A 57,671-nucleotide genomic window follows, 5' to 3' on the forward strand; every position below is an offset into this window, starting at 1 on the left:
CAAGGGCGTGGACGGCACGTTCGGCTACCCCTGGTACCTCAACACCGACGTCGACTACTGGAACGCGACGATGTTCACGAAGTGCGGCCTCGACGCGGAGAACCCGCCGAAGACCACCGACGAGCTGTTCACGCAGGCGAAGACCATGCACGAGAACTGCCCGACCGACTACCTGATGAGCCGGAAGCCCGGCCTCGGCGACTTCACCCTGGCCGGCGTGAAGGTCCTCAACGCGGACGGCACGAAGTTCACCTTCGCCGACTCGTCGAAGGCCGCCGACCTGATCGAGCGCTACAGGGACGCGTACCAGGACGGCTACATGCCCTCGAACGTGCTGAACAGCGACTACCTCGGCAACTCCACCCTGTTCACGCAGCAGAAGGTCGCCTGGACCACCGGCGGCGCCACGTCGCTCGCCGACTTCGAGAAGAACAACCCGTCGCTCAAGGGCAAGGTCACCGTCAGCCCCGCACTCGACACCCCGCCGCTGTACGTGCAGGGTCTGTCGGTGTCGGCCAAGTCGAAGCACCTCGCCACGGCCGAGGCGTTCGCGAAGTTCATGACGAACGCGGAGAACCAGGAAGCGTTCGCGCACAAGGTCAACATCTTCCCGTCGACCACGTCGTCGCAGTCCGACCCGTACTTCTCGAAGGACGACGGCACCGTCAACGGCGAGGCCCGTGTCCTGGCGAACGAGGCCCTGAAGACCGCGAAGGTCCTCAACCCGGTCGAGGCGAACTCCGCGATGACGGACTTCCTCGACCAGCAGATCGCCCTCGCCATGAAGGGCCAGGTCGCGCCGGAGAAGGCGCTGCAGACCGCCCAGACCAAGATGAACAGCCTGCTGGCCAACGGCTGATGCGCGCCAACCGCTGGTTCACGCCCTGGCTGCTCGTCCTGCCGGCCCTCGTCTGGCTCGTCGCGTTCAGCCTCTGGCCGTCGATCAACACCGTCCGGCTGTCGTTCACGAACGCCAGCCCGCTGGGGGCGTGAGCCAGTGGGTGGGCCTTGCGAACTTCGAGACCCTGCTCGCCGATCCGCAGGTGTGGGAGGCGCTGCTCAACAGCGTCATCTACATGGCGATCTGCCTGCCCCTGCTGACCGTGCTGCCGCTGCTCATCGCGGTGCTCGTCCAGCAGAAGTTGCCGGGGATCGCGTTCTTCCGCACGGCGTTCTACACGCCGGTCATCGCGTCGGCCGTGGTCGTCGGGCTCATCTGGACCTGGATCCTCGATGACCGCGGCGTCATCAACGAGATGGCGCAGGCGCTCGGCGTCGTGCAGGGCAGCGTCCCGTTCCTGACCGACCGGTGGCTGTTGCTCCTCAGCGCGATCAGCCTGACGGTCTGGAAGGGCCTCGGGTACTACATGATCATCTTCCTCGCGGCGCTCGGGAACGTCGGCAAGGACCTGCACGAAGCGGCCGCCCTCGACGGCGCCGGATCGGTGCGACGGTTCTGGTCGGTCACCATGCCGGGGGTCCGCGGCACCATGACGCTCGTCGGGATCCTGGTGTGCGTCTCCGCGCTCCGGGTGTTCAGCGAGCTCTACATCCTCACCAACGGTACCGGTGGGCCCGGCGGGCAGGACAACTCGCTCGTCATGCTCATCCAGCAGTACGCCCGCGGCTTCACCGGCAACCTCGGCTACGCGTCCGCCCTGAGCCTCCTGCTCTTCGTCGTGACGCTGATCCCGATGCTCGCCCTCGCGCGGATGAACAGCAAGGCGGACAAGTGACGAACACGACGACCACCGAACCCGCCCTGGGCGGGGCGCGCGGTGCAGCCAGCCCGACGCCGGACGTGACCGGCCAGGCGGACGGGGACGGGCCTCCCGGCCTCCCCGTAAGCGCCGTCGCGCGGTCTGGGGCGTGATGTCGACCCGCGAGAAGGTCGTGCGCTACGTCCTGCTCATCGTGGTGCTCTTCATCACGATCGGCCCGTTCCTGTGGCAGCTGTCCACCTCGCTCAAGGGTGCCGGCGAGGACATCTACACCGCGAACCCGTCGTTCATCCCGACCGAGCCGACCATCGAGAACTACCTGAAGGTGGCCGCCGCGATCCCGGTGTGGCGCTACATCGGCAACTCGCTGCTCGTCGCCGCGATCGACGTGTTCGGCAACATCGTCTTCGCGACCCTCGCCGGCTTCGCCCTGGCTCGGCTGCAGTGGCGGCACCGCAAGCTCGTGCTCGGGCTGTTCCTCGCGACCCTCGTCCTGCCCGGCGAGGCGACGATCATCTCGCAGTTCGTCACCGTCAAGGACCTCGGCCTCGCCGACAACCTGGTCGGCGTCGCCCTGCCCGGCATGATCGCCGCACTCAACGTCCTGCTCATGTTCAACGCGTTCCGGCAGATCCCCGAGGAGATCGACCAGGCCGCGGTGATGGACGGTGCGAACGCGATGCAGCGGCTGCGGTACATCTCGCTGCCCGCCGTGCAGGGGACGATCGCCGTCATCGCGATCTTCTCGTTCATCGGGGCGTGGGACGACTTCCTGTGGCCGCTCATCGTGCTGCAGTCGCCGGAGAACCTCACCCTGACCGTCGGGTTGCAGTACCTGCAGGGCACGTTCGCGACCGACCAGCGCATGATCGCCGCCGGCACCATGATCGCGTTCATCCCGATCGCCGTGATCTTCGCCGTCCTGCAACGCTTCTTCTTCAAGGGCGTCGAAGAGGGCGGTGTGAAGGGCTGATGCGCTTCGGGGTCAACTACACGCCCTCGGTCGGCTGGTTCCACTCGTGGCTCGACTTCTCACCGTCCGACACCGCCAGGGACCTCGAGGCGATCGCCTCGCTCGGCGCCGACCACGTGCGGATCTTCCCGCTCTGGCCGGTGGTGCAGCCCAACCGCACCCTCATCCGGGCGTCGGCACTGCAGGACGTCGCGACGGTCGTGGACATCGCCGGCTCGTTCGGGCTCGACGTCAACGTCGACGCCCTGCAGGGGCACCTGTCGAGCTTCGACTTCGTGCCGTCCTGGCTGGACAGCTGGCACCGTCGGAACATGTTCACCGACCCGGACGTCGTCGCGTCGACCGCGGCGTACGTCCGGGCGCTCGCCGCGGCGGTCGCGGACAAGCCCAACCTGCTCGGCATCACCATCGGCAACGAGGTGAACCAGTTCGCACACGCGCCGCACCCCGCTCCGCACGACATCACGGCGGAGCAGGGGCACGCGTGGGCGGCGGCGATGGTCGCCGCGGCACGTTCCGGGCTCGCGTCCGGTTCGTCCGGTTCGGCCGGTTCGTCCGGCCGGGAGGCCCGGGTCGACTCCTCCGCGTCGGCCCCGTCCGGCAGCCGGCCGCGTCCACGGCCGCTGGTCACCGTCGCGCAGTACGACGCGGCCTGGTACGACGACGCGCAGCCGTTCGGACCGGAGCACGCGGCGGACCACGGTGACGCCACCGTCACGCACTCGTGGGTGTTCAACGGCTCGGCGGCGCTGCACGGCGCACTCGGGCCCGGCTCGGTGCGGCACGGGGAGTACCTGCTCCAGCTCGCCGCAGCCTGGAACCGCGACCCCGCACGGCCGAACTGGCTGCAAGAAGTGGGAGCGCCCACCAACGTCGTCGCTCCGGAGGACGCCGCATCGTTCACCGAGCAGACCATCCGGCACGTCCTCGGGGCGCAGCAGGTGCTCGGCGTCACCTGGTGGTGCTCGCACGACGTCGCCAGGTCGCTCGCCGACTTCCCGGAGCTCGAGTACGACCTCGGGCTCTTCACCAACGACGGCCGGGTCAAGCCCGCGGGCGAGGCCTTCGCCGCCGTCGCACGGTCCGGTGCCACCGGCACCGCCGCTGCACCGCCGGCCACGGCGCTCGTGCTCGACGACGTGCTGCCCGACGGCGCGGACCGGCACGGGATGCGTGCCGACTGTGCCCCCGGCGGGCGCTTCGCCGCCGCCTGGCTCGCGGTCGCGTCGGCGGAACCCGACGGTCGCGGTCCACAGGTGGTCCTGCGTTCCCGGCTCGACGACACCGAGATGCTCGCCGCCCGTGGCATCGACCGATGCGTCGACGTGCCCGCCGAGCTCGGCTCCACCTCCATCCGCGTCGCACACCCCGCGACCACGCACTGACCGGCGACCACGCCCCGACCCTGGAAGGCTCCATGCACGACGACATCCCCCTCACGACCGGACGGGCCCGCCGGGTCCTCGACGAGCGCATCACGCCGGCGGTGCACGCCACCGCCGTGCCGCTGGAGACCGCGTGGCACGAGCTGCCGGGGAGCCGATCCCGCCGGCGCAGGGACTCGCGCTCGAGTTCACGCCGTACGAGGTCGGCACACCCTGGGGCGCCGCGTGGGGGACGACGTGGTTCCGGCTGACCGGGACGGTCCCGAGCGCATGGGCCGGACGTCGGGTCGAGGCCGTGGTCGACCTCGGGTTCGACAAGAACATGCCGGGGTTCCAGTGCGAGGGCCTCGTGTACCTGGCCGACGGCACGCCGGTGAAGTCGATCAACCCGCGCAACCAGTGGGTGCTGCTGACGGAACGGGCCGAGGGCGGCGAGACCATCGAGCTCTTCGTCGAGGCGGCGTCGAACCCCGTCCTGCTCGACTACCACCCCTTCCTCGTCACGCACGAGGGCGACATCCAGACCTCGTCGTCGAAGCGGCTGTACACCTCGCGCCGGATGGACCTCGCCGTGTTCGAGTCCGAGGTGCACGAGCTCGCGCTCGACATCGACGTCCTGCTCGAACTGCAGGCCGAGCTGCCCGAGGGACCGCGACGGATGCGGATCCTGCAGGCCCTCGACGACGCGCTGGACCGGCTCGACCTGCAGCACATCGCAGCGACAGCGGGTGACGCCCGAGCGGCGCTCGCCGACGTGCTCGCCGCCCCTGCCGAATCGTCCGCGCACACGATCTCGGCGATCGGCCACGCCCACATCGACTCCGCGTGGCTCTGGCCAGTCCGCGAGACGATCCGCAAGGTCGCACGTACCACCTCGACGATGACCGAGCTCATCGACCAGACCGACGACTTCCTGTACGGCATGTCGAGCGCCCAGCAGTACGCTTGGATCAAGGAGCACCGACCCGAGGTGTACGCCCGGGTCACGGCCGCCGTCCAGGCCGGCCGGTTCCTGCCGATCGGCGGCATGTGGGTCGAGTCCGACACCGTGATGCCCACCGGCGAGAGCATCGTCCGCCAGTTCTCGCAGGGGCAGCGGTTCTTCGAGCGCGAGTTCGGCATCCGGCCCAGGGGCGTCTGGCTGCCGGACAGCTTCGGGTACTCGCCGGCGCTGCCGCAGCTCATGCGCCGTGCGGGCTTCGAGTGGTTCTTCACGCAGAAGATCTCGTGGAACCAGGTCAACAAGTTCCCGCACCACACGTTCCTGTGGGAGGGCATCGACGGCTCACGGGTGTTCTCGCACTTCCCCTCGATGGACACCTACAACTCGCGCCTGTCCGGCAGCGAGGTCGCGAAGGCCTCCCGCCAGTTCCGTGAGAACCGGCTCGCGACCGGATCGATCGCCCCGGTCGGCTGGGGCGACGGCGGCGGTGGCACCACCCGCGAGATGACCGGCACGGCTGCGCGGCTCGCCGACCTCGAGGGCAGCGCCAAGGTCCGCTGGGAGCACCCGGACACCTTCTTCGACCGTGCCAAGGCCGAGCTGCCCGACCCGCCGGTGTGGGTGGGGAGCTCTACCTCGAACTGCACCGTGCCACCCTGACCAGTCAGCACGGCACCAAGCAGGGCAACCGCCGGTGCGAACAGCTCCTCATCGAGGCCGAGCTCTGGGCCGCGACCGCCGCCGCACGCAGCGACTTCGCCTACCCCTACGACGAGCTCGACGCCCTGTGGCAGCAGGTCCTGCTGCAGCAGTTCCACGACATCCTGCCGGGGACCTCGATCGCCTGGGTACACCGCGAGGCCGAGGCGAGGTACGCCGAGACGGCCGCAGCCCTGACCGCGATCATCGACCAGGCGCTCTCGGCGCTCGCCGGTGCCGGAGACGCGGCCGTCGTCGTGAACCCGGCCCCGTTCCTCCAGGCCGGCGCACCCGCACAGGGCGCCGTCCTGGCGACCGACGTGGCGGAACCGACCGCTGTCACGCTGACGGAGCACGACGGCGGGTACGTGCTGGCGAACGAGCTGGTGCGCGTGACCGTCACCGACCAGGGTCTCGTCACGAGCGCCGTCGACCTGGTCAGCGGGCGCGAGGCGATCGCCGCCGGGCAAGCCGCGAACCTGCTGCAGCTACACCAGGACTTCCCGAACATGTGGGACGCGTGGGACGTCGACCGGTACTACCGGAACCGGGTCGAGGACCTGGTGGACGTCTCGTCGCTCGAGGCCTCGGTCGACGACGCAGGTGTCGCACGGGTCGTCGTGTCGCGGTCCTTCGGCGACTCGACCGTGCGGCAGGAGATCGTCCTCGCACCGGACTCCCGCACGCTCGAGTTCGACCAGACGACCGACTGGCACGAGACCGAGAAGTTCCTCAAGGTCGCGTTCCCACTCGACGTCCGCGCCGAGCACACCGTCGCCGAGACGCAATTCGGAGCGCAGAAGCGGGTGACGCACACGAACACCTCGTGGGAGGCCGCGAAGTTCGAGACCTCGATGCACCGCTACGTGCTCGTGTCCGAGCCGGGGTTCGGCGTCGCGCTGGTGAACGACTCGATCCACGGCTTCGACACCACCCGCGACGCCGTCGACGGGCACGTCACCACCACCGTGCGGCTGTCCCTGCTGCGGGCACCGCGGTTCCCCGACCCCGAGACCGACCAGGGCGTGCAGACGCACCGGTACGGCATCGTCATCGGGACGGACCAGCTCGGGGCCACCGCGGCGGGCGTCCGGATGAACGCCGGCGCGCGGACCGTCACCGGGGCGCACGGGTTCGCGCCGCTCGTGCGGGTGTCCGGCGGGGTCGTGCTGTCGAGCGTCAAGCTCGCCGACGACCGCTCCGGCGACCTGGTCGTCCGGGTGTACGAGCCGGTGGGTCGGCGGGGGACCGGTCGGATCTCGGTCGAGGGGCCGTTCGGTCCTGCTGCCGAAGTCACCTTGCTCGAGGAGCCGTTGTCCGACACGGATGCCTCCGCCTCCGCCTTCGCCGTCGACGCGTACGAGGTGCGGACCTTCCGCTTCCCACGGAACTGACCAACCTGTTCACGACCAACCCATTCAAGGAGGAATGACATGAAGAAGTCCACGAAGTTCGGGATCGTGGCGGCCATCGCCGCGATGGTGGCGGCGCCACTGGTGCCGTCAGCCGCGACCGCAGCCCCGACCACTGCTGCAGCCGCCGGCACTGCCGCCGCCACCAAGTCCGGGCCGACGAGCATCGCCTACGTCGAGGTCAACAACGACCAGCTCGCCAACGTCGGCCGCTACACGTTGTCCGGCGGTGCGAACGCCTTCGACGTCGCGATCATCTTCGCGGCGAACATCAACTGGAACGGCTCCAAGGCGGTCCTGGTCAACAACGACAAGGTGCAGGCGACCCTCGACAACGCCGCGACGCAGATCAAGCCGCTGCAGGCGAAGGGCATCAAGGTGTCGCTGTCGGTCCTCGGCAACCACCAGGGTGCGGGCATCGCCAACTTCCCGACCCAGGCGGCCGCGTCGGACTTCGCGTCCCAGATCGCCGCCACCGTGTCGAAGTACGGACTCGACGGCGTCGACCTCGACGACGAGTACTCCGACTACGGCGCGAACGGCACCCCACAGCCGAACCAGCAGTCGATCGGTTGGCTCATCACCGCGCTGCGTGCCCAGATGCCCGGCAAGCTCATCTCGTTCTACGACATCGGCCCGGCCTCGTCCTCACTGTCGTCGTCGAGCAGCACCATCGGCTCGAAGCTCGACTACGCCTGGAACCCCTACTACGGCACGTACTCGGCGCCGTCGATCCCGGGGCTCGGCAAGGACCGGCTGTCCGCGGCCGCGGTCGACATCCAGAACACGGCGCAGTCGACGGCGGTGTCGCTCGCTTCGCGCACGAAAGCGGACGGGTTCGGCGTCTTCATGACGTACAACCTGCCGGGAGGCGACAAGTCCGCCTACGTCTCCGCCCTGACGCAGAAGCTCTACGGGCAGACTGCGACGTACCGCTGACGCTTCCGCCCTGACTACGGCGGCTGGGGGCTCGGCCTGGTGCGAGGTTCCGCACTCGGTGCGAGCCCCCGGCCGTCGCACCGAGTGTGGAACCTCGCACGGTGTTCGGCCGACCTCGCACCGTGCGAGGGGTGCGGCCGTACGATCGCCGCATGGAGCTCGAGTTCCGCGGCGAGGTCATCGAGTGGCGCGGCCCTTCGCCGTTCTTCTTCGCCGTCGTGCCGCCGGACGCCGCCGAGGTCATCGCGGACCTCGCGCCGATGCTCACCTACGGGTGGGGTGTGATCCCCGCCCGGGTGACGATCGGTGCCGTGACGTGGACGACCTCGTTGTTCCCGAAGGACGGCGGGTACCTCGTGCCGCTCCGGACGGCCGAGCGCAAGCGTGCGCACGTGGACCTCGGGGACGCCCCGCAGATCACGCTCGAGCTCGGCGGCCCCTGAAGAAGAGCCGATCGGAGCGTCCTGACGACGGTGCGATGGGGTGCTCGCTCCTCGCCGGCGAGCCTCAGAGCCAGACGGCGACACCACCGTGTGATGAGCACGTGCCACGCCGGGACTGGCTGAAGCTGTACGTGCCGTCACCGCACTTCGCCGTGGCACCAGCTGGCGCGCTCGACGCGACCTCTGGACGGCACACGGTGGCACCCGCGGTGTTGACGTAGGTGCCGTTCGTGCACGACGGAGCAGCGGGCGCAACGGGGGCGACGTACGTCCCGACGGTGGTGACCTGCGTCACCGGCGACGTCGTCACACGCTCGCTCTGCAGGACCCGCCGGGTCTCGACGCCGTTCGTGTAGGTGACCGAGTACGTCTTCGTGGTGACGCCGTCCGTGCCCGGAGTGGTCACGGACGAGGTGCCCTGCGCGACGGTGGCGTCCTGCACCGTCGTCACACCGAACGGGATTCGAGCGGTCTCGACGACTTCCTCGGTGGTGATCACCGGAGTCGGGGTCGGCGTCGGAGTCGCGGTGCGCGTCGGGCGCGGGGTGCGAGTCGGAGTCGGAGTCGGTTTCGCGCTCGATGTCGTCACCGCAGCGGCCACGACGGGGACGGGTCGCTCGGGCAACGGGTGTGTTGCTCCATAGGCGGAGGTCGAGCCGATCAGCGCCGCCAATGCGATTCCGGCGCCGATCGCAGCAGTGCCACGCTTCCGCGGGATGCGGAGCCAGGTCGACCGGCGGAACGCGACGCCGTAGAGCATCGTGGGCAGGAGGATGAGCGTGATCATCAGCAGCATTCCCCAGAACCCGGACGATGCGACGCCGGCGAGTGCGAGGACGGCGGTGCCCACGATGCCGACCCAGGTGATGATCGGTACTCGACGACGGGCACGTGGGGTGCGCGGGCTTGCGGACTTGCGGGGGTTCGGCACGGAGCTCCTTGGTATGGCGAGGACCGCTCAAGTGTCCTGGAATCAACTCCGCCACCCCATCCCCAGTTCTGGGCGGTGTCGAGCGCACCGTGCGCGCCTGTTCGCTCCGTGCGCGGTTGATGGCTCCGTGCGCCGCAACAACCTCGCACCGAGCGTGCAATGAGGCCCCAGTCGACGATGCCGACACCGTGCGAGCCGGGCAGAAGGACGAAGCAAGAAGCAAGAGAGGGGATGACGGGAATCGAACCCGCGTGGCCAGTTTGGAAGACTGGGGCTCTACCATTGAGCTACATCCCCGCGCTGCGCACGTGTCGCAGCCCGACCATCGTAGCGGACGAACGAGTACCGACATGCCACCCCGTGTGATGCTCCCGCCGACCGACGCCGATGCACGGCGGATCAAGCGGTCGCGGGTGGTCTCGTACGCGCTGGTGGTCCTCGCCGCGATCGTGTTCTCGATGCGCCCGGAGCTGTTCGGGGATCCGCAGTCGCAGCCCGCGCACGCCCTGCTGCACGTGTGGCGGATCGTCGTCGGGATCGTGCTCGGGGTGGTGGCGCTCGGGGTCCAGGTGGCGGTCGGGGTGCAGTGGCGGAAGGGCCTGCGACGCGCTGCGGAACACGACGACGTCCCTCCCGGGAACCGCCCGGCCCCGGACCGCTAGACTCATCGGCGTCGCGTGCGCCCTTCGGCGTGCGCGAACACCCTGGCCCAGTCAAACGGGGCGTAGCTCAGCTTGGTAGAGCGCCCGCTTTGGGAGCGGGAGGTCGCAGGTTCAACTCCTGTCGCCCCGACCAGGTCCTCGAGAACCATCGACCACACGAACGTCAATCAACAGGAGAACATCCCGTGGCCACCAGCACCGTCGACAAGGTGAGCGACACCCGCGTCAAGCTCACCGTGAACGTGACGCCGGAAGATCTCAAGCCGAGCATCGACCACGCGTACAAGCACATCGCCGAGCAGATCAACATCCCCGGTTTCCGCAAGGGCAAGGTCCCGCCGGCGATCGTCGACCAGCGCGTCGGCCGTGGCGAGGTCCTGAACCACGCCGTCGGTGACGCCATCGACAACTTCTACCGCCAGGCGGTCGAAGAGCAGGAGCTGCGCATCCTCGGCCGTGCCGAGGCCGACGTCGCCGAGCTGCCGAACCTCGCCGACTTCGCGGGCGACCTCGTCCTCACCTTCGAGGTGGACGTGCGTCCCGAGTTCGACCTGCCGGACTACTCCGCGTACGAGCTCACCGTCGACGCCGTCGAGGTGTCGGACGACGAGATCGAAGAGGAGCTGCAGAACCTGCGCACCCGCTTCGGCACGCTCGTGACCGTCGACCGTCCGGCGAAGACCGGCGACTTCGCGCAGATCGACCTGACCGCCAGCATCGGCGACGACGAGGTCGACTCGGCCACGGGCGTCTCCTACGAGATCGGCTCCGGCGACCTGCTCGAGGGCATCGACGAAGCGCTCGAGTCCCTGACCGCCGGTGAGTCGACGAACTTCGAGTCGAAGCTCGTCGGTGGCGACCGCGAGGGCGAGACCGCCCAGATCGCCGTCACCGTCACCGCCGTCAAGGAGCGCGAGGCTCCCCGAGGCCGACGACGAGTTCGCCCAGATCGCCAGCCAGTTCGACACGATCGACGAGCTCAAGGGGGACCTGAAGGAGCAGATCGCGAAGTCCAAGACCTTCGGTCAGGGCGCCGCGGCTCGCGACAAGCTCGTCGAGAAGCTCATCGAGGACGTCAACATCCCGATCTCGGAGCAGCTCATCGAGGACGAGGTGCACCGTCACCTCGAGCAGGAGAACCGCCTCGAGGACGACGAGCACCGCAAGGAGGTCTCCGAGTCCAGCGAGAAGGCCTTCCGCTCGCAGATCCTCCTCGACTCCATCGCCGAGAAGGAGGAGATCCAGGTCTCCCAGGAGGAACTGACCCAGTACCTCATCCAGGCTGCTGCGCAGTACGGCATGGAGCCGGCCGAGTTCATCAAGGTCATCGACCAGAACGGCCAGATCCCCGGCATGGTCGGCGAGGTCGCCCGCTCGAAGGCGGTCGCGACCGTCCTGTCGAAGGTGACCGTCAAGGACACCAACGGCGACGCAGTCGACCTGTCCGCCTTCACGGCGGGCGTCGCGCAGGCCCCTGCTGAGGACGCCGAGTAACGAACTCGACGCCACCAGCAAGACGCAACGGGAGGCACGGTGCCAGCTGGCACCGTGCCTCCCGTCCGTCGTTTCCGGACCATCGCATTGCCGACAGCGAACACACGCGAAGTGGTGCGTTGCAACCGATAAGTTCGACAACAAGCGACAACTGAACGGGAGCTTTTCCATGGCCGAAGCAACACTGAACCCCAGTGTTTTTGACCGCCTTCTGAGAGACCGGATCGTGTGGCTCGGCTCCGAGGTCCGCGACGACAACTCGAACGAGATCGCAGCCAAGCTGCTGCTGCTCGCCGCCGAGGACCCTGAGAAGGACATCTACCTCTACATCAACTCGCCCGGTGGCTCGATCACCGCCGGCATGGCGATCTACGACACGATGCAGTTCGTCCCGAACGACATCGTCACCGTGGGCATCGGCCTGGCCGCGTCGATGGGACAGTTCCTGCTGTCCTCCGGCACGCCGGGCAAGCGCTACATCACGCCGAACGCCCGCGTCCTGCTGCACCAGCCGTCCGGCGGGTTCGGCGGCACCGCTGCCGACATCCAGACGCAGGCCAAGGTCATCCTCGACATGAAGCAGCGCATGGCGGAGCTCACGGCCGAGCAGACCGGCAAGTCGATCGAGCAGGTCCTCAAGGACAACGACCGCGACAACTGGTTCAGCGCGCAGGAGGCCCTCGAGTACGGCTTCGTCGACCACCTGCGTGCCTCGTCGGCCGAGGTCGTCGGCGGTGGTGGCACCGTCGGCGACGGTGCGACGCCGACCGCGGCTGCCGACCCCGACGCCCAGTCCTGACCCCCACCGAAGAAAAGGAAACGAGAATGCATCTCCCAATGCTCGGTGGCGCGCAGAACGTCCCGGCTCCCTCCGATCGGTACATCCTGCCGAGCTTCGAGGAGCGCACGGCCTACGGCTACAAGCGCCAGGACCCGTACGCGAAGCTCTTCGAGGACCGCATCGTGTTCTTCGGCGTCCAGGTCGACGACGCGTCGGCTGACGACGTCATGGCCCAGCTGCTCGTGCTCGAGTCGATGGACCCCGACCGCGACATCGTCATGTACATCAACTCGCCCGGTGGCTCGTTCACCGCGATGACGGCGATCTACGACACGATGCAGTACATCCGTCCGCAGATCCAGACGGTCTGCCTCGGTCAGGCCGCCTCGGCCGCGTCGGTGCTCCTCGCCGGTGGCACGCCGGGCAAGCGTCTGGCCCTGCCGAACGCCCGCGTGCTCATCCACCAGCCCGCTGTCCAGCAGGGTGGCGGCCAGGCGTCGGACATCGAGATCCAGGCGGCGGAGATCCTCCGCATGCGCACCTGGCTCGAGGAGACGCTGTCGAAGCACTCCAACAAGACGCCGGAGGAGATCAACCACGACATCGAGCGCGACAAGATCATGTCCGCGCAGGAAGCCGTGGAGTACGGTCTGATCGACCAGGTCCTCACCAGCCGCAAGAACCTGCCGGCGCTCGTCAAGTAGCACCAGCAGGAACGACGAAGGCCCCGCACCGATCGGTGTGGGGCCTTCGTCGTGCAGCGGTGTCAGTCCTCGGTGTCGTCCGTCTCGGGCGCGGGGCGGCGTCGCAGGAGCAGCAGGACGGCGACGACCGCGGCGACGAGGACGACGCCGCCGGCGCCGATCCAGAGCGCGTCGGTCGCGGCCGAGTCGGTGTCGCCCGAGGCGGTGCCGGTGGTCGCGGCCGCGGTGGAGCCGTCTCTCGCGGTGGCGCAGGTCGGCGGCGTGGTCGATCCCGAGGCCGCGGAGAAGCCCGACGGGGCCTTCCACGTGAAGGCGTACTCGTCGGAGACGGTGTGGCCGTCGGCGGAGACGATCTGCCACTCGACGGTGTACTTCCCCGAGCCGCCGAGTGCGGCGGGCGTGGTCATCGAGGGGCCGTCGATGTCGACGCAACCGTCCTCGTAGTACTTCCCGTCCGGGCCCACGACCCGGAAGGCGAAGCCCGAACCCGAGTCGCCGATGTCGAGCAGCTTGTCGTTCGTGGTGATCTCGAACGTCTTCGGCAGGCTGGTGAGCGTGCCGCCGACCTCCGGGGTGGACGCGATCAGGTAGTTGTGCGCGCTGGCGGGACCCGCGAGCCCGAGGATCGCACCGCCTGCGATCGCGACGGCCGCGGCGGACCCGGCCACGAGCCTCCAGGCAGAGGACCGCAGCCGAGCCCGACGCGAGCCGCGCTGCGTCACTTGGCGGAGCTCCGACGACGCGTGCCGGCGACGGCGACGACCAGGGCGACGGCGCCGAGCACCAGACCGCCCAGGCCGAGGAAGCGGCCGACCAGGTCGGGGTCCGCAGGGGCGTTCGAGCCGGCTGCGGCCTCGGCGGTCGGGGTGGTGGCGACCGGGTCACCGTCGTCGTCCGTGGCCTCGGCCGCGGTCAGCGTGATCGAGGGGGCCGGGTGCTCGGGCTCGGCCTCGCCGGCCTGCTGCTCCTGGTTCCACTCGACCGAGCCCTTCTCGCAGGTCTGGATCGCGGGGAACTCGACGAGGTCGCCGGCCTTGCCGTCCGGCAGCGAGAAGGAGAGGGCGAAGGTGTCGCGCTCGTCGGCGGGGAGCGGGGTCTTCGCGGTGTAGGTGATGCTCGTGACGCGCTCGGCTGCGTCCTCGGCGTGCTCACCGTCGGCCGCGGCGGAGGGGCTCGTGTACGGCTCGGTCGTCTTCGAGATCTTCCAGTTCGGGTTGACCGTCGGCGTGACCTCGATGACGGACTCGGGCACCTGGAACTCGATCTTCGTGGTGGGGGAGCCGTCGCAGCCGTGCGGGACCGAGAAGGTCGCCGTGGTGTACGAGTTCGCGGCGGTCGAGGTGGCCGTGGCGGACACGTGCGCGCTGGCTGCGCCGGCGGTGCCGAGGACGATGACGGCCACGGCGCCGAGGGTGACGGCGCCGCCGGCGGCGAGACGCTTCTGCATGGGGATCCTTCGATGGTCGGGACGGTGTTTCTACAACTTGTAGAGAAGACTGGATCACGGTAGCAGCCCCGAACGCCCTGGGCGAACGCGCGCGCGAAATCCCGCGGCGACGCACGGTCGGTGTCACCGGTTGCGGTTAGGCTCGTGTCCACGACGAGGTGCCCACCAGCAGCGGTGCACCAGCGGCCGGTGCGAGTGCGCGGGCCGGCATGTCCAACCAGGGAGGCACGGCAATGGCACGCATCGGAGAGAGCGGGGACCTCCTCAAGTGCTCCTTCTGCGGCAAGAGCCAGAAGCAGGTGCAGCAGTTGATCGCCGGTCCGGGTGTCTACATCTGTGACGAGTGCGTCGAGCTGTGCAACGAGATCATCGAGGAGCGTCTGGCCGAAGCGGGCGAGGACACCTCGAGCGGTGACTTCGAACTGCCGAAGCCCCGCGAGATCTTCGACTTCCTGCAGGAGTACGTCATCGGGCAGGATCCGGCGAAGCGCGCTCTCGCCGTGGCCGTCTACAACCACTACAAGCGCATCCGTGCGCAGGGGCAGATCACCGCTGCCGAAGACCGCGACGACATCGAGATCGCCAAGTCGAACATCCTGCTCATCGGCCCGACCGGCTGCGGCAAGACCTACCTGGCGCAGACCCTGGCGAAGCGCCTCAACGTGCCGTTCGCCGTCGCCGACGCCACCGCCCTGACCGAGGCCGGCTACGTCGGTGAGGATGTCGAGAACATCCTGCTCAAGCTGATCCAGGCCGCCGACTACGACGTCAAGCGCGCCGAGACCGGCATCATCTACATCGACGAGGTCGACAAGATCGCCCGCAAGGCCGAGAACCCCTCGATCACGCGTGACGTCTCCGGCGAAGGCGTGCAGCAGGCACTGCTCAAGATCCTCGAGGGCACGGTCGCATCCGTCCCGCCGCAGGGCGGTCGCAAGCACCCGCACCAGGAGTTCATCCAGATCGACACGACGAACGTCCTGTTCATCGTGGCCGGTGCGTTCGCCGGGCTCGAGGACATCGTGTCCTCGCGCGTCGGTAAGCGGGGGATCGGCTTCGGCGCGCCGCTGCACAGTGCGACCGACCACCAGGACCTCTACTCCGAGGTCCTGCCGGAAGACCTGCACAAGTTCGGCCTGATCCCCGAGTTCATCGGTCGTCTGCCCGTCGTCACCACGGTGTCGCAGCTCGATCAGGCAGCGCTCATGCAGATCCTGACCGAGCCGAAGAACGCGCTGATCAAGCAGTACCAGCGGATGTTCCAGATCGACGGCGTGGAGCTCGAGTTCGACCAGGGTGCGCTCGAGGCGATCGCCGACCTGGCTGTGCTGCGCCAGACCGGTGCCCGTGGCCTGCGCGCCATCCTCGAAGAGGTCCTCGGCCCGGTGATGTTCGACGTCCCGTCCGACGACGACGTGGCGCGCGTGGTGATCACTCGCGAGTCCGTGCTCGAGAACGCGGCGCCGACCATCGTGCCCCGGCCGCGGGCGAAGCGCGTCGAGAAGTCGGCGTAGCGCTCCGCTCGCTCCGAAGCCCCGCGCCGGATCGGTGCGGGGCTTCGTCGTGGTGGGGCGGTCGCACGGCCTGCGGGTCGGCGTCTGGTTCTTCCCATGACGGCTGCGATGGAAGGTGAGATCGGGCGTACCTGGTCGAAAGTTCCGACCAGGTACGCCCGAATCGACGCGGTACGCCCGAAAGCGCCCGGTCCGCGCCGCGCGCCGCGCGCCTACTCGAGCCCGCGGCGACGCAGCAGCGGGCCGACCTCGGCGTCACGGCCGCGGAAGTCGCGGTACGCCTCGAGCGGGTCCTTCGACCCACCGACGCCGAGCAGTCGTTCCGCGAAGCGTCGACCGGCTGCACGGTCCAGCCCGCCGTTGTCGCGGAACCACTCGACCGTGTCGGCGTCGAGCACCTCGGACCAGATGTAGCCGTAGTACCCGGCGTCGTACCCGCCCGAGAACGTGTGCGCGAAGTACGTCGACGAGTACCGCGGCGGCACGGCCTCGACCGCGATGCCGGCGGCCTCCAACGCCGAGCGCTCGAAGTCCTCGACGGACGTCACCGCGGCGGCCTCTGCGGCGGAGAGCCGGTGCCAGGCCTGGTCGAGCAGCGCCGCGGCCAGGTACTCGGTCGTGCCGAAGCCCTCGTTGAAGCCCTCGGACTCGCTCAGGCCCAGGACGAGCTCGGGCGGCAGCGGGGCACCGGTCTCGTGGTGCTTCGCGTAGTTCGCCAGGACGGACGGCCACGACACCCACATCTCGTTCACCTGGCTCGGGAACTCGACGAAGTCGCGCTCGACGTTCGTGCCCGAGAACCGGGGGTAGGTGGTGCGGGCGATGAGACCGTGCAGCGCGTGGCCGAACTCGTGGAAGAGCGTCTCGACCTCGTCCTGGATGAGTAGCGTCGGTGACCCGGGCGCCGGCTTCGCGACGTTGAGGTTGTTCACCACGACGGGCAGCGTGCCGAGCAGCTCGGACTGCTCGACCACGGGGTTCATCCACGCGCCGCCGCGCTTGCCGTCGCGCGTGTACAGGTCGAGCAGGTAGAGCCCGACGGGTTCGCCGTCGTCGCCGGTGACCTCGAAGACACGGACCTCGTCGTTGTAGCCGTGCAGGTCCGGACGCTCGGTGAACGTCAGGCCGTAGAGGGCACCCGCGGCGTGGAAGACGCCGTCGTGCAGGACCCGGTCGGCCTCGAAGTACGGTCGGAGCGCCGAGCTGTCCGCGGCGAACTGCTCCCCGCGCAGGATCTCGGTGGCGTACGCCCAGTCCCACGACTCGATGTCGAACCCGACCGTGCGGGACCGGACGGCCCGCTCGTCGTCGGCGTTCCGTGCCGCAGCGCCGACGAGCGACGACAGCAGCCCGTCGACGGCCTCGGGGTCTTCGCCGTCTCGTCGGCAGTGACGACGGCGGCGTGGTTCGGGAACCCGAGCAGTTCGGCGCGCTCGGCACGGAGCCGGACGATGCGCAGCAGGACCTCGCGGTTGTCGTACCGGTTGCCGCGGCGGCCGCGGGCGAGCGAGGCGCGCATGATCCGCTCGCGCAGGTCGCGGTTCGCGAGCGACGGCAGCCACGGGTGGCCGGTGTAGAGCGGCAGGGTGATGAGCCAGCCCTCGAGGCCGCGGTCCGCTGCGGAGCCGGCAGCGGCGGACTTCGCACCGTCGTCGAGCCCCTCGAGCTCGGCTTCGTCGGTCACGTGCACGGCGGAGTCGTTGGTGTCCTCGAGCAGGTTGCGCTCGAAGGTGGTGGTGAGCGTGGACAGCTCCTGGTTGATCGCGGTGAGACGCTCCTTGCCGGCGTCGTCGAGCCCGGCGCCCGCCAGGGTCATCTCGGCGTGGGTTCGCTCGACCAGGCGGAGCGCCTCGCCCTCGAGCCCGGCGGCTGCGGCGCCGTCGAGCACGGACTGCACGCGGGCGTAGAGCCGGGAGTCCAGCGTGATCGCGTCGCGGTGGGCCGCGAGCAACGGGGAGACCTCGGCCTCGAGGTCGTGCAGCTCCGGCGTCGAGTCCGCCGACGACAGCGTGAAGAACACGTGGCTGACACGGGTCAGCAGCTGCCCGGAGCGCTCGAGAGCGATGAGGGTGTTCTCGACCGTCGGTGCGTGTGGATCGGTGGCGATGGCCTCGACCTCGGCGCGCTGCTCGGCCATGCCGGCCTCGAAGGCCGGTCGGTAGTGCTCGAGTCGCACGTCGCCGAAGGGCGGCAGGGCGTAGGGGAGGGTGCTCGGGACGTCGAACGGGGTTGCCATCTCCCCACCCTACGGACGTCGCGCCGTGACGGGGCGGACGGGAGGCCCGTGGCGGCCTGGCCCCGCGCCTCCCGTCCGCCTTGTGGGTGCGTTCTCGGTCAGCGGGTCGCGGCGTCGATCAGCGTCGACGCAGCACGGCGGGCGTGCGCTGCAGGTTCCGTGGTGCCGGCGATGGCCGCAGTGGTCTGCGCACCCTCGGCGAGCAGGGCGAGCTGTGCGGCGAGTTCCTCGGCACGGTCGGGATCGGTGACGACCTCGGCGGTGAGCTCCTGCACGAACCGCTGGAACGAGTCCTTGTGGTCGCGGGCGATCTCGGCGACCGCAGGCGAGGTCGCGCCGAGCTCCCCGAAGGCGTTGATGAACCCGCAACCGCGGAACGTGTCGTCGCCGAACCACGACTCGAGGAAGTCGTACACGGCGAGCAGCTTGTCGCGCGGGGTGGTGGCCGCCTCGACCGCGCCGTGCACGCCGCGTTCCCACAGGTCGTGCCGCCCGGACAGGACGGCCGCGATGAGCTGCTCCTTGCCGGGGAACGCCGCGTAGAGCTTCTTCAGCGAGACGCCTGCGCCGGTGCGGATCTCGTCCATGCCGACGGACTGGATGCCGCGCGCGTAGAACAGCTGGTCGGCGACGTCCACGATGTGAGCGCGGACGCCGGCGTCGACCGTGCTGATGGTGCTGGTTGCCATGACGTACCCCGTTCGCTGCGTGTTCACCGTTCCCGAGTTGCGCCGGGAACGATCGTTCTCTAGTGTAAGCCACATCGACGGAGAACGGACGTTCTCCGCGAGGTTCAGGGAAGGAAACGATCATGGGTGCCATCACCGTCGGAACCGAGAACAGCGTCGACATCGAACTCCACTACGAGGACAAGGGAACCGGTCAGCCGATCGTGCTGATCCACGGCTTCCCCCTCGACGGCAACTCGTGGGAGGGCCAGACCCCGGCCCTGCTCGACGCCGGCTACCGCGTCATCACCTACGACCGCCGCGGCTTCGGGCAGTCCTCGCAGCCGTCCACCGGATACGACTACGACACCTTCGCCGACGACCTGCACACCGTCCTGACGACCCTCGACCTGCGCGACGTGATCCTCGTCGGCTTCTCGATGGGCACCGGCGAGATCGCCCGCTACATCGGCCGCCACGGCGAGGACCGGATCGCCAAGGTCGCGTTCCTCGCCTCGCTCGAGCCGTTCCTGGCCATCACCGACGACAACCCCGACGGCGCCGGCCCGATGTCGTTCTTCGAGGGCATCGCAGCCGACGTCAAGAAGGACCGCTACGCGTACTTCACGAACTTCTACCAGGACTTCTTCAACCTGTCGGAGAACCTCGGCTCGCGCATCTCGGAAGAGGCCGTCCGCAACGCCTGGAACGTCGCCGCCGGCTCGGGAGCGATCGCGTCCGCCGCGGCACCGCTGACCTGGCCGACCGACTTCCGCCAGGACATCCCGAAGGTCACCGCCCCGGCGCTGATCGTGCACGGCACGGCGGACAACATCCTGCCGATCGACGCCACCGGCCGACGCTTCACCAAGGCCCTGCCGGCAGCGAAGTACGTCGAGATCGAGGGCGCCCCGCACGGCCTCCTCACCACGCACACCGCCGAGGTGAACGAGGTGCTGCTCACCTGGCTCGCCGAGTAGTCGCGAGCGGCGCGCGTCTCGCGGCGCCCGCATCGTGAGCAGAAATGGTCGGGTTCCCACCGGGGACCCGACCATTTCTGCTCACCGAGCAACTGCGCCGGCGCGTCAGTCCTCTTCCGCCGCGTCGTCGGGGTTCGTGACCTGCGCGTGCCCGGCATCGTCGAGATGGATCGAGGTGCCGTCGTCGAGCTCGACGATCGGCTTGCCCTCCAGGAACGTCAGGGTCCAGCCCCACGTCCCCGTGTCGACCGACTCGGCCACCAGCTCGTCCTCGACCCCGCGCACAGCGACGACCATCGCCTCGGGTAGTCGCGCAGGCGGCTCCCCACCCACGCTCCATCGTGTGCCCAACTGCATCCGTGCCTCCTGTCCGGTGGTGGACCGGCCGGATCGCCGACGCGACCCGGCCGGACGACCGACGTTACGCCTGCTGTTCCGCGAGCTCGATCTCGGTGACGGCGAGCTCGTCGCCGTCGACGAATGACAGGTTCTCGATGCGGCCGACGGCCGCCAGGTCGACCGCCGCGCGCTCGATGAGCGCCCGCGTCTCGGCCGGCGCCGCGACGACGGCACGCGTGACGGGCGTCTTCTGGGACGCCTTCGCCGACGTCTTCGCGCCGCGGATCCCGATGAGCGCCTGTCCGACGGCCGCGAGCAGCCCGGTGGGGGCCGCGTCGGTGGGCAGGTCGGCAGCGGTCGGCCAGGAGGCCCGGTGCACGCTGGTCTCGTGGGTCCAGGCCCACACCTCTTCCGTCGCGTACGGGAGGAACGGTGCCAGCAGTCGGAGCAGCACGTCGATCGCGCCGCGCAGCGCCAGGACCGCGCTCGCCTGGGTCTCGTGCGTCGCGTCGGCCGCCGTGCCGTAGGCACGTTCCTTCACGAGCTCGAGGTAGTCGTCGCAGAAGGTCCAGAAGAACCGCTCCGTGATCTCGAGCGCGCGGGCGTGGTCGAACCCGTCGAACGCGGCGGTGGCCTGCTCGACGACCGCACCGAGCTCGGCGAGCATGTCGACGTCGAGTGCCTCGGGCACGCTCGTGGCGCCCTCGGGCAGGGGGAAGCCGTAGACGAACTTGGCGGCGTTCAGCACCTTGATCGCCAGACGACGACCGACCTTGATCTGCTTCGGGTTCTGCGGGTCGAACGCCGCGTCGGTGCCGAGCTTGGACGAGGCCGCCCAGTAGCGGACCGCGTCGGCGCCGTGCTGCTCGAGGATCGACAGCGGCGTGACGACGTTGCCCTTCGACTTCGACATCTTCTTGCGGTCGGGGTCGACGATGAAGCCGGAGATGCTGGCGTGCTTCCACGGCACGGTGTCCGCTTCGAGCTGGCTGCGGAGCACCGTCGTGAAGAGCCACGTGCGGATGATGTCCTGCGCCTGCGGGCGGACGTCGTACGGGTAGACGAGGTCGTAGAGCGCCGGGTCGGTCTCCCACTTGCCCGCGAGCTGCGGGGTGAGCGACGACGTGGCCCAGGTGTCCATGACGTCGAGCTCGCCCTGGAACCCGCCGGCGACGCCGCGCTGGTCCTCGGAGTAGCCCGGAGCCGGGTCGGACGACGGGTCGACGGGCAGCTGCGCCTCGGTCGGGACGATCGGCTGGTCGAACACCGGGTTGCCGTCGGCGTCGAGCGGGTACCAGACCGGGATCGGCACACCGAAGAACCGCTGGCGCGAGATGAGCCAGTCGCCGGACAGGCCACCGACCCAGTTGTCGTATCGGACGCGCATGAAGTCGGGGTGGAACGCGATCTCCTCGCCGCGGGCGCGGAGCGTCGTCTTGAGTGCGTCGTCGCGGGCACCGTTGACGATGTACCACTGGCGGGTCGAGACGATCTCGAGGGGCTTGTCGCCCTTCTCGAAGAACTTCACCGGGTGGTTGATCGTCTTGACGTCGCCGACGAGCTCGCCGGACTCGGTCAGGGCGTCCACGACGACCTTCTTCGCCGAGAACACGGTCTTGCCGGCCATCTCGGCGTAGAGCGCCTTGCCGGTCGCCGACTCGATCCACTCGGGCTCGTCGGAACGGACACGGCCGTCGAAGCCGAGGATCGCGCGGTTCGGCAGCTGCAGCTCGCGCCACCAGACCACGTCGGTGGTGTCGCCGAAGGTGCAGACCATCGCGATGCCGGCGCCCTTGTCCTTCTGCGCCAGGTGGTGCGCGAGCACCGGGACCTCGACGTCGAACAGGGGGAGCGGACCGTGGTGCCGAACAGGTCCTGGAACCGCTCGTCGTCCGGGTGTGCGACGAGGGCGACGCACGCCGGCAGCAGCTCGGGACGGGTCGTCTGGATCACGACGTCGTCGCCGCCGTCCGCACGGTGGAACGCGATGCCGTGGTACGCGCCCGGCATCTCCTTGTCCTCGAGCTCGGCCTGTGCGACCGCGGTGCGGAACGTGACGTCCCACAGGGTCGGGGCGTCGGCCTGGTAGGCCTCGCCGCGCTCGAGGTTGCGGAGGAAGGCACGCTGCGCGCTCGCCCGCGAGGTCTCGTCGATGGTGCGGTACGACTGCGTCCAGTCCACCGACAGCCCGAGGGTGCGGAAGAGCTCCTCGAACTGCTGCTCGTCCTGCACGGTCAGCTGGTCGCACAGCTCGATGAAGTTGCGGCGCGAGATCGGCAGCTGGTCGGCGGCCTTCGACGACTTGCCGTCGCCGCCCTCGAACGGCGGCGTGAAGTCGGGGTCGTAGGGGAGCGTCGGGTCGCAGCGGACGCCGTAGTAGTTCTGCACGCGGCGCTCGGTCGGCAGGCCGTTGTCGTCCCAGCCCATCGGGTAGAAGACGTGCTTGCCCCGCATGCGCTCGAACCGCGCCTTGAGGTCGGTGTGCGTGTACGAGAAGACGTGCCCGATGTGCAGCGATCCGGAGGCGGTCGGCGGCGGGGTGTCGATCGAGTAGACGGCGTCGCGGTGGCCGGCGGCGTCACGGTCGAAGCGGTAGGTGCCGTCCTGCTCCCAGACCGGCCCCCAGACCTGCTCGAGTCCGTCGACGCTGGGCTTCTCGGGCATGGGCTTGGTCATGGCTGCGCCTTCCGTGCGTGTGTGCGGCACCGAGTCCGTGATGAGGTGCCTGAGTGTCCCCGCTCGATGCGGGGTGTCCCAATCGTAGCGGGCGGGACCGACGCGGCTCACGAGCGCTCGGAGCGGCGATTACCACACCGACCTGTCGGACACGCCGGGGACCTGGTAGTCTGTCGGAGTTTGTCCGGCGAGCGCGGGTTCGCAGGAACTGCACCGTTGCCGTCCGCCGGACGCCCGAAGGACGCACCGCACACCGGAGGAACTCTCTTGGCACCGAACGACGCACCCCACCCGCACGGCGATCGGCCGCAGCCGCACGGCGACCGACCGCTGCGCTCGAAGGGCGCTGCGAAGCGCGCTCGGCGCAAGCTGACGAAGGACGACGTCACCGTCGTCGAGGAGTCGCTGCTCAAGCGCGCCGTGGCGGCCGCTGCCCTCGGCAACGCGATGGAGTGGTTCGACTTCGGCATCTTCGCGTACCTGACCGTCACGATCTCGCAGGTCTTCCTGCCACAGGGCGACCCGGCCGCGAACATCGTCGCGACCTTCGGGTTCTTCGCCGCCGCCTTCATCGTCCGTCCGATCGGTGGCGCCGTCTTCGGCCCGATCGGCGACAAGATCGGCCGGCAGAAGGTCCTCGCGCTGACGATGATCCTGATGGCCGCCGGCACGCTGATGATCGGCCTGATCCCGTCGTACGACTCGATCGGCTTCTGGGCTCCGGTCCTGCTGCTCGTTGCCCGCTTCGTGCAGGGCTTCTCGACCGGCGGTGAGTACGGCGGCGCCGCGACCTTCATCGCCGAGTACTCGCCGGACAAGCGCCGCGGGTTCATGGGCTCGTGGCTCGAGTTCGGCACCCTGGCCGGCTACGTGCTCGGCGCGTCGATCGTCACCGGCCTGCAGTTCGGCCTGTCCGAGGACGCCCTGCTCAGCTGGGGCTGGCGCATCCCGTTCATCATCGCGGGCCCGCTCGGCCTGATCGGCCTGTACCTGCGCCTCAAGCTCGAGGAGACCCCGGCCTTCCAGAAGCAGCAGGAGCAGGCCGCCGAGCGCGAGGGGCAGAAGACCCCGTTCCTCAAGCTCTTCGCCGAGAACTGGCGCGCGCTCATCATCTGCATCGGCCTGGTCCTGGTCTTCAACGTGACCGACTACATGCTGCTGTCGTACATGCCGACCTACCTCGAGCAGAACCTCGGCCAGAACGCCACGTTCGGCCTCATCCTGATCGTCGTCGTGATGCTGCTCATGATGGTCGTCATCACGTTCGGTGGCCGGCTGTCCGACAAGTTCGGTCGTCGCCCGGTCCTCGCCGCCGGCTGCATCGGCTTCATCCTGCTGTCCTGGCCGGCCCTCAAGCTCGTCCAGACCGGCACGGGCGTCGGGGTGTTCTCCGGCCTGCTCATCCTCGGTGTCGTGCTCGTCACGTTCACCTCGACCATGCCGTCGACGCTGCCCGCGCTGTTCCCGACGATCATCCGCTACGGCGCCCTGGCGATCGCGTTCAACGTCTCGGTGTCGCTGTTCGGTGGCACCACCCCGCTCGCGACCTCGGCGCTCATCAACGCCGCGAAGGACGCCGGCTACGGCTGGGCCGAGGACATCCCGGCGTTCTACCTGATGCTGGCCGCCGTCATCGGGCTCGTCGCGGTGTACTTCACCAAGGAGACCGCCGCCACCCCGCTCATGGGCTCCGGCCCGACGGTCGGTTCCGAGGACGAGGTCGCCGGCGTCATCGAGGACTACAACGACCCGACGTCGGAGTTCGCGCAGTCGGACTGGGCGAAGGACTTCGCGACGAGCGAGATCCCGATCATCTCGGCCGGCGCGGCGAAGAAGGGTGACGAGAAGAAGGAGCCCGCGGGCTCGTAGTCGCACGGCGCCCCGCAGTGCACTTGCCGGAAACGGGCGTACCTGGTCGTTTCTTTCGACCGGGTACGCCCGTTTCCGCTTCCCATCGCACCCGTTCTGGGAAGGAACGGACGCACCACGGCCTGGAGGCACGGCGCGCGTCCGTCACGGGCGTCGCGCCGTGCCCCCAGTCGCGTCCAGGGCTGTGCGCGCGTCCCCGAGACTCGGCCCGGTCGCGCGGTCATTCGCGCTGAGCGACAGTTCTCGCGCGCTGCGCCGCGAGAACTGTCGCCCAGCGCGAAACTCGGGGCCGCGCTACGCGACGCCGGTCGCGAGCCGGTCGGCCGCGTGCAGCAGCCGCGCGGTCACGGCGTGCGTCGGTCGGTCGAACACCGACGCCGCGGGGCCGTGCTCCACGACGCGCCCCTCGTGCACGACCAGCACGTCGTCGGCCATCCGCCGGACCGCCCGGAGGTCGTGCGACACGAACACCATCGCCACGCCGGTGGTGTCGCGCAGCCCCTCGAGCAGGGTCAGCACGGCGTCCTGCACCGTGGCGTCGAGTGCCGTGACGGGTTCGTCGAGCACGATCACCTCGGGTGACGTCGCCAGCGCCCGGGCGATCGCGAGCCGCTGCCGTTGCCCCCGGACAGTGTCAGCGGGGATCGTCGTCGGAGCACGGGGTCGAGGCCGACCTGTTCGAGCGCCGCGTCGACCCGCTGCCCGAGCGGCCCCCGGGCCGAGCGTTCGGCACCGCCGGAGAACGCGTCCGCGAGAGCCCGCTCGACGCTCCACCGCTCGTCGAACGTCGCCCCCGGGTCCTGCACGACCGCGGCGAGTCGGTGCCGGTGCGGGCGTCGGTCGCGTTCGTCGAGCGGGACCCAGGGTGCGCCGTCGAGCGTGACGGTGCCGGTGTCGGGCGTCTCGAGCCCGAGCAGGATCCGCGCGAGCGTCGTCTTGCCGGACCCGGACGCGCCGATGACGCCGAGCACCCGGCCTCGTCCGAGCCCGAACGACACGTCGTCGACGGCGCGGACCCCGTCGAATGCGCGCGAGATCCCGGCGGCGGCGAGCACCGGGCCCGCACGGTGCGAGGTTCCGCGCGACGTGCGAGCCTCGGCGCCCCGCACGGTGCCCGGAACCTCGCACACTGCGCCAGGGCCACCCGCGCCACCCGCGGCGCGCACCAGTGCCTGGGTCGCCTCGTGCTGCGGCGTCGCGAACACCGAGCCCACCGGTCCCTCCTCGACGACGCGTCCCTCGTGCATGACGACCACCCGGTCGGCCCAGCCCACGACGAGCCCGAGGTCGTGCGTGATCACGAGGAGTCCGGCCCCGCGCGCCTGAGCGGCACGGAGCTGCTCCATCACCGTGACGGCGACCCCGGCGTCCAGCGCGGTGGTGGGTTCGTCCGCGACGACGAGTTCCGGCGACCCGACCGTCGCGGCGGCGATGAGCGCCCGCTGCCGCATCCCGCCGGACAGGGTCCCGGCGAGCCGACCGTCCGTCGCGATCGACGGGTCCAGGCCGACGGCCTCGAAGGCGGCGCGGACGGCGTCCACCCGCGCGGCCGCGGTCATCTCGGTGTGCAGTCGCAGTGCATCGGCGACCTCGCGCCCGACGGGACGCAGCGGGTCCAGGGCGCCCAGTGCCTCCTGGCCGACGTAGCCGACCCGCGATCCCCGGACCGATCGCCAGCGCCGGTCGGAGAACGCACGGACGTCGAGTCCGGCCACCGTGAGCCGGTCGACCCGGACGGCGGAACCGGCGGCGGACAGGCCCAGCGCGGCGCGCGCGGTCACGGTCTTGCCCGAACCGGACGCGCCGACGAGTGCGACGCACTCGCCCGCCTCGACCCGGAGAGCGACGTCGTGGACGACGGTCGTGCCGCCGATCGCGACGGTGAGGCCGCGCATGTCGAGGACGGTCATCGGAGGGCTCCCGTTCGTCTGATCGCCCGCCCGAGCACCGTCACCGCGGTCGCCAGGACGACGATCGCGAGACCGGGGAAGGTGCTCATCCACGGGGCGGTCTGCAAGTAGGTGCGGCCGTCGGCGAGCATCGCGCCCCACTCCGGGGCCGGTGGTGGCGTGCCGACGCCGAGGTAGCTGAGGGCCGAGGCCCACACGATCGCCTGCCCGATGCCGAGGGTCCCGACGGCGACGACGGGCCAGAGCGCCGCGGGCAGCACGTGTCGGAGGACGATCCGGCCGGGGAACGTCCCATCACCACGGCGGTCTCGATGACCTGCGAGGACCGGGCGCGGAGCACGAGCCCCCGCACGATGCGGGCGTACCCGGGCGCGGTGGCGAACCCGACCGCGAGCATCGCCGGGACGGGCCCGGGGCCGGTCACCGCGATGACGACCAGTGCGACGAGCAGCAGCGGCAGGGCGAACGCGACCTCGGTGATCCGTCCCACGACGGCGTCGACCACCCGGCCGCCGAGTCCCGCGACGACGCCGAGCACGATGCCGACCCCGCCGCCGACGAGCGTCGCGACGACCCCGACGACGAGCGAGGCCCGCGTCCCCGCGACCACCCGGGCGAGGACGTCCCGGCCGGACTCGTCGGTGCCGAACGGGTGGGTGCCACTCGGCGCGAGTAGCGCGTCCGACGGGTGCACGGCGAGCGGGTCGCCGCCACCCAGCAGCGCGGGCCAGACAGCGGCGACGACCGCCACGGCCACCACCACCGCCGCGACCGTGCCGGCCGGTCCGAGCGTCCCACTATGGAACCGCTCGGGCCGTCCGTCGGACGGGTCGCGCTGGGCACCGGCCTGGAGGCTCGGCTCGGCGATGCCGCTCACCGTGCGCCCGCCTCGGACCGGGTGACGCGCGGGGCGCGCCGCCTGGTGCGGCCACCGGGTCGGGTCGCGTCGGCGCGTGGGTCCACCAACCGCTCGACGAGGTCGGCGACGGCGAGGACGACGACGTACGCCGCTGCCGAGACGAGCGCGATGCCTGCCACGAGGGGCATGTCCCGCTGCGTGACGGCGGTCACGAGGGCACGGCCGATGCCCGGGAGCGCGAACACCGACTCGACGACGACGGCCCCGGAGACGAGCGACCCGAAGGCCCAGGCGGACAGGGCGATGCCCGGCAGTGCGGCGTGCCGGAGGAGGTGCCGGCCGAAGAGCCCGGCGCGGGTCTCGCCGCGGCTCCGGGCGGCGAGGGCGAACGCCGACCGCTGCGCGTCCACCACGCCGTCGCGGACCGTCTCGGCCAGGTACCCGGCGACCGGCACGGCGACCGTGACCACCGGCAGCACCCAGCCGCGGGCGGTGCCGTCGCTCACGGCGGGGACCCACCCCAGCGCGCTGGCGAACACCACGATCAGGACGCTGCCGAGCCAGAAGTGCGGCGTGACGCTCGCGGTGACGCTCAGGGCGCTCGTCAGACCGGCGGCGAACCGGCCGCGCTGGGTCGACCACCACGCGGCGACGATCGCGAGCACCCAGGCGACGACGAGCCCGAGGACCGCGAGCGTCAGCGTCACGGGCAGCTGCTGGCCGAGGAGCGTCGCGACCGGGGTCCGGAACGCGTAGGAGTCACCGAGGTGACCGGTCGCCAGTCGCCCCAGGAACACGACGTACTGCACGAGCACCGGTCGGTCCAGGCCGTACTCCTGTCGGACCTGCGCCACGGCCTCGGCCGAGGCCTGCGAGCCGGGTCCGCCGAGGATCGCGAGCGCCGGGTCGCCGGGGATGAGCCGGATCGCGACGAACACGATCGTCGCGACGGCCCAGAGCACGCCGATGCCGCCGGCCAGGCGGCGGAGTCCCCACAGGGCCCACGCCGACCACCCGGCGGGCGTGCTCCGACGTCCGCGACGCAATCCGTGCCTCCAGGCCGGTGTCAGCGGTCGATCCAGGCCGTGCCGAACCACGGCGTCGACACCGCGGTGGTCTGCACGCCGTGCACGCTGGAGCGCACCAGGAAGTGGTTCTGCTGGTCGTAGAGGGGGAGCACGGTGCCGCTGGACAGGATGATCTCCTGCGCCTGCTCGTACAGGTCCCCGCGCTCGGACGTGTCCGAGGTCTGCGCGGCACGCTGCAGCAGGTCGTCGAGCTCCGGGTAGTCGAGCTGGGCGAGGTTCGCGAAGTACCCCGACGGGGCGGGCGTGATGCTCGCGCTGTCGTAGAGGATGCGGAGGACGTCCGCGCCGACCTTCGTGTACGGGGCGCTGACGACGTCGTACTGGTTCGCCGCGAGGGCCGCGTACCAGCTGGACAGGTCGAGCTCATTCAGGACGACCTTGAACCCGACGGCCTTCTCGGACGCCTGGATCTGCTGGAACAGGCTGCGTTCGGCGGGGACGGACTGGTTCGTCGACACCGGGAACGTGACGGTGAGCTGCTGGCCGTCCTTCTCCCTGATGCCGTCGCTGCCGACCTTCCAGCCGGCGTCGTCGAGCAGCTGCTTCGCCTTCGTCGGGGAGTACCCGAACAGGCTCTTGTCGGAGTACCCGTACGGCTCGACGCTGGAGAGCACCGAGTACGAGCGCTTCGCCGTCCCGAGGAACAGGCTCCGGATGCCCGGGTCGATCTCGGCGCCGGCGATGAACGCCTTGCGGACGGCCTCGTCGCGGAAGACCCCGTGGCCGGAGTTCAGCTCGAGGCGGTTCGACGCACCGGGACGCGGGGCGTCGAGGTCGCGGATCGAGCCCTTCGCCGACGCCGCCCTGAGCTGGTCGGGCTGGGCGTTGTCGATGACGTCGACCTGACCGGACTGCAGCGCCGCGTAGCGGGAGGTCGAGTCGGGCAGGAAGCGCCAGGTGATGCCGTCGAGCCGGGGCGCGGTCGCTCCCCAGTAGTCAGCGTTCTTCCGGAGGGTCACGCGGTCGCCGTGCTTCCAGGCGGTGACCTCGAACGGGCCGGTGCCCACGGGTGACTCGCAGTTGGCCTCCTGCGAGCGCTGCAGGGCCTTCGGTGACTCCATGCCGACCCACGGCTGCGAGAACGACTCGAGCAGGGCGCTGTCCGGACGGCTCAGCGTCAGCGTGACGGTGTGGTCGTCGGTGGCGGTCGCCTTCGTGATCGACTGCAGCGCGAGGTACCCCGTGCTCGACGCCGTCGCCGGGTCCTGCACGTGCTCGATGTTCGCCACGACCGCAGCGGCGTCGAAGGGCGTGCCGTCGGTGAAGGTCACGTCGTCGCGGAGCGTGAAGGTGAGGGTCTTGCCGTCGTCGCTCGTGGTCCACGACTTCGCCAGCGCGGGGACGGGCTTGCCGTCGTCGAGCGCGGTGAGCTCCTCGATGTACTGGCTGGACAGCAGTGCCTGCGGGTAGTTGCCGCCCACGTGCGGGTCGAGGCAGGTGGGTTCGGCGTCGCCGGAGGCGTACACGAGCGTGCCGCCGGTCACCGGCGTGCTGCTGCTCGTCGCGCTTCCGCCCGTGCACCCGGCGAGGACGAGGAGGAGCGCTGCGGCGCCGGCGACCGCCGTGGCGGTTTTCTGTACTGAGTCCAAGATCATGGCTGGACGAGTCTAGCGGTTTACTGGGGCCCATGGACGAACCGATGCGCCGCGGTGGACGGCCCCGACGCTCGAGTGCCGAGGTGCTCGCCGACGCCGCCGCGGAGCTGTTCCTCGAGCAGGGGTACGGCCGGACCACGGTCGACCAGATCGCCGTCCGCGCCGGGGTGAGCCGGGCGACGTTCTTCAACTACTTCACGGCGAAGTCGGACGTGCTCTGGCTCGACCTGGACGCCGCGTTCGCGTCGCTGCCCGGGCTGCTGGCGGAGTCGACCGAGCCCTCCGCGGTCCGTGCAGTGGAAGCGGCGCTGCTCGCCGCCGCCCGGGCCCACGATCCCGAGCGGGTCCCGTGGGCGATCGCCCAGGCCGAGGTGATGGGCATCGGTCCCGAACTCGTCGCGAGCGTCGCGACCCGGGTGACGGCGCAGCACGCGACCGTCGCGGCGTTCGTGGCCTCGCGGACGGGGACCACCCGGCGGCGCTCTGGCCGCAGACCGTGTCCGGGGCGATGCTCGGTGCCGCGGGTGCGGCGTTCGGGGTCTGGGTGGCGGACGGCGTCGGTCGCCGGCCGCTGGTCGAGTACGTCGGCGCCGCGCTCACGCCGGTGGCGGCGGGGCTCGACGCGCACTGACGCGCGGAAGGTTCAAGCGGCTCGCACTCGGATCGTGCCCGTCCCGCAGGGACTGAATGGGCGGTGCCAGATCCGTTCCTGGCTGCGTTTTCCGGCCACACCCAGATGGGTCGTCAACGGCTCGAAGGGTAGGTAGTCCCCTTCAGCTCCTTCGCATGCGATGACCTGTCCCTGGCGCGACTGCGCCCAGGCTCCGAGCTGCTCGTAGTCGAGAGTGTCGCTTCCGTACCGATAGCCCCGTCCTGCTGCACCGCGGTACGGCGGATCGATGAACCACGTCGCCTTGATGTCCGGTGCATCGCGGTAATCACCCTGAACGACCGTCCAGTGACGAACCTTATGCAGAGAATCGGCCATCACACGGCGCGAGATGTCCCAGTTGCGCTCGAGTACCGGGGTTACCTTGATGGTCTTGTAGGCGAACGCCATCTTGGTGGCAGCGTGCACGATGTGGAGGAACTCGGACGAGCGATCCCCGACACGGAGTTCCGGAAGCGCACGCATTTCTCGTTCGCTCGCACCGATCAACCAATTCCAGATATCTACGACACGCGGGTCCCGCTCGATGAGGATGACATTTCGTTCCCAATTCAAACCGTGCAGAGAGTACGCGGCAGAACCTGCGAAGGGTTCGATAATCGTGTCGCAGGCCGGGACCGGGTAACGTCGTGCGAGTTGCTTCTTGCGACCGTAGTAGTAAAACACGTCACCGCTCGCTCTCGACGGCGCTGGATGCGCGCTCCAGGAGTCGATCGAACACCGGCTCGGGAAGGACCTTCTCGTACCGGTTGCGGTAATCGTCTCGATCGATGAGCGCGATCGCTCCGCTAGCCATCTTGTGTGCTCCAGATCGGAGCATTTGGGTCACTTTGGTGTTCCGCCCAGTAGTGCCGCTGATCGCACCCCAGTCTGTCTCAACGAGCGAACCCGAGTGGAATACGGCCGTGATTACGGGATAACCGGGGTCATCTTCCGTGCCGTCGACGAAGTCCCACACCAAGGCCATGAGGGCTCGCACGCCTCTGTGATGCGCCTGCCAACCGATCCCCCGCAGAGCTGCAACGCGAGCGGTGCCGTTGTCGAGTGCGCTGCCCTGCTCGACGCTCCCGACGGTTGTCTTCACCTCTAGGCCGGAAGGGTAGTTCCTAAGCTCGGCTTCGGTGCAGTTCGCAGCGACCGTCGGAAGGATGTCCGGATGGCCCTTCTCGATCGGGTTCACGATAGACGATGTTCGAGCCGCTAGAGCGGCGACGAACACCGACCCGACCATGCTGCTCTGCGTCTTCAGGTCGAGCGTCCGGAAGAGGCTCCGGGGCAGCGCTGCGAGCGTCACGTCCGCATCGAGCACCGCCTCGACCACATCGGCCCCCGTCACTCGAAAGCCTGGTTCGATGTCGAACGCGCCGTGGAATCGGTAGGACCGTGCCGTCGCAGCCGGCGCGCTCACCGTTGGTGCAAAGTACTCCACTAAATCCAAGCCAATGGCAGCGACGAGCTGGGTGAAGATCCCGAGCGAAACGTCTTGGTAACCCGCCTCGAAGGCGATGAGTACATGCTCGGGGAGTCCGGCGCGTGCCGCGATGTCGGCAGTGGAGACTCTCTGCGAGCGCCGCCGTCGGGCAAAGGTTTCGCCAGCTCCTTGAGTGGTGGGCCCTCCAGCCATGTTCATCGACACGGCGAGAGCCTATTCGCTACCGCCGACGCACTGCGGGCGGCGCGCGATCCTCCACAGATCCGGATTCGCCTTGCCGTCCTCGTGGGCGAGTTCTGGTACGTGGCACGCGGCGTCACGCCGTTTCTCGTCGTGACAGTCACGGTCGGGACCGTGGCCATGCTCGTGGCACAACCGGGGCGGCTCATCGTTCACCAGGTGGCCGCCGCAGCGCTCGCAATGGTGATAACGCTCGACCCGCACTGAAGCGTCAGTCCGTGCGCAGCGTCCCCGCGCCCCCGGCCGCGACGTCCTCGACCGTGCCGTCGCGCACGACCTCGGGCACCTCGTCGCTCGTCGGCCGCAGTGAGGCGTCCCCGGGGTAGCTCAGCGTGAGGACCGCTTCCTCGATGTACTGGCTGTCCTCGAGCGACTGCTCGACCTCCCGGAGCCGCACCGCGACGTGCTCCTCGTTCTCGTTCCCGGTGAGGTCGACCGCGGCGACGAGGTACACCCGCGACGGTCCGACGAACTCCAGGTGCAGGTAGGTCACCCGTTCGATCTGCGAGCGGCGGAGCAGTTCGACGAGCACCGCGTTCTCGAGCTCCGGGGACGTGCTCTCGCCGAGCAGGAACCGGCGGTTGCGGTCGATGAGGATGATCGCGACGACCCCGAGCAGGACGCCGATCGCGATCGAGCCGACGGCGTCGAAGACGGCCAGGCCGGTGATCTGGTGCAGGAACACCCCGAGGAACGCGACGACGAGGCCGACCAGCGCGGCGGCGTCCTCGGCAAACACCGCACGCAGGGTCGGGTTCGACGACTGCAGCACGTGGCGCAGCACCGGGACCCGACGCTTCGTCGCGGCACCGTGCGCCTGCCGGTACGCCTGCAGGAAGCTCGTGCCCTCGAGGCAGAACGACACCGCGAGCACGATGTAGTTCAGGACGACGTCCTCGGCCGGCCCGGTGTCCCCGAGCTCGGTGATGCCGTGGTAGATCGACACGATCGCGCCCGCGGTGAACAGGCCGAACGCCGCGAACATCGACCAGATGTAGGTCTCTCGCCCGTACCCGAGCGGGTGCGCCGTGTCGCGCTTCCGGGCTCCTCGACGCTCCGCCACGAGGAGGAAGATCTCGTTCCCGGTGTCGGCCCACGAGTGCGCCGCCTCGGCGACCATCGACGCCGATCCGGTGATGAGCGAGGCGATGGTCTTGGCGATCGCGACGAGGAGGTTCGCGCCGAACGCGATGATGACGGTGAGCAGGGACTCAGGGCGGTCCTCCTGCTCAGGAGAGTCGGGCATCGCTCCAGCATGCTCCCGTCCGCTAAACTCTTCTCGAACAGGCGTCGATCCGGCCATCACCGGGGAGCCTCCGGAAGAACGCGGGTCCGCCCGTCAGTAGAACCGGGCGGGCCGGGCCGCGCACGATCCCGAACACGAGCGGTCGTGGGCAGCTGTCCACGGCAAGCGAGGTGGTACCGCGGAGCACGCTCCGTCCTCGTGGGAAGTCACATCCGCGATCCTCAGGAGCCCCCGGTGCCGTACCCGCTCAACTCCAGCAACGACGGAGCCACCCCGTCGCCGTCCTTCCCCGCCGTCGAGCGGGGGATCCTCGCCTTCTGGAAGGGCGACGACACGTTCCAGGCGTCCATCGACCAGCGCCAGGGCTGCGACGAGTGGACCTTCTACGACGGCCCGCCGTTCGCGAACGGCCTGCCACACTACGGTCACCTGCTGACCGGGTACGCGAAGGACGTCTTCCCGCGCTACCAGACCATGCGCGGCAAGCAGGTGCACCGCCGCTTCGGCTGGGACACCCACGGGCTGCCCGCCGAGCTCGAGGCGATGCGCCAGCTCGGCATCACCGAGAAGCACGAGATCGACGAGATGGGCGTCGACGTGTTCAACGCCGCCGCCAAGAAGTCCGTGCTGCAGTACACCGACGAGTGGCAGCAGTACGTCACCCGCCAGGCGCGCTGGGTCGACTTCGAGGACGACTACAAGACGCTCGACACCACGTTCATGGAGAGCGTGCTGTGGGCGTGGAAGCAGCTCTGGGACAAGGGCTTGGCGTACGAGGGCTTCCGGGTCCTGCCGTACTGCTGGAACGACCAGACGCCGCTGTCGAACCACGAGCTGCGCATGGACGACGACGTCTACAAGATGCGTCAGGACCAGTCCGTCACGGTGTCGTTCCCGCTGCAGGGTGCGCGCGCCGAGTCGCTCGGGCTGGCCGGCGTGCGTGCGCTCGCCTGGACGACGACCCCCTGGACCCTGCCCACGAACGCCGCCCTGGCGGTCGGGCCTGCGGTCTCGTACGTGGTGCTCCCTGCGGGGCCGGGAGGCGCAGCTGACGGTGCCGACGCCGGTTCCGTCTCCTACCTGCTGGCTTCGGACACCGTGGCCGCCTACGCGAAGGACCTCGGCTACGAGACGGCCGAGGACGCCGCTGCCGCGGTCGTCCGCACCCTGGCGGGCGCGGAGCTCGACGGCGTCGAGTACGAGCGCCTGTTCGACTTCCTCGCGGAGGCCGAGGGCATGGAGCACGCCTGGCGCATCCTGGTCGCCGACTACGTCGAGACCGGCGAGGGCACCGGCATCGTGCACCAGGCCCCGGCCTACGGCGCCGACGACCAGGTGGTCTGCGCCGCCGCCGGCATCCCCGTGGTGCTCTCCCTCGACGAGGGCGGGGTCTTCACCTCGCAGTTCGGCGAGGTCGCCGGCATGCTCTGGTCCGACGCGAACAAGCCGCTGACCAAGGCCGTCCGCGACGCCGGTCGCCTGCTCCGCCAGGCGTCCTACGAGCACAGCTATCCGCACTGCTGGCGGTGCCGGAAGCCCTCATCTACAAGGCCGTGTCGTCGTGGTTCGTGCGGGTCACCGACTTCCGCGACCGCATGGGCGAGCTCAACCAGGACATCAACTGGGTACCGGAGAACGTCAAGGACGGCCAGTTCGGCAAGTGGGTCGCGGGCGCCATCGACTGGTCGGTGTCGCGCAACCGCTACTTCGGCACGCCGATCCCGGTGTGGCAGTCCGACGACCCCGAGTACCCGCGCACCGACGTGTACGGCTCGCTCGAGGACATCGAGCGCGACTTCGGCCGCCTGCCGCTGAACGCCGACGGCGAGGTCGACCTGCACCGCCCGTTCATCGACGACCTGACCCGCCCGAACCCCGACGACCCCACGGGGAACTCGACGATGCGCCGGATCACCGACGTGTTCGACGTCTGGTTCGACTCCGGGTCGATGCCGTACGCCCAGGTGCACTACCCGTTCGAGAACCGGGAGTGGTTCGAGTCGCACAACCCGGCCGACTTCATCGTCGAGTACATCGGGCAGACCCGCGGCTGGTTCTACGTCATGCACGTGCTGTCCACCGCGCTGTTCGACCGACCGGCCTTCGAGAACGTCATCAGCCACGGCATCGTCCTCGGCTCGGACGGGCAGAAGATGTCGAAGTCGCTGCGGAACTACCCGGACGTCTCCGAGGTGTTCGACCGCGACGGTGCCGACGCCATGCGCTGGTTCCTGATGTCCTCGTCGGTGATCCGCGGTGGCAACCTCGTCGTCACCGAAGAGGGCATCCGCCAGGGCGTCCGCGAGTTCATGCTCCCGCTGTGGTCGACGTACTACTTCTTCACCCTCTACGCGAACGCCTCCGGACCCGACGGGTACCAGGCGTCCCGTCGAACGGACAGCACCGACGTCCTCGACCGGTACCTGCTCGCGAAGACCCGGGTGCTCGTGTCCGACGTGCAGCAGCACCTCGACGCGCTCGACACCCCGCTCGCGGCCCAGGCCGTCCGCGACTTCGCCGACGTGCTGACGAACTGGTACGTCCGCCGGTCGCGCGACAAGTTCTGGACCGGGGCCGACGGTGCGGCAGGGGACGACGCCCGTGCGGCGTTCGACACCCTGTACACGGTGCTCGAGACCCTGACCCGCGTGGCGGCCCCGCTCGCCCCGCTCGTCACCGAGGAGATCTGGAAGGGCCTGACCGGTGGCCGGAGTGTGCACCTGACGGACTTCCCCGACGCGGCCGAGTTCCCCGCCGACGACGCCCTCGTCGCGGCCATGGACCGCGTGCGCGACGTCGCCTCGAAGGGCCTCGCGCTCCGCAAGGCGACCGGCAAGCGCGTCCGGCTGCCGCTCGCCACGCTCACCCTCGTGGTGCCGGACCCGGCGGCGGTCGAACCGTTCGCCGACATCCTGCGCGACGAGCTGAACGTCAAGCGGGTCGTGCTCGAGGCCCAGGCCGAGGAGTCACTGGCGCAGTACGGCATCGAGCGGAAGCTCACCGTCAACGCCCGCGTCGCCGGTCCGCGCATCGGCAAGGCCGTGCAGCAGGTGATCCCGGCCGCCAAGAAGGGCGACTGGACCGCGACCGAGTCCGGCGTGACCGTCGGCGGTGTCGACCTGGTCGAGGGCGAGTACACGCTCGACCTCACCGTCGCCGACCCGTCGGTCGCCGTGGCGTTCCTCGACGAGGGCGGCTTCGTGGTGCTCGACACCGTGACCACGCCCGAGCTCGAGGCCGAGGGGCTCGCCCGCGACGTCGTCCGCGCCGTCCAACAGGCCCGACGCGACGCCGACCTGGACGTCAGCGACCGCATCGTCCTGACCCTCGGGGTCGACGAGGCCGCCGACGCGTCGGTGGGCACCCACCAGCAGCTCATCGCGGGGAGACCCTGGCGACGAGCGTCGAGATCGTGCCCCTCGGGGCAGGCGCCACCACCGATGTCGGTGACGGCGCGAAGGTGACTGTGGAGGTGTCACGCGCATGAGCGACGACGACCAGTACGACGAGCACGACCAGCACGACGAGGACGGCATCCGGATCCCGGTGGGGCCGTCCGGTGACGCTCCGGTCGAGGCCGTGCCGTACGGCGGTGACGACGACGATGTCAAGCGCGTCGAGGCCGCCCTGTACGCCCGGATCGGCGAGCAGTCGCCCGAGCACCGCCTGACCGCGACCCGTCGCGCCGTCGAGCTGCTCGGGGACCCGCACCTGGCGTACCCGGTGATCCACATCACCGGCACGAACGGCAAGACGTCCACCGCGCGCACGACCGAGAGCATCGTCCGTGCCCACGGGCTGCGCACCGGCCTGATGACGAGCCCGCACCTGGTGTCGATCAGGGAACGCATCGTCATCGACGGGCAGCCGATCGAGCCGAGCCGGTTCGTCGAGAACTGGGACGACATCGCCCCCGTCCTCGAGCTCACCGACAAGGAGCTCACGGACAAGGGCGAGCTCCCGCTCACCTTCTTCGAGGCACTGACCGTCCTGGCCCTGGCGTGCTTCGCCGAGGCACCGGTCGACGTCGCCGTGATCGAGGTCGGCATGGGCGGCGAGTGGGACTCCACCAACGTCGTGCAGAGCCAGGTCGCGGTGTTCACGCCGATCGCCATCGACCACGCGAAGCAGCTCGGCAGCACCGTGGCGGAGATCGCGCGGACCAAGTCCGGGATCATCAAGCCGTCGTCCGCCGTGGTGTCGAGCGAGCAGGTCCCCGAGGCGCTCGTCGAACTCGAGCGTGCCGCCGAGCTCACCGAGTCGACCCTCGCGGTCGAGGGCGCCGGGTTCAGTGTCCTGGACGTGACGCCGGCGGTGGGCGGTCAGCTCATCACCGTGCAGGGCATCGCCGGCCGCTACGACGACCTGTTCCTGCCGCTGTTCGGTCGGCACCAGGCGCACAACGCGGCCGTCGCGATCGCCGCGGTCGAGTCGTTCCTCGGTCGGGGTACCCAGGCGCTCGACGAGGACGTCCTGTCCGAGGGCCTCGCCGGTGCCACCAGCCCCGGCCGCCTCCAGCCGATCGCCACCGACCCGACCGTCGTGGTCGACGCGGCGCACAACCCGCACGGCGCCGCGGCACTGGCCGAGGCCCTGCCCGTGGCGTTCCCGTCCGAGCACGTCGTCGGCGTCGTCGGGATCCTCGGCGACAAGGACGCCCGTGGGTTCGTGCGCGCGCTGAAGGGCACCGTCGAGACCTTCGTCGTCACGCAGCCACCGGGGAGCGTGCCCTCGACGCGGACGCCTTCGCGAAGGTCGTCGTGGACGAGGTCGGCGCGGACCGCGTCGTCGTCGAGCCGTCACTCGCCGCCGCCCTCCAGCAGGCACGCGACCTGGCGGACGAGGCGGACGCCGAGGACGCCCTCGTGCTCGTCGCGGGCTCCATCGTGATGGTGGGTGCGGTCATGGACCTGGTCCACCGGGAAGGCGAGACGAAGTGACGAACGCACCACGTGCCTCCCGGCCGGGGCGTGCACCGCGCACCCGCAAGCCGCGACGCGACCGCGGGGCGCGGGAGAGCCTGCTGTCGATCGCGCTCGTGCTCGAGGCGATCATGTTCTTCTTCCCGATGCTCGTCGTGTTCGGCAAGGGGACCCTGCCGCCGGCCCTGGCGTTCGGCGGTGGCATCGGCGCGATGATCGTGCTGGCGCTGGCCGCACGCCTGACCGGCAACCCCGCCGGTGTAGGGTTCGGGTGGCTGCTGCAGGCGGCCATCCTCGCCACCGGGTTCATCGAACCGTTCATGTTCGCGGTCGCCGTGGTGTTCCTGGCGCTGTGGGTCTTCTGCTTCGTCAAGGGCGGTCAACTCGACCGTCAGAACGCCGCGCGCCGGGCCGCCATGGGCGAGGACTGACCACCCCTCCGATCCCGCGAACACACTAGGAGTACTGCGTGTCCGACCTCGAAGAGACCCTCGTCCTCGTCAAGCCCGACGGCGTCGCCCGCCAGCTCACCGGTGAGATCCTCCGCCGCATCGAGTCGAAGGGCTACGAGATCGTCGACCTGAAGATGCTCACCGCGCCGCGCGACCTGTTGGACGCGCACTACGAGGAGCACCAGGGTAAGCCGTTCTTCGAGCCGCTCGTCGAGTTCATGCAGTCCGGTCCGGTCGTCGCCGTCCGCGTCGCCGGCAACGGTGTCATCGCCGGGTTCCGCTCGCTCGCCGGCACCACCGACCCGACCAGCGCCGCACCCGGCACCATCCGTGGCGACCTCGGTCGCGACTGGGGCCTCAAGGTGCAGCAGAACCTGGTGCACGGGTCGGACAGCACCGAGTCGTCGGCGCGCGAGCTCGCGCTCTGGTTCGCCTGACGCTGAAACGGCAAGAAGGCCTCGCAGATGATCTGCGAGGCCTTCTTATTTTCACCGCCGGCTAGACGATCTTCCACTTCACGCTCAGCGCAGAGCCACCTCGAGAGCAGAGAGCCGAGATCTGGTATGTACGCCCGAAGGACTCGTTCCACCGGTACGAGCGAACGGTGTTATAGGTCACGCAGTTCAGGGTGTACTGAACTGTGCCTTTGCCGTTACACGTGTGCAGAAAGTTGCCACCCTGAATGATCGAAGTAGGTCCGCAGTTCAAGCCCGCGGCTCGTGCTGGTTCGGTTCCGACCGGACTGAGCATCTGCGCTCCGACCAGTATGGTGGCCACGAGCGTCACGCTCAGAGCGGCTTGCAGTGACCTCCTGCGGCGATCCAGGGAAAGAGTCTTCTTGGTCTCACGCATCACCATCAACCAAGCCGGTAGCTGGCCGATACGAGCGGATTCCCACCAGGACACGTCACATTGAAGATCAAACACTTCGCCGACGCGAAGTAGCGGGTGTACTGCTGGTTGTTCCCCGGAAGCAGACACTTCACTGTGTACGTGACCTGAGTTTTCGCGTCACAAGTGTGGACGAGACGTGCTGTCGACACTCCAGTGCGCTCCACGCCCAATGCGCCGCATTGGTTTTTCGCGGATGCCGGACTGGCGAACGCCAGACTGCCTACCAGCATGGCCCCCAAAACTGCAGCCGCGGCGATGGACTTCTTCGTATTGCACCCCTATCTACGCTGATGTGTTACCGGCAAGCTAGTGGAACATCGAATCTTGTGTCGAGCCAGCAAGAAACGGCGGGCCGTCCGAAAACGACCCGCCGCAGTGAGGGGTTTGTTACTTGCTCCCACCGTTCTGCTCGACGAAGGCTGCGAAGGCGTTCGCATCGCTCCAGGCACTCGTTGCATCACCGTTGTACTGCTTTCCGTTGACGATGACGGTCGGCGTGCCGGTGAGCTTCGGGAGATCGGAGTTTGCGAGGGGCTCGGTCAGCACGCGGTCGGTCGCATCGCCGACCCAGCCTTGGAAGTTCTGATTCGTGATGCAGCTGGCGACGTCCTTGCTCGTGACGCCCGCCTGTTTCACGACCGACGCCAGCTCAGCGTTCGTGAGTCCGCGAGTGCCTTCCTGTGGCTGGTTGGCGTAGAGCGCGGTGTTGACGTCAAGGAACTTGTCCGGGGCGTAGTTCGCGACGCAAGCGGCCGCGGCGGCGGATCGCGTCGAGTACTTGGAACCGAGAGAGGATCGATCCAGGAGGTTGAACGGGTGAACCTCAAGCGTCGCAGAGCCGTCCTTGACCCACTTCTTGATCTGCTCCATGTTGCCGGTCTCGAACTGGTTGCAGATCGGGCAGAGGTAGTCCTCGTACACCGTGATGTTGGCGACACTGTTGTCTTGCTTGGTGGCTGTGGGCTTCCCGCCCTCCGCAATGGCCTTCGTCCGTTCGGCGACGATCTTCCCGTTTTGCCCCTTCAGCAGGATCCCGTCGCTGGCCATGTTCTTCGGGCCCGGTCCTGCCGGCTGGATCGAGCTCGAGATGATGAGCACGACCGCTGTCACTATCGCCAAGCTCCCGACGACGATCGCGCTGACCAGGGCGATCCGGTTGCGGCGTCGGCGCGCCTGCTCTTTCTGGCGAGCCTCTCGGGCCCGTTCCCGCGCGGCGTTACGGCGCGCCTTCTTCGTCTCGTTGTCGCTCACGGGCATCGAGCGTAATCGAGGCTGAAGTGTTCGTGGCGGCCGTTCGGTGCTCCGTGCTGTATTGGCGGTGTCATCTCAGGTTGATCGTCTGAACAGATCAGCCGTCGTGTCGAACTCGCCGCGTGAGCACGGACCTGCTTCCAGAGGCGAAGCGAGGGGCGTGCTCGTCGCGTTGGCGCGTATCACGCAGCGCCACCGTTCTGCTCGACGAAGGACGCGAAGGCGTCGGTGTCGGTCAGGGAGCCGGTGAACTGCTTGCCGTTCACGATGATCGTCGGGGTGCTCGTCACCTTGTCGAGCGACGAGTTCGGGATCGGGTCGTTCATCACCCGGTTCGTGGCGTCGGCGACCCACCCGGCGAAGTGCTGCCCGGTGACGCACGAGGCGACCTTGCTGTTCGTCGCGCCGGCGTCCTTCGCCAGGGACGCCAACTCGTCGTTCGTCAGCCCCTTGGTGCTCTCGGACGGCTGGTTCTCGTAGAGCGACGTGTTGTACGCCAGGAACGCGTCCGGGTCGTAGTTCGCCACACAGGCGGCCGCGGCGGCGGAGCGGGTGGAGTACTTCGACCCGAGGGACACCCGGTCGAGCAGGTTGAACGGGTGCAGTTCGAGCGTTGCGGAGCCGGCCTTCACCCACTGCTCGATCTGGTCCATCTGCGCCGTCTCGAACTGGTTGCAGTACGGGCACATGTAGTCCGAGTACACGGTGATGTTCGCCACCGAGTCGTCCTGCTTCGTCGCCGTCGGGGTCCCACCGTCGGGCGTGGCCTTCGTCTCGACGGGTGCGATCTCGCCGCTCTGGCCGGTGAACAAGATGCCGTCACTCGCCATGTTGCGCGGCCCGGGCCCCGCGGGTTGCACCGAGTTCGCGATCACCAGGACGACCACGGCGACGACCGCCAGGCTGCCGACGATGATGCCGCTGATGCCGAGCGTCCTGTTGCGGCGACGTCGCGCCTGTTCCTTCGCCCGGGCTTCGCGAGCGCGCTCTCGGGCGGCGTCGCGACGGACCTTCTTGCTCTCGTTCTCGCTCATCGGAATCGAGCGTAGGTGCTGCCCGTACGGCGATCGGGCGTCCTGCCTGGGAAGCCCCCAGGAATTCGGTGACGTGTCATCGATGTGTCATCGGTGCCGCATCGGGAACGCCCAGCAGCGGATCAGAAGACCGTCAGGATGGTCGGGAACTTGATGATGATCGTCACGATGATGAACAGGTAGTTCGCCAGCGGGAACGCCCAGCAGAAGGGGAGCAGCACCTGGCCGAATCGCTGGGTCTTCGCACCGAAGCGGCCCTGCGCGGCGTTCCAGATCGTGAACACCCAGAACATCGGGATCGTCATCGACCACACGAGCATGCACCACGGGCAGAGCGCGCCGATGAACCAGACGGTCTGGGTGAAGAGCCACGTCACGAAGACCCACGCCAGGAACACGCCGGTGTTGAACGCGATCCAGAACCACCGCGAACCGTTGCGGAAGCCCGCGAGCATCATCACCGCGACGGCGATCGGCGCGACGAAGCCCATCACGCCCAGCAGCGGGTTCGGGAACCCGAACAGGTGGCCCTGCCAGCTCGCCATCACGTCAGAGCAGCTGATGAACGGGTTCACGTCGCACGAGAGCACCGTGTCGGGGTCGGCGTACTTCTTGAACTCGTCGAGTACCAGGGAGAAGGACCCGTACAGGCCGACGAACCCGGTGATCAAGAGGAAGACGGCCATCGCGATCGGACGACGGGGGGCAGGCGCTGACGTGCTCACGCCGTCATCATCGCATGCGGCTTCCGGTCCTTTCCGGGAGCGGCGTGCGATACTGGCCGGAGGTCGTGCGGGCAACCGCAGACCGAAGAGAGCTTTCCGGGCAGTGCCCCACGGGGCAGTGTCCGGACGATCAGGTGCGGTGAGAGCGCACCGTGGTCGGGACAGCGTCACTCCGACGCCGAGCCGACCCGGGCCGGGTGCCCGGACCGGAACGGCAGCGGACGCAACGAGAAGTTGACGCAGACCGATCACGAAGACAGCGAGCGCGGGGCGTCGACGCCACCGCCACAACCAAAGAATTCCCGCCGCCTGACAAGGGTGCGAGTGGGGCCGAGGAGTGCGCCAGTCCATGGTGGAGCAGAACAACGACAACACGACCAACGACGAGAACGCCCCGAAGCGTCGGACCCGCCTGTTCGGCGGACGCCGCGCCCGGTCGTCCGGCCAGCAGGGCCAGGGGGCGCCGTGCAGTCGCCCGCCGTCGATGAGACCCTCGCGCTGACGGACGGGGCACCGGCAGAAGCCGTGTCCGTCGCGGTCGAGGCCGTCTCCGCGCAGAGCGCCGAGCCGGACGACGTGAGCACGCTGACCGGCGACCTGCCGGTGGTCACGGCCGAGCCGACCGAGCCCGCAGCCGACGTGGCGGAGCCGAGTGGTGCCTCCCGTCCGACCGAGACCGAGCCGATGGCCGAGGCGAGCGAACCCGCCGCCCCCGCCGAGCCGTTCGTCCCGAAGGCGACGAGCACGCTCAGCCTGATCTTCCACGCCCCCGTCCTGCCGGAGCTGCCGCGCCGTGCCGCGCGGTACGAGCGCGACGAGGACGACCGTGACGACCGCTACGACCGCTCCGAGCGCGAGGACCGGTTCGACCGCGATGACCGGTACGACACCGACGAGCGTGAGGAGCAGGGCGGATCCCGCCGGCGCTCGCGTCGTCGGGGAGCAGCGCCGACCGCGAGGCCCGTGCGCCCCGCGAGCCGCGCGACCACCAAGAGCCCCGCCGCCGCGAGCCCGAGCTCATCACCGAGCCGCAGCGCATCAAGGGATCCACCCGGCTCGAGGCGAAGAAGCAGCGCCGCCGCGACGGCCGTGACGCCGGACGCCGGCGCCAGGTCGTGAGCGAGGACGAGTTCCTCGCCCGCCGCGAGAGCGTCGACCGGCAGATGATCGTCCGCTCCAGTACGTCGACCATCGAGATCGGCGTGCTCGAGGACGGCATCCTCGCCGAGCACTACATCACCAAGTCCGAGAACGTGTCGCTGATCGGCAACGTGTACCTCGGCAAGGTGCAGAACGTCCTGCCCTCGATGGAGGCCGCCTTCGTCGACATCGGCCGCGGCCGCAACGCCGTTCTCTACGCCGGCGAGGTCGACTGGAACTCGGTCGACACCAGCCACGGGCGTCGCATCGAAGCCGCGCTCAAGCCGGGCGACAAAGTCCTGGTGCAGGTCACGAAGGACCCGGTCGGCCACAAGGGCGCCCGCCTGACCAGCCAGGTCTCGCTGCCAGGTCGCTACCTGGTCTACGTGCCGAACGGCTCGATGAACGGGATCTCGCGCAAGCTGCCCGACACCGAGCGTGCGCGTCTGAAGAAGATCCTGAAGGAAGTCCTGCCGGAGCACGCGGGCGTCATCGTGCGCACCGCAGCCGAGGGCGCGACCGAGGAGCAGCTCACCCGCGACGTGCAGCGTCTGACCAGCCAGTGGGAGGCCATCCAGAAGAAGGTCGCCGGTGGCCAGGCCCCGGTGATGCTGCACTCAGAGCCGGACCTGCTCGTCAAGATCGTGCGTGACGTCTTCAACGAGGACTTCACGAAGCTCATCATCGACGGCGAGGCCGCGGGCGGAACCATCGACGAGTACCTGTCGGCCGTCGCGCCCGACCTGAAGGACCGCGTCGTCCGCTACGAGGGCCCGGACTCCTTCGAGGAGTACCGCCTGAACGAGCAGATCGACAAGGCGCTCGACCGCAAGGTCTGGCTGCCCTCCGGTGGTTCGCTCGTCATCGACCGCACCGAGGCCATGACGGTCGTCGACGTCAACACCGGCAAGTTCGTCGGCTCCGGGGCAACCTCGAGGAGACCGTGACGAAGAACAACCTCGAGGCCGCCGAGGAACTCGTCCGCCAGCTCCGCCTGCGCGACATCGGCGGCATCATCGTCGTCGACTTCATCGACATGGTGCTCGAGGAGAACCGCGACCTCGTGCTCCGTCGCCTGATCGAGTGCCTGAGCCGCGACCGCACGAAGCACCAGGTCGCCGAGGTCACCTCGCTCGGCCTCGTGCAGATGACCCGCAAGAAGATCGGCGTCGGCCTGCGCGAGTCGCTCGACGAGGTCAACGCCAAGGTCAACGACAACAACGCCGACCCGGGCCCGAGCAAGGGACGTCGCAAGGGGCGCAGCGGTGCCGGCAGCAACGGCGCCGGTGGCAACGGGAACGGTGGCAACGGCGGCAACGGGCACGGCAACGGCGGGGGCAACTCCGGCGGTGGCTCCGGTTCCGGTTCGTCGAACGGGCAGTCCAGCCAGGCGCACCAGATCACCGACGACGTGAAGAACGCGCTGTCGCGGATCGCTGCCTCGACGATCCCGCACGAGGACTCGCCGGCATCGCCGACCTCGGCGGAGGCACCGACCTCGGCGGACGTCCCCGCAGCGACGTCCGCGTCCGACGACTCCGGTGCTGGCGAGCAGCCCACCGGGTCGAAGCGTCGGCGCCGTGGCGGCCGTGGTGGACGCAGCGGTGAGCAGTCGAACGCTTCCGCGACCGAGACCACTGAGTCCGCTCCCGTCGCGGTCGAGCCCGAGGTCGCCGTCGAGCCTGAGGTCGCCGTCGAACCGAAGCAGGCCGAGCCGAAGCAGGCGGTCGCCGAGGCTGCTGCTGTTCCTGCTGCCGAGCCGAAGGCCAAGGCCCCGGCCCGCCGTCGGGTCAGCTCCAGCGCGACGGTGACCCCGACCGAGAACACGGTCGCGATCCTGGACATCCCGCTCGGCGCCGCCCCGAAGCGTGAGCCGCGCCAGGTCGCCCCGGACGCCGAGTCGCTGTTGGACTCCGTGCTCCAGGCGCTGCCCGAGCCGAAGCAGCCGGGTCAGGGCCGTTCGCGGTCCCGCCGGGTGTCGTCGCCGAGCATCAGTGCCCCGGCCACGACCGAGGGTGCGTCCGGCGAGGACACCGACGGCGCCGTCATCCTGGGGAACTGAGCGTGACGAACCCCGGTGACCCGCAGCAGGATCGTGGGTACTACGGTGCGGGCTGGCAGCAGCCCGCACCGCCCGGACCCGGGGAGCCGGTGGTTCCGCGCCGCTGGACGGTGGGCAGCCGGTGGGTGGCGGGCAACCTGGTGGGCAGCCGCCGTACGGCGTCCAGCCCGCTGCCGGCGTGCCCTACGCCCCGCCGCGACCGCCGCGTGCACCGGCCGATCCTCGTCGGGCCTTCGCGCCCAGCGCCTCGGTGAACAACACCGCCGGGGCGCTCATCGCCGTGGTGTCCCTCGTGCTGGTCGAGTTCGTGTCCGGCATCGTCGGGCTCATCGGGACGTCGCTCGTCGTCAGTCCGTTCGCGCACTACGGCGCGGGTGCCAGCCTGGTCGGCAGCTTCATCGCCTCGGTGTTCCTGGCGCCGTTCCCGTTCTACGCGGGGGCGTTCCTGGCGTTGGCGTTCCTGACGCCGATCGCCCGCCGCAGCCCGCTGCCGACCGTGCTGCTCCGCGCCGTGCTCGCCGGAGCCGCCGGGACGATCGCCCTCGCGCTCGTCGGCGTCTTCACGGGCGCGTTCGGTGCGATCACCTCGGGCGGGTCCCGCCTGGTCATCGACGTCGTCACGAACCCGCTCCGCAACGGCGTGCCGTTCACGGTGATGCTCCTGGCGAGCGCGACCGCGGCGTGGCTGTGGCTCGGGCGCCCGCGACGGAACCGTGGCACCGCGCCGACGACCGGCCTGCCGGGCACGGTGCGGCCCGCCGACGCCGTCCCGCCCGCGACCGTGCAGCCGGGGCCGCAGCAGCCGCAACAGGGCCCGTACGGACAGGGTCTGGTCCAGCCGGACCCCCACGGGCAGTACGGCGGCCAGTACGGCGCACAGCCCCGTCCGGACCAGCAGCCGCCGGCCGCTCCCTGGGGCGGTCCAGCGCCCCGCTGACCTCGGGTCGTCGCGCGTGCTGTCGTGGGGGCGCCCTCGGTCGTGTGGGCGGTCGCTGCACGGTGCGAGGTTGACCACATCGTGCGGCCTTCGTACCTCGCACTGTGTGGCCAACCTCGCACCGTGCGCGCATGCCCGTGACGCGACCGCGGTCATGCGAGGGACGGACGTGGCGGGGGTGCGCCGGGCCTCCTGTCCGCACCGTGCGAGGTTCCGGACGCCGTGCGAGCCGGCGTGCCCCGCACCGAGTCCGGAACCCCGCACCGAACGTGCCGGACGTGCGCGACCGGCGCGTCAGTGCGCGCGCTTGTCGCGCTGCGCCACGCGCAGGCCGCTGCGGATCAGCCGCAGCACGAGCTCCCGGCCGGACACCGCAGAGGCCCCCGCGGCGACCAGTTCGTCGTACTTCGCGAGCGGCACGTCGTAGTGGTCGTGGTCGAACGCACGACGCGGCACACCGGCGCGTGCAGCGAACGCGTGGAGTTCCGCGTAGGATTCATCACTGACGAGGTGCGACCACAGAGTGTCGTGAGCGGGCCACGTCGGTGGGTCGATCAACACGGTCACCGTGCAATCGTACGTGTGTCGCCGTTTGACCGGACCCATGGGGATCGAGTATTCTCGATCCCTGGTGTCAGCGGGCCGTTCTGCCTGCGTCGCCGATCGGGCCCGGCCTTCCGGGAGCCGCTCGTGCAGAAGTGGGCACCCGAGACTTCCCTCAAGCAGAGTTACGTAAGGATTTCCACGTGGTTTACGCAGTAGTGCGCGCCGGCGGCCGTCAGGAAAAGGTCGAGGTCGGCACCATCCTGACCGTCGACCGTGTCAAGGCGGACGACAAGGGCAACATCGACCTCGCCCCCGTGCTCCTCGTGGACGGTGACAAGATCACGTCGGCGGCTTCCGAGCTCGTCAACGTGACCGTCACCGCCGAGGTGCTCGACGACCTGCGCGGTCCGAAGGTCATCATCCAGAAGTTCAAGAACAAGACCGGGTACAAGAAGCGCCAGGGTTTCCGCGCTGAACTGACCCGCGTCAAGATCACCAAGATCGCGTAAGGGAGTCAGCTCATGGCACACAAGAAGGGTGCGAGTTCCACTCGCAACGGTCGTGACTCGAACGCTCAGCGCCTCGGCGTGAAGCGCTTCGGTGGCGAGGTCGTCAACGCCGGCGAGATCATCATCCGCCAGCGTGGCACCCACTTCCACCCGGGCGCCAACGTCGGCCGCGGTGGCGACGACACGCTGTTCGCCCTCTCGGCCGGTTCGGTCGAGTTCGGCACCAAGGGTGGCCGCAAGGTCATCAACATCGTCAACGCGTAGTCGCGACGATCAGCTTCAGCGGGAGGGCGGGCCGAGTGCCCGCCCCTCCTTCGCTTTTCCCGCCGACGGATCACGTCGGCACAACGCGCTGACGGATGCCGTCGGCACAACGCGCTGACGGATCACGCCGGCGCAACGACCTTCCAGGAGTGGAACCATGGCGACCTTCGTCGACCGCGTGACCCTGCACCTCAGCGCGGGGAAGGGCGGCAACGGTTGCGTCTCGGTCCGCCGTGAGAAGTTCAAGCCCCTCGCTGGGCCCGACGGTGGCAACGGCGGTGACGGCGGCGACATCGTGCTCGTGGCCGACCCGCAGGTCACCACGCTGCTCGGCTACCACCGCTCGCCGCACCGTTCGTCCAAGAACGGGCAGCCGGGCATGGGCGACCACCGCAGCGGCGTCAGCGGCGAGGTCCAGGAGCTCCCGCTCCCGATCGGCACCGTCGTGTACGACGAGGCCGGCGAGGTCATCGCAGACCTGACCGAACCCGGCATGCGCGTCGTCGTGGCCCCCGGTGGCCAGGGCGGCCTCGGCAACGCGGCGCTCTCGACCACCAAGCGCAAGGCCCCCGGCTTCGCGCTCCTCGGCACCGAGGGCTGGGCGGGCGACATCAGCCTCGAGCTGAAGACCATCGCCGACGTCGCCCTCGTCGGCTTCCCGAGCGCCGGCAAGTCCTCGCTCATCGCAGCGATCTCGGCCGCGAAGCCGAAGATCGCCGACTACCCCTTCACCACGCTCACCCCGAACCTCGGCGTCGTCGAGTCGGGCGAGAGCCGCTTCACCGTCGCCGACGTCCCCGGGCTGATCGAGGGTGCGTCGGAGGGCAAGGGCCTCGGCCTCGAGTTCCTGCGGCACGTCGAGCGCTGCGAAGCCCTGCTGCACGTCATCGACTGCGCGACCATGGACCCGGGCCGCGACCCGATCAGCGACCTCGACGTCATCCTCGGCGAGCTCGAGCGCTACCCGGTCCCCGAGGGCCAGGTGCCGCTGCTCGAGCGTCCGCAGCTCATCGCGCTCAACAAGATCGACGTGCCGGACGCCGCGGAGCTCGCCGAGTTCGTCACCGCCGAGCTCGAGGGCCGCGGCTACCGCGTGTTCCCGATCTCCACGGCGTCGCACAAGGGGCTGCGTGAGCTGACGTTCGCGCTGGCCGAGATCGTCGAGCAGGGTCGTGCCAAGCGCGCGGCCGAGCCCGTCGTCGAGCGCATCGTCATCCGCCCCCGTGCGGTCAACGACCAGGGCTTCACGGTCCGTGCCGAGGGCGGCGAGGAGCACCGCTTCTTCCGCGTCCGCGGCGCGAAGCCGGAGCGCTGGATCCAGCAGACCGACTTCACCAACGAAGAGGCGATCGGCTTCCTGGCCGACCGGCTCGCGAAGCTCGGTGTCGAGGACGGCCTGTTCAAGGCCGGCGCGGTCGCCGGTTCGACCGTCGTGATCGGTGGCGACGGCGGCATGGTCTTCGACTGGGAGCCGACGCTCACGTCCACCGCGGAGCTCATCACGAGCGCGCGCGGTACCGACGCCCGCATCGGTGCGACCTCGCGTCCGACCCGCAACGAACGTCGCGAGGAGTACTTCGAGCGGATGGACGCCAAGGCGGCCGCCCGTGCCGAGCTCGAGCAGGAGCGAGTGTCCGGCCTCTGGGTGAACGACGACGTCGTCACCAGTGACGACCTCGAGACCGGCGACTTCGAGACCAGCGACCAGAAGGACTGACCGCGGCATGACCGACACGACCGCCCGCACCGACCTCGGACCCGTCACCCGGCGCGAGGACATCCGCGTGCGCGGCGGATCGTGGTCAAGGTCGGCTCGTCCTCGGTCAGCGGTGATGCCGCCGGCCAGATCGGTCCGCTGGTGGACGCCCTGGCCGGCGCCTACGGCCGTGGCACCGAGGTCGTGCTCGTGTCGTCCGGTGCGATCGCGACCGGGTTCCCGTTCCTCGGGCTCGAGGGCCGTCCCGACGACCTCGCCACGCAGCAGGCCGCCGCGGCCACCGGTCAGAACGTCCTGATGTTCCGCTACCAGAAGGAACTCGACCGGCACCGGGTCGTCGCGGCACAGATCCTGCTGACCGCCGGCGACCTGCAGAACCCCACGCACCGGGTCAACGCGCAGCGCGCCATCGACCGGCTGCTCGCCCTGCGCGTGCTGCCGATCGTGAACGAGAACGACACGGTCGCCACGCACGAGATCCGCTTCGGCGACAACGACCGGCTCGCCGCCCTGGTGGCGCGGCTGCTCGGTGCAGACGCCCTGGTGCTGCTCTCCGACGTCGAGGCCCTGTACACGAAGCCGCCCGAGCAGCCCGGCGCCGAGCGCATCGACGAGGTACGGTTCGGCGACGAGCTCGCCGGCGTCACCTTCGGCTCCGTCGGCAAGACCGGCGTGGGGACCGGGGGCGCGGGCACCAAGGTCGCGGCCGCACGGCTCGCGGCCGAGGCGGGTACCTCGGTGCTGGTGACCGCCACCGCCCTCGTCGACCGCGCCCTGTCGGGCGAGCACGTCGGCACCTGGTTCCACGCCGCGCCGCGTCCCTGACACGGGTGGGTCCGCGCCCGGAGCGGTCACGACTCGCGGTCGGGACGGCGCCGACGGTCAGAGACCGTCGGCGCGGGCGTCGCGGAGCGACGGTCTGCGACCGCCCGCGTGGCGCAGGACGACGTGCCGTGACGGTCGGCGTGGTGAACGCGACCGCCTGGAGGCCCGGCGCGGGTCCCGGGGACCGGTGCCGGGCCTCCAGGCGGTCACGACTCACCGACGGACTGCGTCGAACGGTCTGGACCAGTCGACAGGGTCGGCACGGAGCGACGCGGCGCGACCGCTCGGCGTTGGTCGTACGACGTGTCGTGACCGGTCGGCCGGCGAGACACCGTCACGCCCGTCACGGGCCGACGAGCGGACCTAGAATCGGACCATGTCGTCGATCGCGCCCGCCCCGACCCTGACCGACACGCTCGTGGCGGCCCGGACCGCCTCGTCGGCCCTGGCGACCGCGACGACAGCGGTCAAGGACGCAGCCCTGGTGGCGATCGCCGCCGAGGTCCGTGCCGCCACCGACGAGATCGTCGCCGCGAACCACGGCGACCTGGTCGCGGGCGAGGAGAGCGGCCTGTCCTCCGGCCTCGTCGACCGCCTCCGGCTCGACCCCGCACGCATCGAGGCGCTGGCCACCGCGGTCGAGGACGTCGTCGGCCTGCAGGACCCGGTGGGGAGCACCTGCGGGGCTCGCTGCTGCCGAACGGCCTGCAACTCACCCAGGTGCGGGTGCCGTTCGGGGTCGTCGGCGCCATCTACGAGGCACGACCGAACGTCACGGTCGACATCGCCTCGCTCGCGCTGAAGTCCGGCAACGCGGTCGTGCTCCGCGGGGTTCGGCGGCCCAGCGGACGAACGCCGTGCTCGTGGCCCGCATCCAGGACGCCGTCGAGTCCGTCGGCCTGCCGCGCGAGCTCGTGCAGACCATCGACGAGTTCGGCCGTGCCGGCGCCACCGAGCTCATGCGCGCACGCGGCCTGGTCGACGTGCTCATCCCGCGCGGCAGCGCCTCGCTCATCCAGACCGTCGTCACCGAGTCGCAGGTCCCCGTGATCGAGACCGGCGCCGGTGTGGTGCACGTGTTCCTCGACGCGTCGGCCCCCGAGCAGCGAGCCGTCGACATCGTCCTGAACAGCAAGGTGCAGCGGCCGAGCGTCTGCAACGCCCTCGAGACGCTGCTGGTGCACGAACAGGCGGCCGAGCGGCTGCTGCCCGTGCTCGCGGACCGGCTCCGCGCCTCCGGCGTCACGCTGCGCGGCGACGACGCCACGCGGGCGATCGTGCCGGGCGTGCTGCGCGCCACCGACGAGGACTGGGCGACCGAGTCGATGGACCTCGACCTGTCGATCCGCGTCGTGCCGGACGTCGACGCCGCGATGGCGCACATCGCGCGCTGGTCCACCCACCACACCGAGTCGATCGTCACGAACGACGTCGACACGGCCGAGCGGTTCCTGGCGACGGTCGATTCCGCGGTCGTGATGGTGAACGCCTCGACGCGATTCACCGACGGCGGGGAGTTCGGGTTCGGCGCCGAGGTGGGCATCTCGACGCAGAAGCTGCACGCGCGTGGCCCGATGGGGCTGCCGGAGCTCACGAGCACCAAGTGGATCGTGCGCGGGAACGGCCAGATCCGCGGCTAGACTGAACGGCGTCTTTCCCCGACCGAACGGAGCACCGAACGATGACCTTCCTCGCAGAAGCTGCTGAGCACGCCTCCGGGGCCCCGGCGTTCGTGTTCCCGCTCGTCGGTGCGCTGTTCTTCGTCTTCCTGGGCTTCGTCACCTGGAGCTTCCGCGACGTGGCGTACCGCCACTCGCAGAAGTTCGAGGCGACCCGCCACCACGAGACCGGTGTCGACGAGTTCGGCCACACCAAGATCTGATCTGCACGCGATGCTCGAGAGCACCGGACGACCGCGCATCGGGGTGATGGGCGGCACGTTCGACCCCATCCACCACGGTCACCTCGTCGCGGCGTCCGAGGTCGCTCGGGCGTTCGACCTGGACGAGGTCGTGTTCGTCCCCACCGGTCAGCCCTACATGAAGTCGGGCGTGACGGATGCCGAGCACCGTTACCTGATGACGGTCATCGCGACCGCGTCCAACCCGATGTTCACGGTGAGCCGCGTCGACATCGACCGCCCCGGCCCGACGTACACGGTCGACACGCTCCGCGACCTGCACGAACAGCGGCCGGACGCGCAGCTCGTCTTCATCTCGGGCGCAGACGCCGTTCAGCAGATTGTCGACTGGAAAGACCATGATGGTCTCTGGGACCTCGCGCACTTCGTCGCCGTGACGCGTCCGGGACACGACCTGAGCATCAGCGGACTCCCCGAGCGAGACGTAAGCTTGCTCGAAGTCCCCGCACTGGCCATCTCGTCGACCGACTGCCGCGACCGGGTGAGACGTGGTTCCCCCGTCTGGTACCTGGTCCCCGACGGGGTCGTCCAGTACATCTCCAAGCACCACCTGTATCGGAGCGTTGCATGAGTTCGTCCGACGCGCAGCCGCCCCTGTCGCGGCGCCAGGCGCGCGAGCGGGAGCGTGCCGCAGCAGCCGGTTCGCAGCCCGCGACGCCGCCGCCGACCGTCGCCGCCCCCGCCGAGTCGACGGACCCCCGTCCTCGGCCCGGTTCGCACGTGGCACCCGCCCCCGGCGGTCCGACCCAGTCCGCCGCCCCCGCCTCGGCGCCCTCCGTGCCGGTGTCGTCGGTCCCCGCAGCCGGGGTGTCGCCGTTCCCGCCCGCCTCGGCGACCGAGATCGTGCCCGGCAGCGGTGGCCTCACCCGCCGCCAGATCCGCCAGCAGCGCGCCGCCCAGAACCAGGCGGTCCTGCCGGTCCCGCTGCAGAACCCCACGCCGCAGTCCTCCGACCGCACCGTCGAGGACGTCCTCGGCTCGGTCGACACCATCGAGCCCGCTTCGGCGCCGCGCGCCACGGACGAGCCGTCCGGTTCCGAGACCCCCACGGTGCTCGACGAGGCAGCGGTCGCCCAGGCCACCGAGGCCGACGGTTCCCCCGACGCCCTCGAGCCGCTCGACGAAGCCGCTGCGCACGCCGAGGAGCCCCGGCGCCACCGGTCGACCTGGTCGCCGCCCGCCGACGGCGGCGACGACACACCGGACGCACAGCCCGCAGCCGACTCCACGGACGAGGGCTCCGCAGGGACGCCCAGCGACCAGGCGAGCACCGGCCAGGCGAGCACCGACCAGACGGGCACCGACGCGATCGCCACGGACGCACCGGTCGACGTCGCCGCGCCCGAGCGCCCCTCGGCCACGCCGCTCCCCGGGATCCCCGACGGTGCACCGTCGACACCGGCGGTGTTCCCGCTGTCCCTCGACCCCGAGGACGACGACACCAACGAGGTCCCCATCCCGGAGCCCGCACGGACCGAGCCCCCGAAGGTCCCCGCGTCCTTCCAGTGGCCGGCCGAGCCGAAGCCGGTGACGACGGCCTTCGAGCCGCCCGTCGGGCACTGGTCGCAGCAGGCGCACGGCTCGAACGACGCCGAGGTGCACGACGACTCGACCGGCACCCGCCGGATCGCGGTGACCGACACCAACGCGATCATCCTGCCGAACTCGGCCCTGGCCGACCCGACCGGAGCACTGAACGCGACGGGCGAGGTGATCCTCACGGGGTCCATCGACCTGCCCGCGTCGCTGTCCTCGACGGGGTCGCACCGACCGATCGACGGTGCCGAGGTCGACCGCCTGCTCGAGCAGCACGACGAGCAGCCGGAGACCGACGCGAGCCCGGTGCGCGCCAGCCGCGCGGTGTCCAGTCACACCTCGACCCGCCAGGTCGTCCTCGCCGCCGCGAAGCCGAAGGAGTCGCGCACGCCGCTCATCCTCGGTGTCACGGTCGGCGCGGTCGGACTGGCAGCGGCAGGTGTCATCATCACCGCCCTGCTCACCACCCACATGGGCGGCTGACCGCTGTCGTCCCTGACGTCCTGCACCACCCCGCCGCCCCCGGCCTGGCCGCTGTCGGCGGGGTGGCTTATGATCGTGACCCATCAAGCGATCCGGCTCCCTGCCGGGTCGACGACCGGAAGGAATCCGTGACCGCCTCCACTCGCGCACTGGAACTCGTGCAGGCCGCCGCTCTCGCGGCGGACGCCAAGCAGGCCGAGGACCTCATCGCGCTCGATGTGACCGGGCCGTTGCAGCTCACGGACGTGTTCCTGCTCGCAACCGGTCGGAACGAGCGCAACGTGCAGTCCATCGCCGATGCGGTCGAGGAGCGCCTCCTCGAGCTCGGTGCCAAGACCCTCCGCCGTGAAGGTCGGAGCGAGGGCCGCTGGGTCCTCATCGACGTCGGCGACATCGTGGTGCACGTCTTCCACGACGAGGACCGTCAGTACTACTCGCTCGAGCGGCTCTGGGCAGACTGCCCGACCATCCCGCTCGAGCTCCCGGTGGACCACACCGCCTGATCAGCGACGCGCCCGGGTGACGGCTTCGATTTCGTTGCCCGGCGTTCGCATGGTGTACGCTTCTATGGTGCCTCCGGGGAACCGGTCGGCACAGAAGCAACACAATCTGGGTCTGTGGCGCAGCTGGTAGCGCACCTGCATGGCATGCAGGGGGTCAGGGGTTCGAGTCCCCTCAGATCCACCAACAACCCCCGTCGTTCCCCGGAACGGCGGGGGTTTTCTCGTGGTGCGGGTGGCCACGCGTGCCCGATACGCTGAGCGCATGAACAACGATGCGCCGCTGTCCGGAACCCCGCTGACGATCTCCGCCGCCGGGTACACGGCCGACATCGCCACGGTCGGTGCGACGCTGCGGACCCTGCAGTACGAGGGTCGCGACCTGATCGTGCCGTTCGCCGCCGACGAGGTCCGACCGGCGTTCCGCGGTGCCGTCCTCGCTCCGTGGCCGAACCGCGTCGTCGACGGCGAGTACTCGTTCGGTGGCGTCGACCACGAGCTCGCGCTCACCGAACCGGCACGGCACCACGCCCTGCACGGACTGGTCGCCTGGACCGACTTCCGGGTCGAGGCGCAGGAGTCCGACCGCGTGGTGCTCGCCACCACCGTGCAGGCCCAGGCGGGCTACCCGTACCGTGTCGAGGTCCTGGTCGAGTACCGGCTGGACGACGCCGGCCTGCACACGACGATCACCGGCACGAACTCCGGCGCGGACGACGCCCCGTGGGGACCGGCCCGCACCCGTACCTGGTCGCAGGCGACGGCACGGTCGACGACTGGACGCTCACCCTGCCCGCGGCCGAGGTGCTCGAGGTCACGCCGGACCGGCTGATCCCGACCGACCTGGTCCCCGTGCACGACGAGTTCGACCTGCGCACCGCCACACGCATCGGCGACCGGTTCATCGACCACGCCTTCACGGGCTTCGACCGCGACGCCGACGGGGTCGCGGCCATCGCCCTGACCGCGACGGACGGCCGGGGTGTCCGCGCGGCCTTCGGTCCGGAGTGCCCGTGGGTGCAGGTGCACACGGCCGACCACGTGGTCCCCGAGTACCACCGCGCCGGGCTGGCGGTCGAGCCGATGACGTGCGCCCCCGACGCCTTCAACGACGGTGCCGACCGCGGTCTCGTGGTGCTCGCCCCCGGTGCGTCCCACGCCGCCGCATGGACGATCTCGGCGATCTGACCGGTCCGTCGGCCGGCGTCCGCATCGAGGTCCGCCGGCTCGATCCGGTCCCCGACCTCGTCGCGCTGGCCGCCGCGGTCGACGGTGACCTGGTGTGGCTCGACTCCGCGCTGCCGGACGGTGCACCGGACCGAGCCCGGCCGCGTGCCCGCTGGTCCGTGCTGGCGTGGACGGACGGGCCGTTCCGGGCCCGGTTCCGTCACCAGGACCGGCGGGCGTCCGTCGAGGTCGCCGCGCCCGCTGCCGGCTGGTTCGGTCGGTCCTCCACCGACGACCGTCCCGCCTTCGCCGTGCTGGCGGAGCTGCTGGACCGAACGCCGCAGCTACTCGGGCCGATCGCCGGCTGCGGCTTCGCGCTCGGCTGGATGGGGTTCCTCGGGTACGAGCTCGGTCGCGAGTCCGGCGGCCCGGACCGGACCGCCGACGGTCACGCCGACGCCGACCTGCGGTTCGTGGACCGCGCCGTGGTCGTCGACCACACCGGCGGCGCCTGGGCGCTGACGCTCGTCGCCGACGCGGAACCGGCGGCCAGCGCGCAGAACCGGGTGTGGCTCGAGACGGTGGCCGGGACGCCGTCGCGGGCCGACGTGGCGGACGCGGCCACGGGCCTCCCGGCCGGGGTGTCGTCAGCGGTCGGACGCGTGTCGCGTGCCGACCACGAACGCGCGGTCGACGTGTGCCGCGCCGAGATCCGCGAGGGGAACGCGTTCCAGGTCTGCCTCACCACCTCCTTCTCCGTGCCGGACGGGGACCGGGAGGCCCGGGTCGGCCCCGGCGCGGACCCGCACCTGGACGACCCGCACCTGTCCGACTACTTGCGGATGCGGGCGTCGGACCCCGTCCCGTTCGGTGCGTACCTGCGGCTCGGCCCGCTGCGCGTGGCGAGCCGGTCGCCGGAACGGTTCCTGC

At 69.9% G+C, this 57,671-nt stretch carries 41 protein-coding genes, 3 tRNA genes and 13 pseudogenes (2 of these 57 only partly in view); 37 read left to right on the plus strand and 20 right to left on the minus strand.

Features of this window, described 5'->3' with window-relative positions; translation table 11 throughout:
• From JN350_RS08485 to JN350_RS08515, 8 genes and pseudogenes are all read left to right on the plus strand, one after another.
• Positions 1-859, plus strand: partial view of an ABC transporter substrate-binding protein gene (locus JN350_RS08485; protein WP_205464211.1) — the 3' portion only. The gene continues 434 nt to the left of window position 1, outside the view; only the last 859 of its 1,293 coding nucleotides appear in the window; its start codon lies off the left edge, out of view; the stop codon is at positions 857-859.
• On the plus strand, positions 859-993 hold the full coding sequence (locus tag JN350_RS20755) for a hypothetical protein (protein ID WP_461964259.1): 135 nt from the start codon (positions 859-861) through the stop codon (positions 991-993). The genes JN350_RS08485 and JN350_RS20755 overlap by 1 nt, the downstream gene beginning before the upstream one ends.
• Positions 990-1,736, plus strand: coding sequence for a carbohydrate ABC transporter permease (locus JN350_RS08490; RefSeq protein WP_461964261.1), 747 nt, complete (start codon positions 990-992; stop codon positions 1,734-1,736). Before JN350_RS20755 ends, JN350_RS08490 begins: the two co-directional genes overlap by 4 nt.
• Positions 1,737-1,872: 136 nt before the next feature.
• Positions 1,873-2,694: a carbohydrate ABC transporter permease gene (locus JN350_RS08495; protein ID WP_123294190.1), complete on the plus strand. Its 822-nt coding sequence runs from the start codon at positions 1,873-1,875 to the stop codon at positions 2,692-2,694.
• On the plus strand, positions 2,694-4,079 hold the full coding sequence (locus JN350_RS08500) for a glycoside hydrolase 5 family protein (protein WP_205464212.1): 1,386 nt from the start codon (positions 2,694-2,696) through the stop codon (positions 4,077-4,079). The genes JN350_RS08495 and JN350_RS08500 overlap by 1 nt, the downstream gene beginning before the upstream one ends.
• A 32-nt stretch (positions 4,080-4,111) precedes the next feature.
• Positions 4,112-7,115 (plus strand): annotated as a pseudogene (locus tag JN350_RS08505) (alpha-mannosidase).
• 39 nt (positions 7,116-7,154) lie between these two features.
• Positions 7,155-8,072, plus strand: a complete 918-nt coding sequence (locus tag JN350_RS08510) for an endo-beta-N-acetylglucosaminidase H (protein WP_205464213.1) — start codon at positions 7,155-7,157, stop codon at positions 8,070-8,072.
• A 152-nt stretch (positions 8,073-8,224) separates the two neighbouring features.
• A complete protein-coding gene (locus tag JN350_RS08515) occupies positions 8,225-8,515 on the plus strand; it encodes a DUF1905 domain-containing protein (RefSeq protein ID WP_205464214.1) in 291 nt (96 codons plus the stop codon).
• A gap of 64 nt (positions 8,516-8,579) precedes the next feature.
• Here JN350_RS08515 and JN350_RS08520 read toward each other — a convergent pair whose 3' ends face one another.
• Together JN350_RS08520 and JN350_RS08525 are read right to left on the minus strand one after the other, a co-directional pair.
• On the minus strand, positions 8,580-9,446 hold the full coding sequence (locus tag JN350_RS08520) for a DUF3761 domain-containing protein (RefSeq protein WP_205464215.1): 867 nt from the start codon (positions 9,444-9,446) through the stop codon (positions 8,580-8,582).
• A 226-nt stretch (positions 9,447-9,672) separates the two neighbouring features.
• Positions 9,673-9,743, minus strand: a tRNA-Gly gene (locus tag JN350_RS08525).
• Between the two features lie 53 nt (positions 9,744-9,796).
• On the opposite strand from JN350_RS08525, the gene JN350_RS08530 reads away from it, so the two are divergent.
• The 5 genes and pseudogenes from JN350_RS08530 (at position 9,797) to JN350_RS08550 (ending at position 13,087) form a co-directional block, all read left to right on the plus strand.
• Positions 9,797-10,108: a hypothetical protein gene (locus JN350_RS08530; protein WP_205464216.1), complete on the plus strand. Its 312-nt coding sequence runs from the start codon at positions 9,797-9,799 to the stop codon at positions 10,106-10,108.
• A 56-nt stretch (positions 10,109-10,164) separates the two neighbouring features.
• Positions 10,165-10,241, plus strand: a tRNA-Pro gene (locus tag JN350_RS08535).
• Positions 10,242-10,293: 52 nt separating this feature from the next.
• Positions 10,294-11,602: pseudogene (tig, locus tag JN350_RS08540) on the plus strand (trigger factor).
• Between the two features lie 169 nt (positions 11,603-11,771).
• Positions 11,772-12,401, plus strand: a complete 630-nt coding sequence (locus tag JN350_RS08545) for an ATP-dependent Clp protease proteolytic subunit (protein WP_111084515.1) — start codon at positions 11,772-11,774, stop codon at positions 12,399-12,401.
• Positions 12,402-12,427: 26 nt separating this feature from the next.
• Complete coding sequence (locus JN350_RS08550; RefSeq protein ID WP_205464217.1) at positions 12,428-13,087, plus strand: ATP-dependent Clp protease proteolytic subunit; 660 nt, start codon at positions 12,428-12,430, stop codon at positions 13,085-13,087.
• A gap of 62 nt (positions 13,088-13,149) precedes the next feature.
• On the opposite strand, the gene JN350_RS08555 is transcribed toward JN350_RS08550, so the two are convergent.
• Together JN350_RS08555 and JN350_RS08560 are read right to left on the minus strand one after the other, a co-directional pair.
• Positions 13,150-13,755 carry a copper resistance CopC family protein gene (locus JN350_RS08555; protein WP_240347647.1) on the minus strand — a complete coding sequence of 202 codons (606 nt, stop codon included), beginning with the start codon at positions 13,753-13,755 and terminating at the stop codon, positions 13,150-13,152.
• Between the two features lie 50 nt (positions 13,756-13,805).
• On the minus strand, positions 13,806-14,534 hold the full coding sequence (locus JN350_RS08560; protein ID WP_205464219.1) for a YcnI family copper-binding membrane protein: 729 nt from the start codon (positions 14,532-14,534) through the stop codon (positions 13,806-13,808).
• Positions 14,535-14,767: 233 nt separating this feature from the next.
• On the opposite strand from JN350_RS08560, the gene clpX reads away from it, so the two are divergent.
• Entirely contained in the window at positions 14,768-16,048 is a 1,281-nt protein-coding gene (gene clpX, locus JN350_RS08565) for an ATP-dependent Clp protease ATP-binding subunit ClpX (protein WP_111084519.1), read from the plus strand.
• 212 nt (positions 16,049-16,260) lie between these two features.
• On the opposite strand, the pseudogene JN350_RS08570 reads toward clpX, so the two are convergent.
• Both JN350_RS08570 and JN350_RS08575 read right to left on the minus strand, forming a co-directional pair.
• Positions 16,261-18,284, minus strand: a pseudogene (locus tag JN350_RS08570) (M3 family metallopeptidase).
• 98 nt (positions 18,285-18,382) lie between these two features.
• Positions 18,383-18,973, minus strand: a complete 591-nt coding sequence (locus JN350_RS08575; protein WP_123673567.1) for a TetR/AcrR family transcriptional regulator — start codon at positions 18,971-18,973, stop codon at positions 18,383-18,385.
• Positions 18,974-19,095: 122 nt separating this feature from the next.
• On the opposite strand from JN350_RS08575, the gene JN350_RS08580 reads away from it, so the two are divergent.
• Entirely contained in the window at positions 19,096-19,932 is an 837-nt protein-coding gene (locus JN350_RS08580) for an alpha/beta fold hydrolase (RefSeq protein WP_205464220.1), read from the plus strand.
• A 105-nt stretch (positions 19,933-20,037) separates the two neighbouring features.
• Here the strand turns inward: JN350_RS08580 and JN350_RS08585 are convergent, their stop codons facing one another.
• Together JN350_RS08585 and valS are read right to left on the minus strand one after the other, a co-directional pair.
• Positions 20,038-20,289 (minus strand): hypothetical protein, encoded by a 252-nt coding sequence (locus tag JN350_RS08585; protein WP_205464221.1) that lies wholly within the window; start codon positions 20,287-20,289, stop codon positions 20,038-20,040.
• A 64-nt stretch (positions 20,290-20,353) separates the two neighbouring features.
• A pseudogene (valS, locus tag JN350_RS08590) lies at positions 20,354-22,935 on the minus strand (valine--tRNA ligase).
• Positions 22,936-23,214: 279 nt separating this feature from the next.
• On the opposite strand from valS, the gene proP reads away from it, so the two are divergent.
• Positions 23,215-24,816: a glycine betaine/L-proline transporter ProP gene (gene proP, locus JN350_RS08595; RefSeq protein WP_240347648.1), complete on the plus strand. Its 1,602-nt coding sequence runs from the start codon at positions 23,215-23,217 to the stop codon at positions 24,814-24,816.
• Between the two features lie 294 nt (positions 24,817-25,110).
• Here proP and JN350_RS19235 read toward each other — a convergent pair whose 3' ends face one another.
• The 5 genes and pseudogenes from JN350_RS19235 to JN350_RS08615 all read right to left on the minus strand — a co-directional run bounded on the left by JN350_RS19235 (position 25,111) and on the right by JN350_RS08615 (position 30,268).
• Complete coding sequence (locus JN350_RS19235) at positions 25,111-25,383, minus strand: hypothetical protein (protein WP_461964512.1); 273 nt, start codon at positions 25,381-25,383, stop codon at positions 25,111-25,113.
• Positions 25,384-25,425: 42 nt separating this feature from the next.
• Positions 25,426-26,726, minus strand: a pseudogene (locus JN350_RS08600) (ATP-binding cassette domain-containing protein); the annotation flags it as partial.
• Positions 26,723-27,603 (minus strand): annotated as a pseudogene (locus tag JN350_RS20760) (ABC transporter permease). The pseudogenes JN350_RS20760 and JN350_RS08600, both read right to left, overlap by 4 nt.
• Complete coding sequence (locus JN350_RS08610; RefSeq protein ID WP_240347651.1) at positions 27,600-28,631, minus strand: ABC transporter permease; 1,032 nt, start codon at positions 28,629-28,631, stop codon at positions 27,600-27,602. The pseudogene JN350_RS20760 and the gene JN350_RS08610 overlap by 4 nt, the downstream one beginning before the upstream one ends.
• Positions 28,632-28,651: 20 nt before the next feature.
• Positions 28,652-30,268, minus strand: a complete 1,617-nt coding sequence (locus JN350_RS08615; RefSeq protein WP_205464222.1) for an ABC transporter substrate-binding protein — start codon at positions 30,266-30,268, stop codon at positions 28,652-28,654.
• A gap of 44 nt (positions 30,269-30,312) precedes the next feature.
• On the opposite strand from JN350_RS08615, the pseudogene JN350_RS20765 reads away from it, so the two are divergent.
• Both JN350_RS20765 and JN350_RS20130 read left to right on the plus strand, forming a co-directional pair.
• Positions 30,313-30,681 (plus strand): annotated as a pseudogene (locus tag JN350_RS20765) (TetR/AcrR family transcriptional regulator); the annotation flags it as partial.
• Positions 30,682-30,776: 95 nt separating this feature from the next.
• A complete protein-coding gene (locus JN350_RS20130) occupies positions 30,777-30,899 on the plus strand; it encodes a hypothetical protein (RefSeq protein ID WP_275898050.1) in 123 nt (40 codons plus the stop codon).
• 12 nt (positions 30,900-30,911) lie between these two features.
• Here JN350_RS20130 and JN350_RS19260 read toward each other — a convergent pair whose 3' ends face one another.
• On the minus strand, positions 30,912-31,604 hold the full coding sequence (locus JN350_RS19260) for a hypothetical protein (protein WP_240347652.1): 693 nt from the start codon (positions 31,602-31,604) through the stop codon (positions 30,912-30,914).
• A gap of 1 nt (position 31,605) precedes the next feature.
• Positions 31,606-32,574, minus strand: a complete 969-nt coding sequence (locus JN350_RS08625) for a helix-turn-helix domain-containing protein (protein ID WP_205464224.1) — start codon at positions 32,572-32,574, stop codon at positions 31,606-31,608.
• 81 nt (positions 32,575-32,655) lie between these two features.
• Between JN350_RS08625 and JN350_RS08630 the strand changes: the two genes are divergently transcribed.
• Positions 32,656-32,817, plus strand: a complete 162-nt coding sequence (locus JN350_RS08630) for a hypothetical protein (RefSeq protein ID WP_205464225.1) — start codon at positions 32,656-32,658, stop codon at positions 32,815-32,817.
• A gap of 4 nt (positions 32,818-32,821) precedes the next feature.
• Here JN350_RS08630 and JN350_RS08635 read toward each other — a convergent pair whose 3' ends face one another.
• Positions 32,822-33,856 (minus strand): cation diffusion facilitator family transporter, encoded by a 1,035-nt coding sequence (locus tag JN350_RS08635; RefSeq protein WP_205464226.1) that lies wholly within the window; start codon positions 33,854-33,856, stop codon positions 32,822-32,824.
• A gap of 234 nt (positions 33,857-34,090) precedes the next feature.
• On the opposite strand from JN350_RS08635, the pseudogene ileS reads away from it, so the two are divergent.
• The 4 genes and pseudogenes from ileS (at position 34,091) to ndk (ending at position 39,667) form a co-directional block, all read left to right on the plus strand.
• Positions 34,091-37,343 (plus strand): annotated as a pseudogene (ileS, locus tag JN350_RS08640) (isoleucine--tRNA ligase).
• Positions 37,340-38,796 (plus strand): annotated as a pseudogene (locus JN350_RS08645) (bifunctional folylpolyglutamate synthase/dihydrofolate synthase). Before ileS ends, JN350_RS08645 begins: the two co-directional pseudogenes overlap by 4 nt.
• Positions 38,793-39,209 (plus strand): DUF4233 domain-containing protein, encoded by a 417-nt coding sequence (locus JN350_RS08650; protein ID WP_205464227.1) that lies wholly within the window; start codon positions 38,793-38,795, stop codon positions 39,207-39,209. Before JN350_RS08645 ends, JN350_RS08650 begins: the two are co-directional and overlap by 4 nt.
• A gap of 38 nt (positions 39,210-39,247) precedes the next feature.
• Positions 39,248-39,667 (plus strand): nucleoside-diphosphate kinase, encoded by a 420-nt coding sequence (ndk, locus tag JN350_RS08655; protein WP_111084529.1) that lies wholly within the window; start codon positions 39,248-39,250, stop codon positions 39,665-39,667.
• Between the two features lie 844 nt (positions 39,668-40,511).
• Here ndk and JN350_RS08660 read toward each other — a convergent pair.
• From JN350_RS08660 to JN350_RS08670, 3 genes are all read right to left on the minus strand, one after another.
• Positions 40,512-41,375 carry a DsbA family protein gene (locus tag JN350_RS08660; RefSeq protein WP_205464228.1) on the minus strand — a complete coding sequence of 288 codons (864 nt, stop codon included), beginning with the start codon at positions 41,373-41,375 and terminating at the stop codon, positions 40,512-40,514.
• 182 nt (positions 41,376-41,557) lie between these two features.
• Positions 41,558-42,409 (minus strand): DsbA family protein, encoded by an 852-nt coding sequence (locus tag JN350_RS08665; protein WP_205464229.1) that lies wholly within the window; start codon positions 42,407-42,409, stop codon positions 41,558-41,560.
• Positions 42,410-42,531: 122 nt separating this feature from the next.
• Positions 42,532-43,095: a vitamin K epoxide reductase family protein gene (locus JN350_RS08670; RefSeq protein WP_205464230.1), complete on the minus strand. Its 564-nt coding sequence runs from the start codon at positions 43,093-43,095 to the stop codon at positions 42,532-42,534.
• 723 nt (positions 43,096-43,818) lie between these two features.
• On the opposite strand from JN350_RS08670, the pseudogene JN350_RS08675 reads away from it, so the two are divergent.
• Positions 43,819-46,336: pseudogene (locus JN350_RS08675) on the plus strand (Rne/Rng family ribonuclease).
• 121 nt (positions 46,337-46,457) lie between these two features.
• Positions 46,458-47,273 carry a hypothetical protein gene (locus JN350_RS08680; protein ID WP_205464231.1) on the plus strand — a complete coding sequence of 272 codons (816 nt, stop codon included), beginning with the start codon at positions 46,458-46,460 and terminating at the stop codon, positions 47,271-47,273.
• 294 nt (positions 47,274-47,567) lie between these two features.
• Here the strand turns inward: JN350_RS08680 and JN350_RS08685 are convergent, their stop codons facing one another.
• On the minus strand, positions 47,568-47,840 hold the full coding sequence (locus JN350_RS08685) for a DUF4031 domain-containing protein (protein WP_123313478.1): 273 nt from the start codon (positions 47,838-47,840) through the stop codon (positions 47,568-47,570).
• Between the two features lie 179 nt (positions 47,841-48,019).
• On the opposite strand from JN350_RS08685, the gene rplU reads away from it, so the two are divergent.
• The 12 genes and pseudogenes from rplU to JN350_RS08745 all read left to right on the plus strand — a co-directional run.
• The gene (rplU, locus tag JN350_RS08690; RefSeq protein WP_111084536.1) at positions 48,020-48,328 is read left to right on the plus strand and encodes a 50S ribosomal protein L21; all 309 of its coding nucleotides are present in this window, start codon (positions 48,020-48,022) and stop codon (positions 48,326-48,328) included.
• Between the two features lie 12 nt (positions 48,329-48,340).
• Positions 48,341-48,592 carry a 50S ribosomal protein L27 gene (gene rpmA / locus JN350_RS08695; RefSeq protein WP_071257351.1) on the plus strand — a complete coding sequence of 84 codons (252 nt, stop codon included), beginning with the start codon at positions 48,341-48,343 and terminating at the stop codon, positions 48,590-48,592.
• A 157-nt stretch (positions 48,593-48,749) separates the two neighbouring features.
• A complete protein-coding gene (obgE, locus tag JN350_RS08700; RefSeq protein ID WP_205464232.1) occupies positions 48,750-50,309 on the plus strand; it encodes a GTPase ObgE in 1,560 nt (519 codons plus the stop codon).
• A gap of 78 nt (positions 50,310-50,387) precedes the next feature.
• The gene (proB, locus tag JN350_RS08705; protein ID WP_205464413.1) at positions 50,388-51,134 is read left to right on the plus strand and encodes a glutamate 5-kinase; all 747 of its coding nucleotides are present in this window, start codon (positions 50,388-50,390) and stop codon (positions 51,132-51,134) included.
• 376 nt (positions 51,135-51,510) lie between these two features.
• Positions 51,511-52,774, plus strand: a pseudogene (locus JN350_RS08710) (glutamate-5-semialdehyde dehydrogenase).
• A 41-nt stretch (positions 52,775-52,815) separates the two neighbouring features.
• Positions 52,816-53,016 (plus strand): hypothetical protein, encoded by a 201-nt coding sequence (locus tag JN350_RS08715; RefSeq protein ID WP_111084539.1) that lies wholly within the window; start codon positions 52,816-52,818, stop codon positions 53,014-53,016.
• A 10-nt stretch (positions 53,017-53,026) separates the two neighbouring features.
• Positions 53,027-53,626 (plus strand): nicotinate-nucleotide adenylyltransferase, encoded by a 600-nt coding sequence (gene nadD, locus JN350_RS08720; protein ID WP_111084540.1) that lies wholly within the window; start codon positions 53,027-53,029, stop codon positions 53,624-53,626.
• Positions 53,623-55,074 carry a hypothetical protein gene (locus JN350_RS08725; RefSeq protein WP_205464233.1) on the plus strand — a complete coding sequence of 484 codons (1,452 nt, stop codon included), beginning with the start codon at positions 53,623-53,625 and terminating at the stop codon, positions 55,072-55,074. Before nadD ends, JN350_RS08725 begins: the two co-directional genes overlap by 4 nt.
• A 128-nt stretch (positions 55,075-55,202) precedes the next feature.
• Positions 55,203-55,577, plus strand: coding sequence for a ribosome silencing factor (gene rsfS / locus JN350_RS08730; protein ID WP_205464234.1), 375 nt, complete (start codon positions 55,203-55,205; stop codon positions 55,575-55,577).
• Between the two features lie 108 nt (positions 55,578-55,685).
• Positions 55,686-55,761, plus strand: a tRNA-Ala gene (locus JN350_RS08735).
• 78 nt (positions 55,762-55,839) lie between these two features.
• Positions 55,840-56,762 (plus strand): annotated as a pseudogene (locus JN350_RS08740) (aldose 1-epimerase family protein).
• Positions 56,741-57,671: pseudogene (locus JN350_RS08745) on the plus strand (anthranilate synthase component I family protein) (it continues 517 nt past the right edge of the window). The pseudogenes JN350_RS08740 and JN350_RS08745 overlap by 22 nt, the downstream one beginning before the upstream one ends.

This window comes from Curtobacterium sp. 24E2, assembly GCF_016925595.1.
GTDB lineage: Bacteria > Actinomycetota > Actinomycetes > Actinomycetales > Microbacteriaceae > Curtobacterium.

Coding starts and splice junctions, on each gene's coding strand:
- JN350_RS20755 (WP_461964259.1), top strand. CDS start 859: ATGCGCGCCAACCGCTGGTTCACGCCCTGGCTGCTCGTCCTGCCGGCC.
- JN350_RS08495 (WP_123294190.1), top strand. CDS start 1,873: ATGTCGACCCGCGAGAAGGTCGTGCGCTACGTCCTGCTCATCGTGGTG.
- JN350_RS08500 (WP_205464212.1), top strand. CDS start 2,694: ATGCGCTTCGGGGTCAACTACACGCCCTCGGTCGGCTGGTTCCACTCG.
- JN350_RS08510 (WP_205464213.1), top strand. CDS start 7,155: ATGAAGAAGTCCACGAAGTTCGGGATCGTGGCGGCCATCGCCGCGATG.
- JN350_RS08515 (WP_205464214.1), top strand. CDS start 8,225: ATGGAGCTCGAGTTCCGCGGCGAGGTCATCGAGTGGCGCGGCCCTTCG.
- JN350_RS08530 (WP_205464216.1), top strand. CDS start 9,797: ATGCCACCCCGTGTGATGCTCCCGCCGACCGACGCCGATGCACGGCGG.
- JN350_RS08545 (WP_111084515.1), top strand. CDS start 11,772: ATGGCCGAAGCAACACTGAACCCCAGTGTTTTTGACCGCCTTCTGAGA.
- JN350_RS08550 (WP_205464217.1), top strand. CDS start 12,428: ATGCATCTCCCAATGCTCGGTGGCGCGCAGAACGTCCCGGCTCCCTCC.
- JN350_RS08560 (WP_205464219.1), bottom strand. CDS start 14,534: ATGCAGAAGCGTCTCGCCGCCGGCGGCGCCGTCACCCTCGGCGCCGTG.
- clpX (WP_111084519.1), top strand. CDS start 14,768: ATGGCACGCATCGGAGAGAGCGGGGACCTCCTCAAGTGCTCCTTCTGC.
- JN350_RS08575 (WP_123673567.1), bottom strand. CDS start 18,973: ATGGCAACCAGCACCATCAGCACGGTCGACGCCGGCGTCCGCGCTCAC.
- JN350_RS08580 (WP_205464220.1), top strand. CDS start 19,096: ATGGGTGCCATCACCGTCGGAACCGAGAACAGCGTCGACATCGAACTC.
- JN350_RS08585 (WP_205464221.1), bottom strand. CDS start 20,289: ATGCAGTTGGGCACACGATGGAGCGTGGGTGGGGAGCCGCCTGCGCGA.
- JN350_RS08615 (WP_205464222.1), bottom strand. CDS start 30,268: ATGATCTTGGACTCAGTACAGAAAACCGCCACGGCGGTCGCCGGCGCC.
- JN350_RS20130 (WP_275898050.1), top strand. CDS start 30,777: ATGCTCGGTGCCGCGGGTGCGGCGTTCGGGGTCTGGGTGGCGGACGGC.
- JN350_RS08635 (WP_205464226.1), bottom strand. CDS start 33,856: ATGCCCGACTCTCCTGAGCAGGAGGACCGCCCTGAGTCCCTGCTCACC.
- JN350_RS08665 (WP_205464229.1), bottom strand. CDS start 42,409: ATGAGCGAGAACGAGAGCAAGAAGGTCCGTCGCGACGCCGCCCGAGAG.
- JN350_RS08670 (WP_205464230.1), bottom strand. CDS start 43,095: ATGGCCGTCTTCCTCTTGATCACCGGGTTCGTCGGCCTGTACGGGTCC.
- rpmA (WP_071257351.1), top strand. CDS start 48,341: ATGGCACACAAGAAGGGTGCGAGTTCCACTCGCAACGGTCGTGACTCG.
- obgE (WP_205464232.1), top strand. CDS start 48,750: ATGGCGACCTTCGTCGACCGCGTGACCCTGCACCTCAGCGCGGGGAAG.
- JN350_RS08715 (WP_111084539.1), top strand. CDS start 52,816: ATGACCTTCCTCGCAGAAGCTGCTGAGCACGCCTCCGGGGCCCCGGCG.
- nadD (WP_111084540.1), top strand. CDS start 53,027: ATGCTCGAGAGCACCGGACGACCGCGCATCGGGGTGATGGGCGGCACG.
- JN350_RS08725 (WP_205464233.1), top strand. CDS start 53,623: ATGAGTTCGTCCGACGCGCAGCCGCCCCTGTCGCGGCGCCAGGCGCGC.